General features: G+C 64.8%; 43 protein-coding genes and 2 pseudogenes. 27 read left to right on the top strand and 18 right to left on the bottom strand.

The window, feature by feature from the left end:
- Positions 1 to 166: 166 nt before the first annotated feature.
- Positions 167 to 1465: a Y-family DNA polymerase gene (locus IEX43_RS19065; RefSeq protein ID WP_188813641.1), complete on the top strand. Its 1299-nt coding sequence runs from the start codon at positions 167 to 169 to the stop codon at positions 1463 to 1465.
- A 41-nt stretch (positions 1466 to 1506) separates the two neighbouring features.
- Here the strand turns inward: IEX43_RS19065 and IEX43_RS19070 are convergent, their stop codons facing one another.
- Entirely contained in the window at positions 1507 to 1965 is a 459-nt protein-coding gene (locus IEX43_RS19070; protein WP_188813648.1) for an SRPBCC family protein, read from the bottom strand.
- A gap of 247 nt (positions 1966 to 2212) precedes the next feature.
- Between IEX43_RS19070 and IEX43_RS19075 the strand changes: the two genes are divergently transcribed.
- Entirely contained in the window at positions 2213 to 3400 is a 1188-nt protein-coding gene (locus tag IEX43_RS19075) for an ABC transporter substrate-binding protein (protein ID WP_188813650.1), read from the top strand.
- Between the two features lie 23 nt (positions 3401 to 3423).
- Here the strand turns inward: IEX43_RS19075 and IEX43_RS19080 are convergent, their stop codons facing one another.
- Genes IEX43_RS19080 through IEX43_RS19090 form a run of 3 tightly spaced genes read right to left on the bottom strand, consistent with a single transcriptional unit; the run spans position 3424 to position 5872 of the window.
- Positions 3424 to 4389: a carbohydrate kinase family protein gene (locus tag IEX43_RS19080; RefSeq protein WP_268238382.1), complete on the bottom strand. Its 966-nt coding sequence runs from the start codon at positions 4387 to 4389 to the stop codon at positions 3424 to 3426.
- 57 nt (positions 4390 to 4446) lie between these two features.
- Positions 4447 to 5022 (bottom strand): DUF1349 domain-containing protein, encoded by a 576-nt coding sequence (locus IEX43_RS19085; protein ID WP_188813655.1) that lies wholly within the window; start codon positions 5020 to 5022, stop codon positions 4447 to 4449.
- A gap of 49 nt (positions 5023 to 5071) precedes the next feature.
- Positions 5072 to 5872 carry an alpha/beta hydrolase family protein gene (locus IEX43_RS19090; protein WP_188813656.1) on the bottom strand — a complete coding sequence of 267 codons (801 nt, stop codon included), beginning with the start codon at positions 5870 to 5872 and terminating at the stop codon, positions 5072 to 5074.
- 105 nt (positions 5873 to 5977) lie between these two features.
- Between IEX43_RS19090 and IEX43_RS19095 the strand changes: the two genes are divergently transcribed.
- From IEX43_RS19095 to IEX43_RS19105, 3 genes are all read left to right on the top strand, one after another.
- Positions 5978 to 6304 (top strand): GYD domain-containing protein, encoded by a 327-nt coding sequence (locus IEX43_RS19095; RefSeq protein WP_188813658.1) that lies wholly within the window; start codon positions 5978 to 5980, stop codon positions 6302 to 6304.
- 77 nt (positions 6305 to 6381) lie between these two features.
- Positions 6382 to 7962, top strand: a complete 1581-nt coding sequence (locus tag IEX43_RS19100) for a succinic semialdehyde dehydrogenase (RefSeq protein WP_188813660.1) — start codon at positions 6382 to 6384, stop codon at positions 7960 to 7962.
- Positions 7962 to 8825, top strand: coding sequence for an SDR family oxidoreductase (locus tag IEX43_RS19105; RefSeq protein ID WP_188813662.1), 864 nt, complete (start codon positions 7962 to 7964; stop codon positions 8823 to 8825). The genes IEX43_RS19100 and IEX43_RS19105 overlap by 1 nt, the downstream gene beginning before the upstream one ends.
- A gap of 70 nt (positions 8826 to 8895) precedes the next feature.
- Here the strand turns inward: IEX43_RS19105 and IEX43_RS19110 are convergent, their stop codons facing one another.
- From IEX43_RS19110 to IEX43_RS19125, 4 genes and pseudogenes are all read right to left on the bottom strand, one after another.
- On the bottom strand, positions 8896 to 9873 hold the full coding sequence (locus IEX43_RS19110) for a ribokinase (RefSeq protein WP_188813663.1): 978 nt from the start codon (positions 9871 to 9873) through the stop codon (positions 8896 to 8898).
- Positions 9870 to 11296, bottom strand: a pseudogene (gene uriT / locus IEX43_RS19115) (uridine transporter UriT). The gene IEX43_RS19110 and the pseudogene uriT overlap by 4 nt, the downstream one beginning before the upstream one ends.
- A complete protein-coding gene (gene uriH / locus IEX43_RS19120) occupies positions 11297 to 12361 on the bottom strand; it encodes a uridine-preferring nucleoside hydrolase UriH (RefSeq protein ID WP_188813665.1) in 1065 nt (354 codons plus the stop codon).
- A 192-nt stretch (positions 12362 to 12553) separates the two neighbouring features.
- Complete coding sequence (locus IEX43_RS19125) at positions 12554 to 12772, bottom strand: hypothetical protein (protein ID WP_188813667.1); 219 nt, start codon at positions 12770 to 12772, stop codon at positions 12554 to 12556.
- A gap of 176 nt (positions 12773 to 12948) precedes the next feature.
- Between IEX43_RS19125 and IEX43_RS19130 the strand changes: the two genes are divergently transcribed.
- The 3 genes from IEX43_RS19130 (at position 12949) to IEX43_RS19140 (ending at position 15650) form a co-directional block, all read left to right on the top strand.
- Positions 12949 to 13995 carry a LacI family DNA-binding transcriptional regulator gene (locus IEX43_RS19130; RefSeq protein ID WP_188813669.1) on the top strand — a complete coding sequence of 349 codons (1047 nt, stop codon included), beginning with the start codon at positions 12949 to 12951 and terminating at the stop codon, positions 13993 to 13995.
- A gap of 49 nt (positions 13996 to 14044) precedes the next feature.
- Positions 14045 to 15151 (top strand): GTP pyrophosphokinase, encoded by a 1107-nt coding sequence (locus IEX43_RS19135; RefSeq protein WP_188813671.1) that lies wholly within the window; start codon positions 14045 to 14047, stop codon positions 15149 to 15151.
- Between the two features lie 253 nt (positions 15152 to 15404).
- Entirely contained in the window at positions 15405 to 15650 is a 246-nt protein-coding gene (locus IEX43_RS19140) for a hypothetical protein (protein WP_229666548.1), read from the top strand.
- Between the two features lie 62 nt (positions 15651 to 15712).
- On the opposite strand, the gene IEX43_RS19145 is transcribed toward IEX43_RS19140, so the two are convergent.
- Positions 15713 to 16756, bottom strand: coding sequence for a LacI family DNA-binding transcriptional regulator (locus IEX43_RS19145; RefSeq protein ID WP_188813673.1), 1044 nt, complete (start codon positions 16754 to 16756; stop codon positions 15713 to 15715).
- Between the two features lie 233 nt (positions 16757 to 16989).
- Between IEX43_RS19145 and IEX43_RS19150 the strand changes: the two genes are divergently transcribed.
- From IEX43_RS19150 to IEX43_RS19205, 12 genes are all read left to right on the top strand, one after another.
- Positions 16990 to 18318 (top strand): extracellular solute-binding protein, encoded by a 1329-nt coding sequence (locus IEX43_RS19150; protein ID WP_188813681.1) that lies wholly within the window; start codon positions 16990 to 16992, stop codon positions 18316 to 18318.
- The gene (locus tag IEX43_RS19155) at positions 18315 to 19262 is read left to right on the top strand and encodes a carbohydrate ABC transporter permease (protein WP_188813683.1); all 948 of its coding nucleotides are present in this window, start codon (positions 18315 to 18317) and stop codon (positions 19260 to 19262) included. The genes IEX43_RS19150 and IEX43_RS19155 overlap by 4 nt, the downstream gene beginning before the upstream one ends.
- A 1-nt stretch (position 19263) precedes the next feature.
- On the top strand, positions 19264 to 20169 hold the full coding sequence (locus IEX43_RS19160; protein WP_188813685.1) for a carbohydrate ABC transporter permease: 906 nt from the start codon (positions 19264 to 19266) through the stop codon (positions 20167 to 20169).
- 29 nt (positions 20170 to 20198) lie between these two features.
- Positions 20199 to 21389 carry a Gfo/Idh/MocA family protein gene (locus IEX43_RS19165; protein ID WP_188813687.1) on the top strand — a complete coding sequence of 397 codons (1191 nt, stop codon included), beginning with the start codon at positions 20199 to 20201 and terminating at the stop codon, positions 21387 to 21389.
- A 34-nt stretch (positions 21390 to 21423) separates the two neighbouring features.
- A complete protein-coding gene (locus tag IEX43_RS19170; RefSeq protein ID WP_188813689.1) occupies positions 21424 to 22428 on the top strand; it encodes a sugar phosphate isomerase/epimerase family protein in 1005 nt (334 codons plus the stop codon).
- Positions 22429 to 22492: 64 nt separating this feature from the next.
- Positions 22493 to 23191, top strand: coding sequence for a ThuA domain-containing protein (locus tag IEX43_RS19175; RefSeq protein WP_188813691.1), 699 nt, complete (start codon positions 22493 to 22495; stop codon positions 23189 to 23191).
- Positions 23176 to 24300 (top strand): Gfo/Idh/MocA family protein, encoded by a 1125-nt coding sequence (locus tag IEX43_RS19180; protein ID WP_188813693.1) that lies wholly within the window; start codon positions 23176 to 23178, stop codon positions 24298 to 24300. Before IEX43_RS19175 ends, IEX43_RS19180 begins: the two co-directional genes overlap by 16 nt.
- A 2-nt stretch (positions 24301 to 24302) precedes the next feature.
- Positions 24303 to 25301: a sugar phosphate isomerase/epimerase family protein gene (locus tag IEX43_RS19185; protein ID WP_188813695.1), complete on the top strand. Its 999-nt coding sequence runs from the start codon at positions 24303 to 24305 to the stop codon at positions 25299 to 25301.
- A 47-nt stretch (positions 25302 to 25348) separates the two neighbouring features.
- Positions 25349 to 27118, top strand: a complete 1770-nt coding sequence (locus IEX43_RS19190; RefSeq protein ID WP_188813697.1) for a dihydroxyacetone kinase family protein — start codon at positions 25349 to 25351, stop codon at positions 27116 to 27118.
- Positions 27115 to 27603 (top strand): ribose-5-phosphate isomerase, encoded by a 489-nt coding sequence (locus tag IEX43_RS19195; RefSeq protein WP_188813699.1) that lies wholly within the window; start codon positions 27115 to 27117, stop codon positions 27601 to 27603. Before IEX43_RS19190 ends, IEX43_RS19195 begins: the two co-directional genes overlap by 4 nt.
- Before the next feature lie 2 nt (positions 27604 to 27605).
- Positions 27606 to 28607, top strand: coding sequence for a 3-hydroxyacyl-CoA dehydrogenase family protein (locus tag IEX43_RS19200; RefSeq protein ID WP_188813701.1), 1002 nt, complete (start codon positions 27606 to 27608; stop codon positions 28605 to 28607).
- Positions 28608 to 28718: 111 nt separating this feature from the next.
- Positions 28719 to 28934 (top strand): hypothetical protein, encoded by a 216-nt coding sequence (locus IEX43_RS19205; protein ID WP_188813703.1) that lies wholly within the window; start codon positions 28719 to 28721, stop codon positions 28932 to 28934.
- A 72-nt stretch (positions 28935 to 29006) separates the two neighbouring features.
- Here IEX43_RS19205 and IEX43_RS19210 read toward each other — a convergent pair whose 3' ends face one another.
- A complete protein-coding gene (locus tag IEX43_RS19210; RefSeq protein ID WP_188813705.1) occupies positions 29007 to 29573 on the bottom strand; it encodes a recombinase family protein in 567 nt (188 codons plus the stop codon).
- Positions 29574 to 30155: 582 nt separating this feature from the next.
- Positions 30156 to 30707, bottom strand: a complete 552-nt coding sequence (locus IEX43_RS19215; protein ID WP_188813707.1) for a MarR family winged helix-turn-helix transcriptional regulator — start codon at positions 30705 to 30707, stop codon at positions 30156 to 30158.
- Between the two features lie 125 nt (positions 30708 to 30832).
- Between IEX43_RS19215 and IEX43_RS19220 the strand changes: the two genes are divergently transcribed.
- The 6 genes from IEX43_RS19220 (at position 30833) to IEX43_RS19245 (ending at position 38718) form a co-directional block, all read left to right on the top strand.
- Positions 30833 to 31795, top strand: coding sequence for a pseudouridine-5'-phosphate glycosidase (locus IEX43_RS19220; protein WP_194734989.1), 963 nt, complete (start codon positions 30833 to 30835; stop codon positions 31793 to 31795).
- Positions 31792 to 32499, top strand: a complete 708-nt coding sequence (locus IEX43_RS19225) for an HAD family hydrolase (RefSeq protein WP_188813709.1) — start codon at positions 31792 to 31794, stop codon at positions 32497 to 32499. Before IEX43_RS19220 ends, IEX43_RS19225 begins: the two co-directional genes overlap by 4 nt.
- Positions 32499 to 33185 (top strand): uracil phosphoribosyltransferase, encoded by a 687-nt coding sequence (gene upp / locus IEX43_RS19230; protein WP_188813711.1) that lies wholly within the window; start codon positions 32499 to 32501, stop codon positions 33183 to 33185. The genes IEX43_RS19225 and upp overlap by 1 nt, the downstream gene beginning before the upstream one ends.
- Positions 33182 to 34099 (top strand): EamA family transporter, encoded by a 918-nt coding sequence (locus IEX43_RS19235; RefSeq protein WP_229666549.1) that lies wholly within the window; start codon positions 33182 to 33184, stop codon positions 34097 to 34099. The genes upp and IEX43_RS19235 overlap by 4 nt, the downstream gene beginning before the upstream one ends.
- 66 nt (positions 34100 to 34165) lie before the next feature.
- Entirely contained in the window at positions 34166 to 37963 is a 3798-nt protein-coding gene (locus IEX43_RS19240) for a non-ribosomal peptide synthetase family protein (RefSeq protein WP_188813713.1), read from the top strand.
- A gap of 227 nt (positions 37964 to 38190) precedes the next feature.
- Positions 38191 to 38718 carry a 4'-phosphopantetheinyl transferase family protein gene (locus IEX43_RS19245; protein ID WP_188813715.1) on the top strand — a complete coding sequence of 176 codons (528 nt, stop codon included), beginning with the start codon at positions 38191 to 38193 and terminating at the stop codon, positions 38716 to 38718.
- A 961-nt stretch (positions 38719 to 39679) separates the two neighbouring features.
- Here the strand turns inward: IEX43_RS19245 and IEX43_RS19250 are convergent.
- The 6 genes from IEX43_RS19250 to IEX43_RS19275 form a co-directional block, all read right to left on the bottom strand.
- Positions 39680 to 40723 carry a TniB family NTP-binding protein gene (locus tag IEX43_RS19250; protein WP_188813717.1) on the bottom strand — a complete coding sequence of 348 codons (1044 nt, stop codon included), beginning with the start codon at positions 40721 to 40723 and terminating at the stop codon, positions 39680 to 39682.
- A gap of 3 nt (positions 40724 to 40726) precedes the next feature.
- Positions 40727 to 42739, bottom strand: a complete 2013-nt coding sequence (locus tag IEX43_RS19255; protein WP_188813719.1) for a Mu transposase C-terminal domain-containing protein — start codon at positions 42737 to 42739, stop codon at positions 40727 to 40729.
- The gene (locus IEX43_RS19260) at positions 42736 to 43536 is read right to left on the bottom strand and encodes a TnsA-like heteromeric transposase endonuclease subunit (protein ID WP_229666550.1); all 801 of its coding nucleotides are present in this window, start codon (positions 43534 to 43536) and stop codon (positions 42736 to 42738) included. Before IEX43_RS19260 ends, IEX43_RS19255 begins: the two co-directional genes overlap by 4 nt.
- A gap of 259 nt (positions 43537 to 43795) precedes the next feature.
- Entirely contained in the window at positions 43796 to 44218 is a 423-nt protein-coding gene (locus IEX43_RS19265; protein ID WP_188813721.1) for a hypothetical protein, read from the bottom strand.
- A gap of 51 nt (positions 44219 to 44269) precedes the next feature.
- Entirely contained in the window at positions 44270 to 44431 is a 162-nt protein-coding gene (locus tag IEX43_RS20580; protein ID WP_188813723.1) for a pentapeptide repeat-containing protein, read from the bottom strand.
- A gap of 200 nt (positions 44432 to 44631) precedes the next feature.
- Entirely contained in the window at positions 44632 to 44934 is a 303-nt protein-coding gene (locus IEX43_RS19275) for a DUF4193 domain-containing protein (protein ID WP_188813724.1), read from the bottom strand.
- Positions 44935 to 45130: 196 nt separating this feature from the next.
- On the opposite strand from IEX43_RS19275, the pseudogene IEX43_RS19280 reads away from it, so the two are divergent.
- Positions 45131 to 45653 (top strand): annotated as a pseudogene (locus tag IEX43_RS19280) (recombinase family protein).
- A gap of 309 nt (positions 45654 to 45962) precedes the next feature.
- Here IEX43_RS19280 and IEX43_RS19285 read toward each other — a convergent pair.
- Positions 45963 to 48314: a hypothetical protein gene (locus tag IEX43_RS19285; RefSeq protein WP_188813726.1), complete on the bottom strand. Its 2352-nt coding sequence runs from the start codon at positions 48312 to 48314 to the stop codon at positions 45963 to 45965.
- Between the last annotated feature and the right edge of the window lie 434 nt (positions 48315 to 48748).

Genomic DNA, 48748 nt, shown 5'->3' on the forward strand with positions numbered 1-48748 from the left:
TAGCATTAGGTATCGAACATATATTCGACAAAGGGCGTGTCATGAGCATCTCGATGGGTCAATCTGTGCTAAGCGAAGTGCCCCCTACCAGCTCACGAGGAGGGAAAAGCGCGGGCATCAAAAACGCGCATTACCGGCATAACCGGTGGCGTCCGGAGGCTCGGCGATGAGCAAGCCTGCCCTCATGCGGCAGATGCCGCAGATCGCCCACGTGGACGTCAACTGCTTCTACGCCTCGGCGGAACGTGCCTTCGATCCTTCACTGGAGGGCAGGCCGCTCGTGGTGCTGTCCAACAATGACGGCTGCGCCGTGACCCGCTCCCCCGAAGCGAAAGCCCTAGGCATTGCCACCGGCGAGCCATGGTTCAAACTCGCGCCCCGCGCGAAGGAATGGGGGCTGGTGGCCAAGTCCAGCAACTACGAGCTCTACGGGGACATCAGCGCCCGGGTCATGGAGCTGCTCGGCAGGTACTCGGCGTGGCTGGAGGTTTACAGCATCGACGAGGCCTTCCTCGGGGTGAAAGGTGAGCCGGAGCAGCTGCTGGCTCTGGGCAGGACCATGAAGAACGCCGTCCGCCGCAACGTCGGCGTGCCGGTATGTGTTGGAATCGCACCCACCAAAACGCTGGCCAAGTTGTGCAACAAGTGGGCCAAGAACAACCCCGCGTTTGGCGGGGTATGCCACTGGGACAGCGTTCCTGCTGCCGTGCGGGAGCAACTGCTGGCACGCCTGTCCGTCGAGGAAATCTGGGGCATCGCCGGCCGCCTGGCCGGGCGCCTGAACGCAATCGGCATCCACACCGTCCTGGACCTCGCCCGCGCCGACCCTGTGGCCATCCGGGACAAGTTCTCGGTGGTGATGATGCGCACCGTCCTGGAGCTCAACGGGACACCCTGCATCCCCATGGAGGAGGAACGCCTGGGCCGGGACCAGCTGATCTTCTCGCGTTCCTTCGCCACCCCGGTCACCACCGCTGCCGGGCTGCGGCAGGTCCTCAGCATCTACGGCCAGAATGCGAGCGCGCGGCTGGCCAAACATGGGCTGCAGGCGAAAGTCCTCACGGCATTCGCCGGCACCTCACCCTTCAGCGGACAGGAACAGTCCTATCCGTCGGTGTGCGTCCCGCTGCCGATGCCCACAGCGGACCCGCTCCTGCTCACCAAGGCGGCGCACGCCCTGCTGCCCAACATCCGCGAAGGCATCCGGTACGCCAAAGTGGGGCTCATGCTCACGGACCTGCGGCCCAGCGGCAACCAATCCCCGCTGGAACTGTTCGAGAACCGGCACGAGGAACGCCGCATCGGCACCCTCCTGGAAGACGTGAGCAGCCGCTTCGGACGCGGCTCCATTGGCCTGGGCCACGGCGGGATCAAAACGGGCCTGGACTGGACCATGAAACGGAACATGCGCTCGCCCCGCTACACCACCCACTGGGACGAACTCCCGCTCGTCAAAGCCGCCTAAACGGATGTTGCCTACGCCGCCCGGGCGCCCAGCGCCGTAGGTTAGACCCGAGCTTCGGCGAGGTCCTTGAGTTTGGCGAGGGCCACGGGCCAAGTGTCATTCAGCATGGCCGCCCACTCGTCCACGCTGTCAAGCTCCACCTCGACCCTCGTCACCCCGTCAGCTTCGGTGAATGAATAGTTTTCGTGGGCTCCGATGAATTTCTTCGCCGCATCGCTTGTCCTGTCCTCCACACCATCGACGATCTGGCCGAGATATCGCAGGGAGACGAACTCATGCGGCCGGCAGTCCTCAACTGTTGCGATCATCCCTCCCACGGACCCCTCACCGTCCGGGCCGAGGAATCGAATCTCGCTGCCCGTGTTCCAGTCGCCCTCATAGAAGGAACCTGTCTCGCTGAAGGCACTCGTCCATTCCCGGTACGTGGCGTCATCGAGCATCGTTGCCCAGACCGTTTGGGCGGGAGCCTTGATATTCACCTCAAATTTCAGCTTTTCCATGCCTGATCGTACGTCCGCTTCGGCACCCGGAAACAGGCCCGAGTGACCGGCAACCTATGGGGACTCATTGCACAGGGGCGCTCCTTCGGGCGCACTGGAAAAAGACGTCCCGCGACGTTTCTTGTCGCTGTGCTACGCCTTGTTGAGCCCACGCGACCTCCCGTGAACGCCCGCTACGGGAATGATTGTGGCGCTGCCGGGCGCTCCGTAATCTCGTCTCAGCATCCGCCCCAGCAAAGGAACTCCAGTGTCAGATCCGTCCAGCCAAAGCCCCAAGAAGCCGCAGGACCAGCAAAGCTCCACCCGCATCGTGGCCGGCCAGTCCGCCGCTCCCAAGCGGCCGCTAGGGCTGAAGGTAGGCATCGCCGTCGGTATCCTTGCCCTCATTGGCGGGGGCGCCGCCGTCGCCTCCGCCGTGAACGGCGGGACCCCCGCGGCAGTGCAGGAGACCGCCCCCGCCGGCAACCCCGCCGCGGAACTCAAGCTTGGATACTTCGGCAACGTCACCCACGCACCCGCCCTGGTGGGGGTCAGCCAGGGGTACATCGCGGAGGAGCTCGGCGGCACCAGGCTCAGCACCCAGGTGTTCAACGCGGGCCCGGCCGCGATCGAGGCCCTGAACGCCGGTGCCATCGATGCCACGTACATCGGCCCGAATCCCGCCATCAACTCGTTCGTGAAGAGCGGCGGCGAGTCGGTGAACATCATCGCCGGCGCTGCCGCCGGCGGCGCCCAGCTGGTGGTGAAGCCGGAGATCAGCTCCGCCGCGGACCTGAGGGGCAAAACCCTTGCCTCCCCGCAGCTCGGCGGGACGCAGGACGTGGCCCTCCGCGCCTGGCTGGCCTCCCAGGGCTACAAGACCAACGTTGACGGCAGCGGCGACGTGGCTATCAACCCGACCGAGAACGCCCAGACGCTGAAGCTCTTCCAGGACGGAAAGCTCGACGGCGCGTGGCTGCCTGAGCCGTGGGCCTCACGCCTGGTGCTCACTGCCGGAGCCAAGGTCCTGGTGGACGAAAAGGACCTGTGGGACGGCTCGCTGTCCGGCAAACCGGGCGAGTTCCCCACCACCATCCTGATCGTCAACCAGAAGTTCGCCGCCGACCACCCGGACACTGTGAAAGCGCTGCTCAAGGGCCACGTGAAGTCAGTCGAGTGGCTGAACAGTGCGGCCGATGGCGAAAAGGCCAGCGTCATCAACGCTGCCCTCAAGGAAGCCGCGGGCGCCGAGCTGAAGGCCGACGTCATCGACCGCTCGCTGAAGAACATTGTGTTCACCGTGGACCCGCTGGCCGGAACCTACGAAAAGCTCCTGGCCGACGGCGTCGCTGCCGGCACCACCAAGCAGGCCGACATCAATGGCATCTTCAACCTCACCGCCCTCAATGAGGTAACGGGCGAGAAGACCTCGGCTGCCGGGCTGGGGAAGGAGTAAACGCCAAGCCCCACCAGTTCTGCCTACTCCCCCAGGACCGCGTCCAGCTCCGCCCGCGTGGGCGGGTTGGCGCCGGGCCGGGAAACTGTCACCGCGGCGGCCCGGGCAGCATGTGCCAGGAGTTCCGCCAACCCCTCGGCGGGCAGTTCGCGAAGGTCCTTCCGGTTCTGGGCACCGTCCAGGCCGCGGTCCACCAGGCCTGAGAGCAGCGCCGCCATAAATGAGTCCCCTGCCCCCACGGTGTCCGCCACCTCAACCCGGGGTGCCGGCACCTTGGCTTCACCGGCGTGGCACACTCCCCAGGGCCCGTCGGCACCGCGCGTGACCACCACCATGGCCGGCCCTTCGGTTCCGCCCAGGGACAACCAGCGGCGCGCCGCATCCAGCACGTCCATGTCCGGGTACAGCCAGGCCAGGTCCTCATCGGAGGCCTTGACCACGTCCGCCAGGGTCACGAACTTTTCCGTGTGCCGGCGCGCGTAGTCCACGTCAGTGATGATGCTGGGCCGGCAGTTGGGGTCGAAGCTGATGGTGGCGTGCGGGTGGGCGTATTCGACGGCGGCCAGCACGTCCGTCGCGCCGGGCGCCAGCATGGTGGCGATGGAGCCGGTGTGCAGCAGGGTGGTGCCCTGCAGCATGAAGGCGAGCCGGTCGGCGATGCCGGGAAGCTCCCAGGTGAGGTCGAACGTGTAGGTGGCGGCGCCGTCGTCGTCAATGAGGGCGGTGGCCACGCTGGTGGGCAGGTCATCGGGGCCCATTGGAATCATGACGGAGCTGGCGCGCAGGTGCGCGGCCACCGAATCGCCGTAGGCGTCGCGGCCGTACCGGCCGATGAACTGCACCGGGTGGTCGAGGCGGGCCAGGCCCACCGCCACGTTCAGCGGGCTGCCGCCCACGTGGGCCTCAATTCCCGAGGCGCGCTGGACAACGTCAACAAGGCCTTCGCCAATAACAGTGAGCATGGTCATACTCTGCCAGAAGGAGGGCAGCTGACGCTGTCCGTGACGACAGCCGCGGTGCCAGGGGCCAGCCAGCCAGCCAGCGGGTCAGTGCAGGGCGCCGTCGGGTTGCGTGGTCCGCCAGGCATGGAAGGGCACGGCCAGGCCCGCCCTGGTCGGGGCGCAGATAAAGGGGCCAGCGTGGGCTTCCTCCGCAGGATCGAGCGGAACCACCCGGACCAGCTGCAGGGCCCCGTCCCCTGCCTGAGCCCGGATGGTCAGTGCGTCGCCGCTGCGGCTGATCCGGACGAGGACCCGGCTTCCCTTCCAGGCCGGAACCGGAGCCAGGGACCAGTCGGACATCCCGTCGGTGACCACCGCCCCCACCTGGCAGGCGCCGTCGGCGAATTCGACGCCGGCCTTGACCCACCGCTCGGCGGAAACGCGCACGAAGATCCCGGCCTGGTCGAACTGCTCCGAGAAGCCTGCGGTGAATTCCACCTCCACCGCGGAATCTGGCGGGAACGGAGCCAGAAGCGCGTGCTCGCTCTCATGGATAAAGCCATACGACGTAATCCGCCAGGCGTCGCTGCCCTCTTTGGCAGTGACCAGCAGATCCGTGCCCTGCTCGACGGCGGAAACGGGCGGGTGGGTCCAGGCGCCTTGCGACCAGGGAATGTCCATGGCCGCCACTGTACTGCAGGACGGCGGACCGCTTTTGCTTCTGCTGCGCTCAGCCCAGCAGCTCCCGGACGAGTTCCCGGCAGGTTTCGTAGGCCGGGGCATGGGGATCGATCAAAGCGAAGTGGTCCCCGGGCACCGTCACGAGCCGCGTCGGCACCGGCCCGGGCCCGCTCGCCTCCACATAGGAGGTGGACATCGCCAGCGGCACGTCCTCGTCCTCCGTGGCATGGACGGCGTGGACGGGAATGTCCAGGGGCAGCGCGGCCATGGGGTCCGCGTACCGGTACCGGCCGGGGAATTCCGACGACGGCCCGCCCAGGAAGTTGGCCACGGCACCATCGCTGAGGTTCAGCTTTTCCGCTTCGGCCAGATCCAGGACGCCGGACTGGCTCACCACCCCGGTGAGGCGGACGCCGTCGTCCTTCACTGCAGCCTCGCGGTGCTCGGCTTCCAACTCCAGCCGGGGCAGCCGGTCGCGGCCCGCCGCCCACACCGCGAGATGCCCTCCGGCGGAGTGGCCCAGCGCCACCACCTTGGCCAGCTCCAGGGCATGGGGACCCGCCAACTCCTGCAGTTTGTCGATGCCCGCCAGGATGTCCCGGAACGTACGCGGCCAGCCGCCGCCATTCCCTGCCCGGCGGTACTCCAGGTTCCAGGCCGCCATCCCGTGCGCCGCGAGGTCCCCAGCCAGCGGCTCCCCCAGCTCTGTCCCGTACTTTGACCGCCAGTAGCCTCCATGGATCACCACCACCACACCCCGGTGGGCACCGCCGTCGGGCAGGTCAGGGAGGAACAGCTCACCCCACTGGCTGGGGTCCTCACCGTAGTAATGCCTATGCCGCTGCACCATGTGCCGAGCGTACCGCCAGCCAATGACAAAGCCCGTTGCCGTGCCATCCGCGCACTGCCATTCTGGGTGAATCCGCACTCCAGAACCCAATGAAGGGACAGGAAAATGCCTCTGTATTTGTCAAGGTTCAGCTACACACCGGAGACCTGGGGCCGGCTGATCAACAACCCCGAAGACCGGCGGAAAGCCGCGCAGGCGTACATCGAATCGGTAGGCGGAAAGCTGCACGGATTCTGGTATGCCTTCGGCAGCCATGACGGCTACAACCTGTGGGAAGCGCCGGACAACGTCTCCATGGCAGCGGTGGCACTGGCCATCAGCGGAGGCGGTGCGCTGAGCACGTTCGAAACCACGGTGCTGATGAGTGTGGAGGAGACCATGGAAGCCCTGCAGAAAGCCGGTGAGATTAGGTACCGACCTCCCGGCTCCTGAATTCCCGGGCGCTGCCGGACCCATGTGCCCTTCTGCGGCTAGGCTCGGAAATTACATTGCCGCCAAAGGGGACCACAATGACCAGCACCACCGAGCCGGGGACCACGCCGGCAGCAACCGGCCGAAAGCTTGCAGTACCGGCGGATCTTTACCACCTGCCGGTACTGGTGACCTGCGGACCGGGCCGGGCAACGCAGGCCTCCCATTCCCCGGTGGACGGCAGCCTGGTGGGCGCAGTCCCCGTCTGCACGCCGGATGACGTGGCGGCCGCCGTCGAAAGTGCCCGGGCAGCCCAGCGGGAGTGGGCCGCCGTTCCCCTCCGCGAGCGCCGCGCCGTCGTCGGGCGCTTCCATGCGCTGCTGCTCCAGCGGGATGCGGAGATCCTGGACCTGGTCCAGGCGGAGAGCGGCAAGTCGCGGCTCAATGCCTTCGAGGAGCTCGCGGACGCCGCCCTGACCGCCGCCTACTACCGGCGCACGGCCGGACGATTCCTCCGTCCCGCCCGCCGCACGGGAGCGGCGCCGGGCCTGACACGGACGGTGGAGTACCGGATCCCCAAGGGCGTGGTGGGCATCATCAGCCCGTGGAACTATCCCCTGACCCTCGCCGTCTCGGATGCGATCCCCGCCCTGCTGGCCGGCAACGCCTGTGTCCTCAAGCCCGACTCCCAGACCCCGTTCACGGCACTGCTCGCCCTGGAGCTGCTGCGGGAGGCCGGGCTTCCGCAGGACCTGTTCCAGATCGTGACCGGGGACGGGCCGTCGCTGGGCCCCGCGCTGATCAACGGCGCAGACTTCCTCATGTTCACGGGATCCTCGGAGACAGGGAAGGTGGTGGCACAGCAGTGCGCGGAGCGGCTGATCGGCTTCTCGGGTGAGCTCGGCGGGAAGAATGCCACGCTGGTCCTCGCCGACGCGGACCTGGACAAGGCGGCCAGGGGTGCCGCGCAGGGCTGCTTCTCCAACTCCGGCCAGCTGTGCATCAGCATGGAACGCATCTACGTCCACCGCGCGGTCTTCGACGACTTCCTGGCAACCTTTACTGAACAGGTGGAGGGAATCCGGTTGGGTGCCGGCCCGGGCTGGGACATCGATATGGGCTCGCTGACGGGCCAACGGCAGCTGGACCGGGTCAGCGCGCATGTGGAGGACGCGCGGGCGAAGGGAGCCCGCGTCATCACGGGCGGGCGCCCCCGGCCGGACCTTGGCCCGTTCTTCTATGAACCCACCATCCTCACCGGCGTCACCGGGGAGATGGTGGTGGCGCGGGAGGAGACGTTCGGGCCCGTGGTGGCCGTCTACCAGGTGGAGGACAACGACGAAGCGGTGGCCCTCGCCAACGACTCCCATTACGGACTCAACGCCAGCGTGTGGTCCGCACGGCACGGCCGGGAGGTGGGGCGGCGCCTGCTCGCCGGCACGGTCAACGTCAACGACGGCTACTCCGCGGCGTGGGCGTCCCACGATGCCCCCATGGGCGGGATGAAGGATTCCGGCGTGGGGCGGCGCCACGGCAAGGAGGGCATCCTCAAGTACACGGAAGCCCAGACAATCGCGAGCCAGCGGCTGGTTCCCGTGGGCCCTCCGCCAGGTATGACGAACGTGCGGTATACCAGGCTGGTCAAGGGCGCGCTCACGCTGATGGGGCGGCTGCGCTGATGGGCGCCGGAACAGCGCTTGCCGGCAGCACCGTGCTCATCACCGGCGGCGGCAGCGGGCTGGGCCGCCGCTTGGCCCTGGCGGCTGCCCGGCGGGGCGCCCGGGTGGTCATCTGGGATGTTTCGGCCGACGGCGGCAGGAACGTCCGCGATGAAATCCGCAGCGCCGGCGGCGTGGCGGAGACGCAGCCCGTGAACGTGGCGGACAGGGAGGCCGTGCAGGCGGCGGCCGCTGTTGCGGGTCCGGTGGACGTGCTGATCAACAACGCAGGCGTGGTCACGGGCAAGCTGCTCCTGGATGCCGCCGACGAGGATATTGAGCGGACCTTCGACGTCAATGTCCTGGCACTGTACTGGGTGACGCGGGCGTTCCTCCCCGGCATGGCCGCCCGCGGCCGCGGCACCGTGGTGACTGTTGCCAGCGCGGCCGGGCTGGTGGGCGTCGCCAGGCAGACCGATTATTCGGCCAGCAAGTTCGCGGCGTTCGGCTTCAACGAGTCACTGCGGGCCGAGCTGCGGGCGGGCAGGACCGGCGTCGGCACCCTGGTGGTCTGCCCGTATTACATCGATACGGGCATGTTCGACGGCGTGCGGACCAGGTTCCCGCGGCTCCTCCCCATCCTGAAAGAGGAGGCGGTGGCGGCCAAGGTGCTGGACGCCGTCGAAAGCGGGCGGCAGAAGCTGGTCCTCCCGCCGTTGGTGAACCTGGTCCCGGCGGCCCGGCTGCTTCCGGTGGGGGCCTTCGACCGGCTCATGGACACCCTGCGCATCAACCGGACCATGGACCGTTTCACCGGGCGCCCCGCCGAAGTTCCGGGGGCACCCGGCGTCAAGCACGACGACGGGAGCTACTCAGCGGGTTAGACGCTCCGGGGCTTCATCGAGTGCTCCGTACCTGCCCTTTTGAGGTGTGAAAACGGCAGGTACGGAGCACTCAATCCGCTTTAACAGCCAGCACCCGCTGCACGTCAGCCGCCCCAGGGTACGCAGCCTGCGTCCCCTTCCGGGTTGTGGCCAGGGCGGCAGCCACGGACGCGAACTCCGCGGCCCCGGCGAGCGCGTCGCCGGCGGCCAGCCGGACGGCAACGGCACCGGTGAAGGCGTCGCCCGCGCCGGTGGTGTCCACGGCCTGGACCGTGGTGGGCGCAATCCGGACCACCTTGGAACCCTCAGGAGCAGCAGAGTCCAGCACCACTGAGCCCTGCGAACCGAGGGTCACCAGCACCTGCCGGATCCCCCGCTCCGCAAAGCGCAGGCGCACCCTGTCCCACTCGGAATCAGCAGCACCGGGGCCCGGAACGGCGGCACCGTCGCCAAGGAACAGCGCGGCCTCATGCGCGTTGACCAGCAGGACGTCGGTGAGTGCGGTCAGCTCCTCCGGCACCTCGCCGTACGGCGAGAGATTGAGCAGGACTGTTGCGCCGGCGTCGTGCCCTGCCTGTGCGGCGGCCAGCACCGTGTCCAGGCCCACCTCCAGGCAAAGGCAGACGACGGCGGCCGCCTCCAGGACGTCCGAGGCCTCCGCCACGTCCGCCGGAGAGAGGGTGCCGTTGGCGCCGGCCGAGATGATGATGTTGTTCTCGCCGCCGGCATCGACCGCGATGACCGCCACGCCCGTGGGTTCGGTCGCTGTGCGGACGTGCCCCACGTCCACCCCGGCGCGGGCGGCGGAGGAGAGCAGCATGGCGCCGTTGGGGTCCTCGCCCACCGCGCCCACCAGGCTGACGCTCCCGCCCAGCCGGCTGGCGGCAACGGCCTGGTTGGCGCTCTTCCCGCCCGGGTTCACGGCGAATCCGTTGCCGTGAACCGTCTCACCGGGGAGCGGGAGGCGTTCGCAGTAGATGGTGAGGTCGGCGTTCAGGGAGCCGACGACGACGATCCTGCCTGCCTGGTCGACGGCGGCGGCGCTCACTCGGCAACCTCCGCTTCAACCGGCTTGGGGATCAGGAGCGAGGCGGCGAACGCGGCGATGGTGAGTGCGAGGCCGACCACCACGACGGTCAGGTAGGACGCCTTGGCATCGCCGAGGGCCGTCGTCGCCACCAGGACAGCGGGCAGCACCAGGAAGCTGAGCCCGGCGCCCAGGTTGAAGGCGCCCGCGTTCATGCCCGGCAGGAAGCCCGGGTTGCCGGCGGGTGAAAGGACAACACCGAGTCCGTTGAGCATGATGTTGACCGTACCGGCGTACATGATGCCCAGCAACACCGTGCCGGCGATCATCAGGGGCAGGCTGTCCAGGCCGAAGAACGCGATGATGGCCAGCGCCGCGATGCTGCCCAGGAGGCCGATGCGGAGCACCTTGGTGTACCCGAGCACGGGGGCGAGCCTGCCGCTGAGGGGCCCACCGCCCAGCCGAGCAGTGCATAGGGCGTGAGGATGATGAGCGACATCTCGGTGGGCCCGATGCCGAAACCGGGGTCGGCAGCCTGGACGTACGCGGGGACAATGCCGTTGATGACGGCGAAAACGCCGGTCATGGTCAGCGTGGTGGTGAGCAGCGGCGCCCAGGTGGAGCGCTGGCGCAGGTGCACGGTTTCCACCATCGGCTGGCTGGCCCGCTTTTCGGTCCGCCAGAACAGGGAGAACGCGGCGGCGGACACCAGCACCAGCGTGAGGCTCAGCATCAGGGTGCCGGAGGAGAAGGCGCCCACCAGCTTGGAGCCTTCGTTCAGGGCGGTGAGCAGCGCGCCCACGGCGACCACGATGAAGAACACACCCAGCCAGTCCATCCGGGTGCCGGCCCCCGGCTTGCTTTCACCGGCCAGGACAGCGATGAGCGCGGTGGCAACCAGTGCCAGGACCACCATGAGCCAGAAGATGCTGCGGAAGCCGAAGTGCTCGGCGAAGTAGCCGCCCACAAAGGAGTCCACGCCTGCCACGCCGCCGTTGACGGCCGTGATCAGGCCCATGAGGGTGCCGTATTTCCGCGGGTTGCTGACCGCGGAGCGCAGCATGATCAGGCAGAGCGGGACGGTGGGGCCGCTGACGCCCTGGATGATGCGGCCCACGAAGAGCCAGGTGACGTCCGGGGCGAGGGCTGCGATGACGGACCCCACGGCCATCAGGAGCATCATGCCCATGAGGATCTTCTTGCGGCCCACGATGTCGCTCAGGCGGGGCAGGAACAGGGAGAACAGGGCGGCCGCGGTGAAGAACCAGGTCTGGGAGAGGCCGATGACGGCCTGGTCCGTGTTGAGCTCCTCGCCCATGGTCACCAGGGCGGGGCTGAGCATGGAGGCGTTGAGCTGGAAGGCCACGCAGGCTGCCAGCAGGGCGACCATCAGGGCGGTGACGTTGCCCTTGGCGGTCCGGGTTTCGAGGACGGTGGCGGTCATTTACTTGACCCCTCCCGCGGTGAGGCCGGTACGTTCCCGGCGGTCGACGTCGGCCGTGTCCGTTGTGGTGCGCGCGGCACCGGTGAGCGGATCACCGATGGTGACCAGGGCCTCGGTGACCAGGTTCCAGAACTTTTCGTGGTCCAGGTCCACGGCGACGCTGGTGTGGCAGTCCGCCGGCGCGGGCGCCCGGAAGTCCGCCACCGTCATGCCGAGCGTCAGGGTGCCCTGCAGCTCAATGTCCACCGGCACCTTGCGGGTGGCGACGATGCTGGGGTCGATCACGTAGGCCACGGCGCAGGGGTCGTGCACCGGCGGGTGGTCGAAGCCCTGGGCGTCCTTGTAGGTGTGGGCGAAGAAGTCCATCAGCTCGGTGACGAATTTCGCGGGCCGGGTGCCGATCGCTGCGATCTTCTCCACGACGTCCGGGGTGGCGAGCGCCTGGTGGGTCAGGTCCAGGCCCACCATCACCACGGGCCACTTTTCGTTGAAGACGATGTGCGCGGCCTCGGGGTCGATGATGATGTTGAACTCGGCCACGGCGCTCCAGTTGCCCACGTGGTAGCCGCCGCCCATGAGGACAACTTCCTTCACGCGCTCCACGATGCGCGGTTCCTTGCGGGCTGCGAGGGCGATGTTGGTCAGGCCGGCGGTGGGCACCAGGGTGACGGTGCCGGGCTCGTGCGCCATGACGGTATCGATGATGAGGTCCACGGCGTGGCGGGGATCCAGGTCAATGTCCGACGGCGGAAGTTCCGGGCCGTCCATGCCGCTGTCCCCGTGGATGTCCGGAGCGGTTTCGATGCTCCGCACCAGGGGGCGTCCGCAGCCGGCGGCGAAGGGCACACCGGTGATGCCGGCGATGGTGCCGACGGCCAGGGCGTTGCGGGTGACCTTTTCCAGGGTCTGGTTTCCCACCACTGTTGTGACGGCCAGCAGGTCGATGTCCGGGTTGCCGTGGGCGAGCAGCAGCGCCACAGCGTCGTCATGCCCGGGGTCGCAGTCAAGAATGATCTTCTTGCGGGCGGGGGATTGCCGTTCAGGGGAAGGGGCAGTGGGTTCCACGATGATCTCCACGTCGTTGGGGCCCGCGCCAGATGTATCAACAGGTGCGCGGGGAAGCTGAAGCGTTCAGGAGAGATCATGGCAGTGTTGCGTGGCCCACGTCAAACGCTTGACGTTGACGCAGGTCAAGCGCTTGATGCCAGTGCCTGCCTGGAGGGGTACTGGATGGTGTGGCGTGTCTACGGGGCCAGGCTAGTGGCGCTTTTCCTTGCCGGGGTGCGCGGCTTCGGGGTGGGCCTGGGCCTCGTGCTGTTCGTACCTTTGGCGGGCTTCCTGGAGGTGCTGTTCAAGCTTCTCCTCCGCCTCCCGCCGGCGCTGCCCAATGGTCCGGATCTCCTGGGTGGTCGGCGCAACGTGGGCGTGCTGGCGGGGGCCAAGGTCCCGCGCTGTTGCATGGCTGGTATCGCTCATACGGGCATCGTCCCACCAGAGCCCCCGGTCCGGAAGGCCTGTATGGCCCCCATTTGTCGGGGCATTGGGGATCACCCATTTTCCTGTCCGGCGGCCGCCTCCGCGGCGCGGAATTGCCGTGCCATGTGTGGCCATGAAGGACAGCCCGCAGGCCCGGCGCCTACTACGATCGAGGTATGGAATCCGCGGAACAGCTGCAGCAGCCCGCGCGTTCGCGGCGGATTACGGCGGCGATGGTGGCCGCCCGGGCAGGGGTTTCCACGGCCACGGTCTCGCTGGTGGCCAACGGCAAGACCGCCGGCCGGGTCTCGGAGGACAACATTTCCAGGGTCCGGGGGGCAATTGCCGAGCTTGGCTACGTGGTGGACGGCATCGGCAGTTCGCTGGCCAAGGGCGTGAGCTCGATCGTGATCCTGGTGGCGCCGGACATCTCCAACCCGTTCTTCGCCAAGGTGATCGCCGGGGTGCGGGATTCGCTGGGCCCGCAGTACCAGCTGCTGCTGTCCGTCACGGAGGCCGGCGAGTCCCCCCGGGCCGACGACGTGCGGCGGCTCATGTCCCTGCGTCCGGCAGGGCTCCTGGTGGACGCACCCAGCGCAGGCTTCCTTGAGGACCTCGCGTCGCCGTCGCCCGTTGTGCTGCTGGACGCGCCCGGGCTGGAGGCCTACGCGCCGTCGGTGAACCTGGACGTGGCAAGCGGCGCGCGGGAACTCGCGGCGCACCTGGCGGACGCCGGGCACCGCGAGGTGGCGTACGTGGACAGCGTCACGGGCACGGAAACCTTTGCGCTCCGGCGGAAATCATTCCTGGAGGAGGCGGCTGCCCGCGGCATCACCGTCGGGGCGGAACGCATTATCAGCACCACCATCGACGTCGGCACGGCGGCTTCAGCCTTCGCCGCCGCTTGGCCGGAATGGCAGCGGGAGGGGGTGACCGCCGTCGTCTGCGGCACCGACACGCACGCCTACGGGGTGCTGCAGGAGGCCCGCGTGGCCGGTGTGCGGATTCCGGAGGAGCTGGCGGTGGCCGGCTTCGACGACCTTCCGTATTCGGCCACCAGCAATCCGGGCCTCACCAGCGTCCACCTGCCGGCCACTCCCCTGGGCCTGAAAGCCGGGGAACAGCTGCGCCGCCTCATGGAAGGCCAGGTGCTCGAACAGGCCGGGGTGACACTGGAGAGTTCACTGGTGGTGCGCGGATCCACGGCCGCAGCGGAACGCTGAGGGTGCCCGCCGCCGTCGTTCTGTCAGTGCCCGGCCGTAAGCTGGAACCATGCCGAGTCATTGGGACAGCCTGGACGCGAGCCTGCGCGAATCCGTGGAACAGAACGTGGAGATCTACGAGCGCGTCCGCCCTGCCCTGAAACTGGTCACCCGGGACGTCCTGCTGACCCTGCGGGACATGCTGAAGGACTCTGAGGTCACGCCGCTGTTTGTCACCGGGCGCACCAAAACGGTGGAATCGTTCAAAGAGAAGATTTCACGGATCGAGGAACCCCTGGAACCGGGCGGACCCCCAGTGCTGAAGTTCCCGGACCCGTTCCGGACCCTCAATGACATGGTGGGGATCCGGGTGATCACCAAGCTCCCGGCCGAGAACGCGGTGGTGGCCAACATCATCAAGCACCAGCGCCAGCTCTTCGACTGCCGCGGGGACCGGGAAAAGGACATCGGCTCCATCGAATCCGGCACCTACGGGTATTCCAGCCGGCACCTGATCCTGCGCACCATCCAGAACGAGGCCGTCAAGGAGTACCAGCAGGTTTTCAACCCGGACGCCGTGCCCAACGGCAGCTACTTCTTTGAGTGCCAGATCCGGACGATCTTTGCCCACGCGTGGAGCGAGATCGAGCATGACATCCGGTTCAAGGCCGAAGACCCCCGCGCCTGGACCCCGCACTTCGACCGGCAGTTCACCGCCACGGCCGCCATGCTGGAGACGGTGGAGACAGCTTTCGCAGACCTCCACGAGCGCTACGAGGAAGTCCGCAGTTTCTGGGACGCCGACGGCGAAGGAGCCGCGCCGCTGACGCCCAACCGCATCCGGGACGTCTGGCGGACGCTGCTCCCCCACGTGGACCGCAAGGTGGACGACGACTGGGGCTGGGCCGCCGAACTCCTGGCCGCGCACGGCCTCAACCAGACCATGCAGTTGGCCGGGCTGCTCAGTGCCAACCGCATCACCGAGGTCCGGAAGGCCCTGGACCACCGCTACTCCCCCGGCCCCGACCGGCTGCTCGATGACCTGCTGCTGTGGCAGTACGGCACCAAGCACATCGACCTCACCGCGGAAGCATCGGACACCGTCCCGCACCCGCGGCGCGACAGCCTGATGCGGCGGCTGCGGCAGATCGAGCGGTACCGGCTCACCAAGAAGTAGGCTCCTGCCGTGAGTTCCGCCACCTTATTTTGATGCACTCAAAATAAGCCGTAATGTTGGCGGCAGGCCACCGAAGCCCTGTCCGGGCTGTATGCGGGTGAACAGTTCCCCGAGCGCCAACGCGCCGGCTCCCCGCACTGCATCGAACCCCACCCCCATTGCCCCCTGCGGACACCTGCACGGCTGTCGCACGTGGAAACGGCAGGGACCCGGACTGGCAGCCACCCCTCCCCACACGCATCAGGAGAACATCATGACCCAGATCCTCGAACGCCCCGTCATCATCGAAGCAGCCCCGGGCACCACCGCCGGCACACCCCGCGGCGGCAGCTACATCACCCTGCCCGGAAGCCCGGCCGGCTTAAGCCGCACGGAGGCAGGCTACATCTCACTGCCCGGCGGCGGCACCCGCACCTTGAGCAAAGCCCAGGGCAGTTACGTAACCCTGCACACGGCACCCCTGGGAGCGACCGAAATCAGCTACACGCGCCGGGGCTAACCTCAGCTGGCGCATCGCCGGTCTTGACTGGAGCCTGGGCTGACCCAGCCGCCTTCCCCGGCTCAGGCCGCGGGCGGTGCGGTGGAGTCACGGACAATCAGGTGGGTGGCGAGCTCCACGCGGTGCGAATCCAGGACCTCCCCCCGCGCCTGGCGCAGCACAGACCGAAGCGCTGCGCGCCCCATCTCCTCCAGCGGCTGGGCTACGGAGCTCAACGAGGGCACCGACTCCTCGCCCTGGTTCGTGCCGTCAAAGCCGATCAGGCTCAGGTCCTCGGGAACCCGGATACCGTGCCGGGCGGCCTCACCAAGAATGCCCAGGGCGATGGTGTCACTGCCGGCGAAGATCGCCGTCGGGAGCTTGTCCAGCTCGAGTAGCGCCCTCAAGCCCTTGACACCGCTTTCCCGGCGGAACCTGCCGCCGGAGTAGATGTACTGCGGGTCCACCGGCACGCCGTGCGCCATGAGTGCGGCCATGTAGCCGTGCAGCCTCGCCTGGTTGCACTCAGCCTTCTCGATGCCGCCGATGTACGCGATGCGGCGGTGCCCAAGCTCCAGCAGGTGTTCCGTGGCAGCCTTGCCGCCGGCCCAGTTGGTGGCCCCTATGCTGACCACGTCAGCGGAGGGCGGGTTCAGCGGGTCAATCACGACGACGGGAATCTGGCGGCGCCGGAAAGGGTGCAGTTGCGTCTCGCTGAAGGCTGAGGTCACCACGATCATTCCGGCCCTGCCCTCGTCCACCATGCGCTGGGCGCGGCCCTCGGGGCTGCGCCGGCCCTGGCTCGCCGGACCGGTAACGCTGACCATGATTTCGACGTCGGCATCGGCGGCGGACTGCAGCACGCCGTTGAGGACCTGGATGGTGTAGGCGGAATCAAGAACATCGATGACCACTTCAACTACCGTGCCGGTCTCCCCGGCGGAACGGCGCTGCAGCGGGGACTGGTATCCCGCCTGCTGCAGCACGGCCAGGACGCGTTCCCGGGTGTCCGGCGATACATCCTCGCGGCCATTCACCACCTTAGAGACGGTGGGCACTGAGACGCCGGCCTGCTGGGCAACGGAGGCAAGCGTCGGCTTGGCCCGTTCCGGGATCTTCGTTGCCATTCTGTTGAGACCTTTCGAAAAGTTTCGTTGACTCATTGTTCAGTTTTGCGCTGTCACGGTCAAGGGGCGGGCCAAGACCTTCGAAACAAACCTCCATAATTAGGCCTTGACCTTTGCTACTCCGGGCCTTTAGTTTAGACCGTGACCGAAATCACCTAATCGAAACATTTCGAAATTGTTGGTGGAGCTCACGCCCAAACATTTGCAACGAAGCAATTTCAGATGGAGAAGCAATGAAGCAATCCCAGACCTCCCGCCGCTCATTCCTCGCCCTTGCCGCCCTCACCCCCTTCGCCGCCATGACGGCCACTGCCTGCGGGACGTCGGGACCGGGCACCTCCAGCAGCGGCGGGGGCGCCAGCATGTGGTACCTCTCCGGCGAACCCAACCAGACCACCATGCAGAAGGCCGTGGACGCGTTCACCTCCGCGAACCCGGACGACAAGATCGCCGTGACCTACTTCCAGAACGACGCTTACAAAACCAAGATCAAGACTGCCATCGGCGCCGGCCAGGCACCCACCATCATCTACGGCTGGGGCGGCGGCACCCTGAAGACTTACGCCGAGGCCAACCAGGTGGACGATCTCACCGGCTGGTTTGACGAGAACCCGGACCTGAAGGAGAAGTTCTTCCCGGCGTCGTTCGGTGCGGCCACGGTCAACGGAAAGATCTACGCACTGCCCAACCAGTACGTCGCCCCGATCGTCCTGTTCTACAACAAGGAACTGTTCGAAAAGGCGGGGGCCCAGCCGCCCAAGACCTGGGATGACGTGATGTCCCTGGTCAAGACCTTCAACGACATGGGCGTGGCACCCTTCTCCCTGGGCGGCCAGTCCAGGTGGACCTCCATGATGTGGCTGGAATACCTGCTGGACCGCATCGGCGGCGCCGAAGTGTTCACCGCCATCTTTGAGGGCAAGCCGGACTCCTGGATGGATCCCGCCGTCATCGAAACCGGAACCAAGATCCAGGAGCTCGTCTCCGCGGACGGATTCATCAAGGGCTTCTCGTCCATCGCGGCGGACTCCAATGCGGACCAGGCCCTGCTGTTCACGGGCAAGGCAGCCATGATGCTGCACGGTTCCTGGACCTACGGCGCCATGAAGAAGGGCGGCCAGAACTTCGTCCAGGACGGGAAGCTGGGGTTCGTCCAGTTCCCAACGGTTGCCGGCGGCAAGGGCGATCCGAAGAACGGCGTGGGAAACCCTGCCCAGTACATGTCGATCTCTTCCAAGGCCACCGACGCGGAAAAGGAGACGGCGAAGAAGTTCTTCAAGGACGGCATCCTGACCGAGACGGTCATCGATACCTACATCAACTCCGGCTCCGTCCCGATCGTCAACGGCATCGAGGACAAGCTCAACACCTCCGAGGACAAGGACTTCCTGAACTTTGTCTACGACCTGGCCAAGAACGCCCCCAACTTCCAGCAGTCGTGGGACCAGGCCCTGAGCCCCACCGCGGCTGAAGCCCTGCTGAACAACATCGACCAGCTGTTCCTGAAGTCGATCACGCCGCAGCAGTTCGCCGAGAACATGAATGCAACCCTCGGAAAATGAGTAACGCCGTCTCCACCGCCCGCAAACCTGCTGTCCGGGCCGCCCGCTCCAAGGGGGACCCCGGCCACAGCGGCCAACGAAACGCCACCCTCGCCTGGCTGACAGTGCCTGCCCTGTTCTTCTTCTTGACGTTCGCCGTGGTGCCGCTGGCCGGTGTCCTCATCCTGAGCTTCGCCAGCTGGGACGGCATCGGCGCCATCGGGTCGGCAGGGCTGGGCAACTGGTTCTCCGTGCTCGCGGACCCGGGGCTGTACAACGCCCTGGGACTGACGTTCCTGATCATGATCGCCTCCTGGCTGGTCCAGACCCCCATCAGCCTCCTTTTGGGTGTCTTCACCGCGGGAAGCCAGCGCTACCGGGCCGCCCTGGCCGTGCTGTACTTCCTGCCGCTGCTGCTTTCATCGGCAGCAGTCGCCATCGCGTTCAAGGCCCTGCTGGACCCGAACTTCGGCCTGGCAACCGGGCTGGGGCTGCCCTTCCTGGCGCAGGACTGGCTGGGTGTCCCCCATCTGGCGCTGGGGCTGGTCATCTTTGTGATCGCCTGGCAGTTCGTGCCGTTCCACACGCTTATCTACCAGGGCGGTGTGCGGCAGATTCCCAGGTCGCTCTACGAGGCAGCGGAAATCGACGGGGCGGGAACCATCAAGCAGTTCTTCCACATCACCCTCCCCCAGCTGAAGTACACCATCATCACCTCCTCCACCCTGATGGTGGTGGGGTCCCTGACGTACTTCGACCTGATCTTCGTCCTCACCGGCGGCGGCCCGGGCAACTCCACCCGGATCCTGGCCCTGGACATGTACCTGCGGGGCTTCCGGGCCAACCTCATGGGCCCTGCCAGCGTCATCGCCGTCATCCTCGTACTCATCGGCCTTGCACTCGCCCTGTTCCTCCAGCGCCTTGGAGGCAAGGACAAGCAGGGCAGCCAATTGGAAGGTATGTAGGGTGAGCACAGTCCTGAAAAGCAGCACTGAGGAAGTTCCCGCCGGCCCCCGGGCCAACGCCGCCGCGCCAAAGCGGGGGCTGGGATCCCGGATGCGGAAGCTGAACGTCCCGGCAGGCCTTGCCGGCTGGATCTGGCTGGCCATCATCATCATTCCGGTGTACTACGTGGTCATCACCAGCCTGAAGACCCAGGAAGGGTACTTCGGCCAGAATCCGCTGGCACTTCCCACGTCCCCGACGCTGGAAAACTACCAGATGGTCCTCGAAGCGGATTTCGCGCAGTACTTCATGAACAGCACCATCGTCACGCTGGGTGCCGTCATCCCCACGGTGCTGATCTCCTTCATGGCCGCCTTCGCGATTGTCCGGGGCAAGGGCAGGTTCCTCAAGCTGGTCAACGGCATGTTCCTGATGGGACTGGCCATTCCGCTGCAGGCCACGATCATCCCGATCTACCTGATGATTATTCGGCTCAACCTGTACGACAGCCTGCTGGCGCTCATGCTTCCCTCCATTGCCTTTGCCATCCCGCTGACTGTGCTGATCCTGTCCAACTTCATCCGCGACGTTCCCAACGAGCTGTTCGAGTCGATGCGGCTGGACGGCTGCAGCGAATGGCAGACCATGTGGCGGCTTGCCCTCCCGCTGACCCGCCCCGCAATCGTGACGGTCGCCATCTACAACGGCCTGCACGTCTGGAACGGCTTCCTGCTCCCGCTGGTCCTGACCCAGAGCCCGGGTCTGCGCGTCCTGCCCCTGGCGCTGTGGACGTTCCAGGGCGAATACAGCGTCAACATCCCGGCCGTGCTTGCCTCGGTGGTGCTCAGCACCCTGCCCATCCTGGTGCTCTACGTGATCGGCCGGCGCCAGCTGCTCGCAGGCCTCACCGCCGGTTTCAGCAAGTAACAACCAGATTTTCACGAAAGGACGGACACATGACCCCCGCACAGCCCCTCCGCGTCGGCATGGTGGGTTACGCCTTCATGGGCGCAGCACACTCCCACGCCTGGCGCACCGCACCACGGTTTTTCGACCTGCCGCTGCAGCCCCGGCTGACCGCCGTCGCCGGCCGGAACGCCGATGCCGCTAGGGCAGCCGCGGACAAGCTGGGCTGGGATTCGGTGGAAACGGACTGGCGCCGCCTGATCGAGCGCGACGACATCGACCTGATCGACATCTGCACGCCTGGCGATACCCACGCCGAGATCGCGATCGCCGCCCTCAAGGCCGGGAAGCACGTGCTGTGCGAGAAGCCGCTGGCGAACTCCGTGGAGGAAGCCGAGCGGATGACCCTCGCTGCGGAGACCGCGGCCAAGCAAGGTGTCATGTCCATGTGCGGCTTCAGCTACCGCCGCACCCCTGCACTGGCGCTGGCCAAGCGGTTCGTGGAGCAGGGCAGGCTGGGCGAGATCCGGCACGTCCGGGCGCAGTACCTGCAGGACTGGCTCTCCGACGCCAACGCCCCCATGACCTGGCGGCTGGACAAGAGCAAGTCCGGGTCCGGCTCCCTCGGCGACATCGGGGCTCACAGCATCGACGCCGCGCAGTGGGTCACCGGCCAAAGCATCACCGGCGTCTCGGCGCTGCTCGAGACGTTTGTCCCGGAGCGTCCCCTTGCCGGCGACCTTGTGGGCCTGGGCGGCCACGGCGACCTCAGCGGCGACGCGCCCCGCGGGAAAGTCACCGTGGATGACGCAGCCATCTTCAGCGCAAAGTTCGACGGCGGCGCTGGCGCGGGCGCGATCGGCGTCTTTGAAGCCACGCGGTACGCGCTGGGCCGGAAGAACGCCATGCGTTTGGAACTGAACGGCACCAAAGGCTCCCTCGCCTTCGATTTCGAGGACATGAACGTCCTGTCCTTCTACGATGCGGCGGAGTCCCCGGACGCCGGTTTCCGGAAAATCTTCGTCACCGAACCCGAGCACCCGTACGTCGGCAACTGGTGGCCCACCGGCCACGGCCTGGGCTACGAGCACGGCTTCACCCACCAGGTGGTGGACCTGGTCACCGCAATCGGTGAGGGCCGCCAGCCGGAGCCGTCCTTCGCGGACGCCCTGCAGGTCCAGCGGGTTTTGGCCGCCGTGGAGGCCAGCGCCGCCAATTCCAGCCAGTGGCAGAAGGTCTAGGAACGTGAACACGGGAACAGGAGAAGAAGCAGCCATGACACGACCAATCACGCTTTTTACCGGCCAGTGGGCCGACCTGCCGTTCGAGGAGGTGGCCCGGCTCGCCGGCGAGTGGGGCTTCGACGGGCTGGAAATTGCCTGCTGGGGCGACCACTTGGACCCCCGCCGGGCCGCGGAGGACGACAACTACCTCCAGGGCCGGCTGGACATCCTGGAGAAGAACAACCTCAAGGTCTTCGCGATCGCGAACCACCTCACCGGGCAGGCAGTCTGCGATGACCCCATCGACGAACGCCACCAGGGCATCCTGTCGGCGGAGATCTGGGGCGACGGCGAACCGGAAGGAGTGCGCCGCCGGGCAGCAGAGTCCATGAAGGACACCGCCCGGGCAGCCGCCCGCTTGGGCGTCAAGACCGTCACAGGGTTCACCGGGTCCTCCATCTGGAAGGCCGTGGCGATGTTTCCGCCCGCCCCGGAGGCAATGATCGACGCCGGCTACCAGGACTTTGCGGACCGGTGGAACCCCATCCTGGACGTCTTCGAGGAGGTGGGTGTCCGGTTCGCCCTGGAGGTCCATCCGTCCGAGATCGCCTACGACTACTGGACCGCCAAGCGCACCCTGGAGGCCATCGGGCACCGCAAGAGCTTCGGACTTAACTTCGACCCGTCCCACTTCATCTGGCAGGACCTGGATCCGGTGATGTTCCTCCAGGACTTCGCGGACCACATCCTCCACGTGCACGTCAAGGAATCGGTCCGCCAGCTCGATGGCCGCAACGGGCGCCTGGGCTCCCACCTGGCCTGGGCGGACCCCCGGCGCGGCTGGGACTTCGTCACCGCCGGGCACGGGGACGTCCAGTGGAACCGGATCTTCCGGACCCTGAACGCCATCGGCTACAGCGGGCCCACCAGCATCGAGTGGGAGGACGCCGGCATGGACCGGCTCGTCGGCGCACCGCAGGCCCTGGCCATGGTCAAGGAACTTGCCCGGATCGCCCCGCCGGCAGCAGCTTTCGACGCCGCCTTCTCCAGCCGCTGACCCAGACCTTCCGGCCCAGACTTTCCGGCACAGGCCGGCAGCCAAACAAAAGGAAACCCCCGACATGACAGAACGCAAGAACGCCCTGGTGGTCCGCGGCGGCTGGGACGGCCACCAGCCGTACGAGGCCACGGAACTCTTCATCCCCTACCTCAAGGACAACGGCTACGACGTCCGCGTCGAGGAATCCCCCAAGGTCTATGCAGACGCCGAATACATGGCAGGCGTGGACCTGATCATGCAGTGCATGACCATGACCACCATTGAAAAGGACGAGTTCGCCGGGCTGCGGGCCGCCGTCGAAAACGGCACCGGCCTGGCCGGCTGGCACGGCGGCATCGCCGATTCGTACCGCAACAACTCTGACTACCTGCACCTGATCGGCGGGCAGTTCGCCTGCCACCCCGGCAAGCACCCGGACGAGTGCGTCGGCGAGCAGTCGGACAACTACGTTCCCTACACGGTGAACATGCTCCCGGCCGCCGCGGAGCACCCCATCACCAAAGGTATCTCCGACTTCGACCTGGTCACCGAGCAGTACTGGGTGCTCTCCGACGATTACATCGACGTCCTGGCCACCACCACCCAGAAGGTCCGGGAGTGGGACCCCTGGAACCGCGAAGTCACCTCCCCCGCCATCTGGACCCGCCAGTGGGGCAAAGGCCGCATCTTCGTCGCCACCCCCGGCCACCGGGTCGACATCCTCCAGGACATCAACGTCCGCACCATCATCGAAAGGGGCCTGCTGTGGGCAAGCCGTTGAAAGTCGGAATCATTGGCTGCGGAGCCATCATCGCGCAGTACCTGGCGAACTTCCGCAAACTCGGACAGATCGACCTGGTGGCCGTGGCGGACCTGGACCCCGCACGTGCCCAGGCGGTGGCGGATGATTACGAAGGTGTCCGCGCCCTCTCCGTGGAGGAACTCCTCGCCGCGGACGACGTCGAACTGGTCCTGAACCTGACCATCCCCGCCGCCCATGCCGAGGTGGCGCTGAAGGCTATCGCGGCAGGCAAGAGCGTGTACGGCGAGAAGCCCCTTGCTGCCACCACTGCGGAAGCACGCCAGATGCTGGACGCCGCGCGGGAGGCGGGAGTCGCCGTCGGCTGCGCTCCTGACACGGTGCTCGGCACCGGCATCCAGACCGCCCGCAAGGCGATTGACGACGGACTGATCGGCGCACCCATCTCGGCGAGCGCCACCATGGTGACCCCGGGCCATGAGCGGTGGCACCCAAACCCGGACTTCTACTACCAGCCCGGCGGCGGGCCCCTCCTGGACATGGGCCCGTACTACGTGACCGCACTCGTCACCCTGCTGGGCCCGGTGGTCTCGGTCATCGGCGCAGCAAGCCACACCCGCAACGAACGCACCATCGGCTCCGGACCCCGCCAGGGCGAGAAGGTCCCCGTCGACATCGATTCCCATGTGACCGGTGTCCTGGTGCACGCCTCCGGCGCGCTCTCCACCCTGTTCATGAGCTTCGACGCCGTGAAGTCCAAGTCCCCCAACATCGAGATCCACGGGGAACGCGGGTCCCTGGTGGTGCCGGACCCGAACCACTTCGACGGCGACGTCCAGCTGTTCTCCCTCGGCGCCGAGGACTGGGAAACCCTTCCCGTGTCCGCCGGCTACGTGGACTCCGGGCGCGGCTTCGGCATCGCGGACTTGGCGTCCACCCCCGCCGGCGCCGAGCCCCGCGCCGGCGGAGTTATGGCCTACCACGCCCTCGAGGTGATGGAATCGGTCCTCGAGTCAGCCCAGAGCGGCACGGCGGTAGCGATCAACAGCACCGTGGAGCGGCCGGCGGGCGTTGAGCTGACCGTCCTGGCCGGGGAACTGGACCGGCTCCAGGCCCAGGAAGCGTCGTAGGCATGGCTTACACCGCCGACAACTGGCCCATCACCTCCGCCATGCTGCCCTTCCCTGGCACCAGCGCGCAGGGAACCCACATCAACGACGCCGATGCCTCCGTGTGGGCGGCGGCGTTGACCGAGGTGAAAGAGGCCGGGTTCGCCAACGCGGACCTGACGGACAGCTGGGTCCGCCCCGGCGACCTCAGCCCGGACCGGCTCGCCGAGTTCAGGCAGACGGCGCAGGACGTGGGCATCGGCACCCCTGCCGTCTCCGCCATCCGCCGCAGCGTCATTGACGGGCGGAACTGGGAAGCCAACCTGGCGTACAGCCACCGGACCATTGACGCGGCGGCGGAGCTGGGCTGCGAGGTTGTTTCCTTTGGCCTCCACCAGGCCATTACGCCGGAGCAGCAGAAACAGCTCTGGTTCTGGACTGTTGAAGGCCACAAGGACCCGGAGGGAGACCGGGAAACCTGGGGCAATGCGGTTTCCCGCCTCCGGGAACTCGGCCGGCACGCCGCCGAGGTGGGCCTCCTGCTCTCACTCGAAATGTATGAGGACACCTACCTGGGCACCGCAGATTCCTCCGTGCGCCTTGTCCAGGACATTGGGCTTCCCAACGTGGGCCTCAACCCGGACCTGGGAAACCTGATCCGGCTGCACCGGCCGGTGGAGGACTGGCGGGAGCTCGTGGCCAAGACCCTGCCGTACGCCAACTTCTGGCACATGAAGAACTACCTCCGCGACGAGGACGCGGCCCGTGACATGTATGTGGCCATGCCCGCCCCCATGGAAAGCGGCCTCATCAACTACCGGGAGGCCTTCAAGGTGGCCCTGGCCGCCGGCTTCCAGGGGATCCTGTGCACAGAACACTACGGCGGGGACGGGCTGAGCGTTTCGGCCAGCAACCAGGACTACCTCCGCCGGCATGTCCTCCCCAAGACCGATGGATACGCCCTGGGCAGCAGCCAGGTGGCCCAGGGCCGGCAGCAGCCGGCGCAGCCCGCCCGCGTGTAACCGCTGCACCACCGCCTGTCCCAACCCAAGGATTCGATGAGGAAACCATGACCCAGATCTTTGACAACCCCGCAGACTTTGCGGAGGAGGCACTGGACGGCCTGGTGGCAGCCAACCGCGGCTACGTGGCCAGGGTGGACGGCGGCGTTGTCCGCTCCACCGAGGTGCCCGCCGGCCAGGTGGCCGTGGTGGTGGGCGGCGGCTCCGGCCATTACCCGGCCTTCGCCGGCCTGGTGGGTCCCGGCCTCGCCGCAGGCGCCGTGTGCGGCAACATCTTCACGTCGCCGTCCGCCGGGCAGGCGTACCGGGTGGCCAAGGCGGCCAACGCCGGCGGCGGAGTGCTGTTCAGCTACGGCAATTACGCCGGGGACGTGATCCACTTCGGCGAGGCGCAGCAGCGCCTCAACGCCGAAGGCATCGAGACCCGCACCGTTTTGGTCACGGATGACATCGCCAGCGCCCCGCTGGACCAGATCGAGAAACGCCGCGGAATCGCCGGGGACCTGACGGTCTTCAAGATCGCCGGCGCCGCAGCCGAAGCGGGACTGGACCTGGACGGCGTCGAACGGCTTGCCGTGCTGGCCAACCACCGCACGCGGTCCCTCGGCGTGGCGTTCGACGGCTGCACCCTGCCGGGCGCTGCCGAACCGCTGTTCCACGTGCCGGCCGGCGGGATGTCGCTCGGGCTGGGCATCCATGGCGAACCCGGAATCTCGGACCACCCCATGCCCACGGCGTCCGAACTGGCCGAACTGCTGGTTTCCGGCCTGCTCCGGGACAAGCCCGATGATGCCGGGAACCGTGTGGTGGCCATCCTTAACGGACTGGGCCGGGTGAAGTACGAGGAACTGTTCCTGCTGTTCGGCAAGATCGACAAGCTCCTCACCGCCGCCGGCCTGACCATCGTGGAGCCGGAATGTGGCGAGCTGGTCACCAGCCTGGACATGTCCGGCCTGTCCCTCACGCTGCTGTGGCTGGACGACGAACTGGAGCGCTACTGGACAGCCCCGGCCGACTCCCCCGGGTACCGCAAGGGCAGTATGGCGCCGCGGGCACGCCGGGAAGTGGCCGCACCGGAGGGTGCCCTGGCCGCCGAGGGGGAAGATACGACGGCGGTAGCAGCCGGGCTGGGCAGGCTGGCAGCCGCCGTGCTCGCCCAGGCGAGGGACGCCGTCGTCGACCATGAACGCGAACTGGGCAGGCTGGATGCCATTGCCGGCGACGGCGACCATGGCGTCGGCATGCGCCGGGGCGTGGACGCTGCGGTGGCGGCGGCCGGTGAAGCTGTTGGCGCGGGACTTTCGGTCCGCCGCGTCCTTACCGCGGCAGGCGAAGCGTGGAGTGAGCGCGCCGGCGGCACGTCGGGGGCGCTCTGGGGATCCGCCCTGGCGGCGGCCGGGCGGGCCCTCGGCAACAAGGACTCGTACAGCGGCGGGGACGCGGCGGCCGCAGTGACCGCCTTCGCGGACGCCGTCACCACCCTGGGCAAGGCTGATGTGGGCGACAAGACCATGGTGGATGCACTGCTTCCCTTCCGGAACGCCTTCGTTGCGGCGTTCGACGGCGGCACGCCAGTGACCGGGGCGTTGGCCTCCGCGGTGACCGCCGCCCGGCAGGCGGCCGACGCCACCGCATCCCTGCGCCCGCTGAAGGGGAGGGCGCGGCCGCTGGCCGAAAAGAGCCTGGGCCACCCGGATCCGGGAGCGGTGTCCTTTGCGCTGATCGCCACCCGGGTCTCTGATTACTTCGAGTCTTCGCCACCCCTGTCCTCTCCCAGGGCGGCCGCTGTGGCTGCCGGACAAGGGGCCCAGGCATGAGCGCCGGCGCTGCGGCGGGATGGCGCATCGTCATCGGCAATGACGAGGCCGGCGTCGAATACAAGGAAGCGCTGAAGGCGCTGCTGGAAGCGGACAGCCGCGTTGCGTCCGTTGTGGACGTGGGCGTAGGGGCCGGTGACACCACCGCTTACCCTCATGTCGCCGTCGACGCCGCCCGCAAGGTGGCCCATGGCGAGGCGGACCGCGCCCTGCTGATCTGCGGCACGGGCTTGGGCGTGGCGATCGCCGCCAACAAAGTACCGGGAATCCGGGCGGTCACCGCGCACGACGGGTACTCGGTGGAGCGCTCGGTGCTGAGCAACAACGCGCAGGTCCTCACCATGGGCCAGCGCGTCATCGGCCTGGAACTGGCCAAGAAACTGGTGGGCGAATGGCTCGGCTACCGGTTTGACGAGACTTCGGCCTCCGCCGCGAAGGTGGACGCCATCTGTTCCTATGAACCCGAACCCACGAAAGCAGTCTGATCATGACCGAGAATTCATCCCACCCCACCATCGGTTCCAGCTCTGGCACTCCCGGCGCCCGGAAGATCGCCATCGTGGGCTCCGGCTACATGGGCGGCGGGATCGCGCAGGTCCTGGCGCTGGGCGGTGCGCGCGTGGCTCTTTCCGACGTGTCCGCCGAGGTGGCCCAGGGAAACTTCGACAGGCTCCTGGTTGAATCCGACCAGTTCGTGGCCGATGGGCTATTTCCTGCCGGTTCCACCGAGATCCTGAAGCAGAACTTGTGGGCCGCGAAGGACATCGAGGAGGCCGTGGCTGATGCGGACTTCATTGAGGAGGCGGTGCCCGAGGTCCTGGCCATCAAGCACCAGACGCTGGCCCGCATCAGTGCAGCGGCCCGGCCGGACGCCATCATCGGCTCCAACACCTCCACCATTTCCATTGCCGAGCTGTCCGGGCCGGTTACCAACCCGGAACGGTTCCTGGGCGTGCATTTCTCGAACCCGTCGCCCTTCATTCCCGGCGTGGAGATCATCCCGCACGCCGGCACGTCCGTTTCCACTGTGGGGGCGGTCCGTGAACTCGTCCACGCCGCCGGCAAGCAGACCGCCGTGGTCAAGGACGTCACGGGGTTTGTGCTGAACCGCCTGCAGTACGCGCTGTTCCACGAGGCGGCGCAGCTGGTGGAGCAGGGCATTGCGACGGCGGATGACGTGGACACCCTGGTCCGGACCACGTTCGGCTTCCGGCTGCCGTTCTTCGGTCCGTTTGCCATCGCGGACATGGCCGGGCTGGACGTGTACAACTTCTGCTACAAGTCCCTGCAGAAAGAGTTCCCGGAACGGTTCGCCACCCCTGCGATCCTGTCCGACCTGGTGGAGGCCGGGAAGCTCGGCACCAAAACCGGCGCCGGCTTCCTCAACGTCCCCGCGGAGCGCACCCCCGAGCTGATCGCGTACCGCAACAAAGCGTATGTGGCCATGCAGAAGCTGCTTGATGAGCTGGGACCGGCGCCTATTGGGTGAGGGTGGGGCACCGTTGCTAACTGGTCTTAGTGTGGTTCGATTCAGAATTTAAGTCGATCCACACCCGTAAGAGCTGAGTGGGTAGTCAGCCGTCGAAGAGGGAGAGATTCTATGGCCGACGAAAGTTACGAAGAGCCTCATCCCTCTCCCGGTTCGGTCTACGAAACCGACCAGGAAGTCATCGAAGAGGCCGTGCGGATGCTGCGTGAACTGGATGACACTCCCCTGCATCAGATGACCCCGCTGTTCTATCAACACGGGTACGAGGAACTGCGTATGTTGACGAGTGAGCTGCTTCGCATCCTGGGAAGTGCTCCCAGGGATTAGCGGCAGGGTCGGGGCCAGTCCGCGGCTCAAAAATGAACCAACCGTCAAGCTGCGAGGCCTCAGGGGAACGGCTCACTCCGGCTTTGCGTGACGCAGGTACTGGTAGACGGTCTCCCTGCTTATTCCGTACTTACGGGCAAGCAGAGCTTTCGGAACACCGCTGCCGGCGCGCTGGACCACCTCCCCTGCTCGTTCCGGTGTGAGCGACCTCTTGCGCCCTGTGTGGGCGCCGCGCTGCTTGGCAAGTGCAGTACCTTCCCGCTGGCGTTCCCTGATGAGTGAGCGTTCGAATTCAGCGAAGGCACCCATAACAGAAAGCATGAGGCTGGCCATATGTGAGTCCTCGCCCGTAAATACCAAGCCTTCTTTGACGAACTCCGCCCGCACACCTCTGTATGTCAGCCCTTTCACCAGAGCCCGCAGATCGTCTGGGTTTCGAGCGAGCCTGTCCATGCTGTGGACCACCACTGTGTCCCCGTCGCGTGTAAACCGAAGCAGTTCGGCGAGCTCTGGCCTCGCAGTGTCCCTGCCGGAGGCCTTGTCAGTGAAAACCCGGTCGAGAAACTGCCCCTCGAGCTGGCGCTTCTCGTTCTGATCCAAGGTGCTCACGCGCACATACCCGATCCGCTGCCCAGCCACGGTTCCCTCCGACTATCGTTCTGTCAGGTTGACTTGTAGGCCCGTCCCAAAAGAAAGTCAAGACCTTCCCCATTCTGATTGTCAGATTGAGGTGTAGTCCAAGTGAATTCGTCAGCTAGTCCTTTACCTTGAACGCCTAAGCTCGCGGTTCAACTAGGAGAAGAAACATGCTCTCTGTGGATTCGATTTTTAGGGCTCCCCGCTCCCGGGCAACGAACACAACGCCTGGCTCCAAGGCGTATCGCGTGCGGCTGTTCGGATATGAGATCCACCCGCGGCCTGAGGCGCAGTAGAACAAAGTTCGTGCACTGACGCTGATCGTTTCATCTTTAATGCCAGGGGAGATGCTGGCTTCAGACACCGAATATGCGAGTCGCTGATCCTCGAGAGTAACCTCGTCGGTGGAGCCCCTGCGGTCGGCTCTGGTGGAGTGGTACATCGCATTTCTCCTTTTTCTGACAAGGTTCTTTCTTGGTCCCCGGGCAAACCAGGCCATACTGCTTGCTGCCCCGCGATGGGTCATTGAGGTTGCGCGTGGTGGGCAGTGGGCCTGGGCGCGGCATCCGTCCCCTTGAACTTTGTTCAAGCAGGGGGAACGCTGGCATCGGGTGCCTCGGTGAGGAGTTTCGGGGGAGTGTCCTCCCAGCCGTCCCCAAGTCCTATGAGCAGTTGCCGGAGCAGGCGGGCTAGTTGGTCCTGCTCGAAGGGGTTGAGGGCCGCCAGCAGGAAGCGCTCGTTGTCAACGTGGTCACTAAGTGCGCCGTCTAGAACGACCCTGCCTTTGGGGGTCAGCGTGACAATCACACTGCGCCGGTCCAGTGGGTCAATCTCTCGTTCGATGAGCCCTTTGTCGGTAAGCCGGTTCAGCCGGTTCGTGATCGCGCCGGATGTAACCATGGCGCCCTCAAGCAGTTGCGCGACGGTCATCCGAAACGGATCACCCGATCGCCTGAGGGTCGCAAGGACATCGAACTCGCCGGGCTGCAATCCATGCATAGCGAGGGCTCGAGCGATGCTCTTGTCCAAGAGCGCGGAAGTGCGGCTAATGCGCCCGACCACCCCCATGGGGGAGACATCTACATCTGGGCGCTGTTCTCCCCACTGAGCCAACAATCGATCCACCGCGTCCCTCATGAAGACTCCTATCGCATTAATCGCATGTTCATCTCCCCCACACTTGCTATCTTAACATGAAATAGTTCAATGTTAAGAGAAATCATCAGCCTGCACAGTCTGTTTATCTTGATAGGAATCTCGCCATGGCGACGCTCGAAATCAACCCATCCCTTTTCGCTGGATTGCCGGTGCGGCTGTCCCCTGAGGTCGCCGAAGCCCTCCACTCCGGCCAGCCCGTCGTCGCGCTTGAGTCGAACGTGATCTCACACGGCCTGCCCCGACCCCTGAACCTCGACGCGGCACGCGACGTGGAAGATGCCGTGCGCCAAAACGGGGCAGTGCCCGCCACCTCTGCAGTCATTGCTGGGCAGTGCGTCATCGGTCTCAGCTCCGACGAGCTCGATCAGATCGGCACAGCCGAAGGCGTCAGGAAGGCCAGCAGCCGTGGCCTGGGAGCCTGTCTGGCCTCAGGTGAAGTTGGTGCGACGACGATCGCCGCGACCATGGTGCTTGCCCATGCTGCAGGCATCCGAACGGTGGCTTCCGCCGGGCTCGGCGGCGTTCACCGCGATGTCGACCAGTCCTTCGACATATCCTCGGACCTGGTTCAGCTCACCCGGTCAAAGGTGATGCTCGTGTGTGCCGGAGCAAAGACCATCCTGGATCTACCGAAGACTCTGGAGTATATGGAGACCCAGTGCATTCCTGTTATCGCCTACCGCAGTGATGACTTCCCTGCCTTCTACGTCACCTCCAGCGGGCTGCGTTGCCCGATTCGCATCGACGATGCTGTGGAGCTCGCGAATGCCGCTCGCTTCCATTGGTCGGTGCCAGGTGCGGGGTCTCTGGTGATTACTCATCCGATCGCAACCGACCACGCGCTGGATAGGGAGACGGTCGAAAATGCTATCCAGCAGGGTTTGGCCGAGGCACAGAGCCTGCAGGTCACTGGAGCGGCGGTGACTAAGTTCCTGATGCGGGCAGTGGACAGGGCAACTGACGGTGCCTCGTCAACAGCCAACGCCGCTGTCCTCGCAAGTACCGCCGGCGTTGCGTCCGAAATTGCGCGCGCATGGTCCCAGATGAGGGTAGGAGCCGCACTGTGACCGCCTCGATCCTGGAAACTAACGTCGAGGCTGTGTTGTTCGACCTCGATGGGACCCTGATGGACACGCCCCGCGCGATCGCCGAGCAGCTTGTGGCGGCCGTGCAGCAGGTCACCGGGCGCCGGCCGGCCGTGGTTGAGGCCCAGGAGCTGGTGGGCCGTCCCTTGCCGGTACTCTGTGCAATGCTGGCCAGGCTTGAGCCGCACTCCGCCCTGGTCGGCGAGGTTGTCGAGGTATATCGCCGCCTGTACCGGACTGAAGTTGTCCCGGCGGCAGCAAGCCTGGTCTTCCCCGGTGTCCTCGAAGGCCTGGCCCGTCTGCGCAAGCATGGAGTCACTCTGGCCGTGGTGACCAGCAAGCAGAGTGACAGTGCGCGGCTCATACTCGAAGCTTCCGGGATGGCCGCCTATTTCACCACCGTGGTCGGTGTCGATGACACCGTGCTGCCCAAGCCGCATCCCGATCCGGCGCTGCTGGCGCTCGAGCGCCTCGGCGTTGACTCCCGTGCAGCTGTTTTTGTCGGGGACACTGCCCATGACATTGGCACTGCTGGGGCAGTGCCAATGCGTGCGATCGCAGTCACCTACGGTGTCGGAACCGCGTCGGGCCTACAGGCACTGCAGCCCCACGGGATCGCTTCGGAATTTGGCGCAGTGGTCGATCTGATCCTCTCATTCACTCCTCACGAGCTTAGGCAAAACTGATGCAGAAACTTCAACCGCCCAGCAGCTCCAACCGGGCGCTGCCGCCCAATGCGTTCCCGCTGCGTCGTACGCCCGGACTGCTCGCGCTGCACGCAGCCGCCCGGAATCGCGAGGCAAGCCACGCCGAGTTTGTGACCGCGACCCGGCGTATCATGCGCCTGCTGTTAGAGGAATCCCTCGCCTACCTGTGCTACGAGGACCGCCTCGTAACCACCCCGACCGGGTTCCCATTCACTGGCGCGGCGCTAGTCCAGCACGAGCTGTTTGCTGTTTCTGTTCCGCGGGCAGGGGACGCCCTCGAGGCAGAACTCCGAGACATCCACCCGGGCACACGGTTCGGAAAGGTCCTCATCCAGCGAGACACGGTGACCAAGTTGCCGCGGATGTTTTACCAGAAGCTACCCGCACAAATCGCCGGCCAGCAGGTCCTACTCTTGGATCCCATGATGGCTACCGCCGGAACCGCCAACATGGCAGTGAAGGTGCTGCAGGATGCGGGCGTGGCCGAGGCTGACATCCTGCTCGTCAACGTTCTAACCTGCCCTTCGGCGCTGGAGAAGCTGTATGAGCGTCACCCCATGGTGCGTGTCGTCACCAGCTACATCGATGACGCTCTGACCGAGCAGGCCTTCATGCGCCCGGGTATCGGCGATTTCGGTGACCGCTTCTACGGAACGACGCCTTGAAAACCGCGGTGGACACCGGGCCTGCAGTCGACACGCCGCCGCCCCGGACGCTGTCGCTGACACTGGCTGCCGCGTTCGCGCCGATCGTCTGGGGTTCTACGTACCTGGTGACCACCGAACTCCTCCCGCCCGACCGGCCCATGACTGCCAGCGTGTTGCGCGCCCTGCCCGCGGGCCTGCTGCTCCTGCTTCTGGCACCAGGGCTCCCGCCGTTGGGCTGGCGGTGGAAGACGGCAGTTCTGGGCATCTTGAACATCGGCGCGTTCTTCCCGCTTCTGTTCCTGGCAGCGTACCGGCTTCCAGGAGGGCTGGCAGCCGTTGTCGGGTCGATCCAGCCGCTGGTGATCCTCGGGATCTGTTTGGTCCTGGGTTGGGGCCGTCCGAGGGTGGCGCAGGTGCTGTGGTCGCTGGTGGCACTGGCGGGAGTCTCGCTGGTGACGCTCAGCGGAGAGAGCACAGTGGACACCCTCGGTGTGGCCGCAGCAGCTGCCGGAGCCTTCAGCATGGCCATGGGCCTGCTCCTCACCCGGCGATGGGGAATGGCCCCTGACATGCACCCGCTGACGTCCACTGCCTGGCAACTGATCGTGGGAGGCACGGTCATCATCCCCTTGATCCCGCTGGTCGACAGTGGTAGCTGGCAGCTCGACGGGCCGGCAGTGCTCGGATACACCTGGTTGTCGGTCATCGGAGGTGCACTGGCCTACGCGCTGTGGTTCCGCGGAGCTCGCGCGCTACCATCGGCCAATCTGGCCTTGCTAGGCATCCTCAGCCCGCTGACCGCTGCAATGTTGGGCTGGGTCGCACTCGGCCAGTCGCTCTCGCCCCTGCAGTGCGTGGGTTTCGCCCTCGCTCTCCTCGGCTCCCTGCTTGGCCAGCTCAAGCGAACCACGGCGCAACCGAACCACAGCTAGCTCCATCCACTTCCCAGCGCACAGCCCTACCCTTCTCTCCCGCGTCCAACTACCTCTGGAGATTCGATGACCTCTGTCACCGCCCCTAAAACGCTCACGGAAATGCTTCGCCAGTACGCCGCCGTCCAGCCCCAGGCCGTCGCGTCGATTGATGTCGATGGGCAGCTCTCTTTCGCGGAGCTGTGGGAAGGGGCCGGGCGCGCCGCAGCCGCCCTTGCCGCAACTGGCGTGGATCCACACGACAGTATCGGGCTGTTCATGGCTCCCTCGAACCGATTGCTGATCGCCACTTGGGCGATCCTTCGTGCCGACGCGTCCTATCTTCCCCTGGCTGTTGACTACCCGGAGGAGCGTATCTCCTACATGATCGCGGACTCGAAGATCCGCCACGTGGTAGTCGACGCGGAGAGCCACGACTTGGTCGAGCATCTGGTTCCTGAGCATGTTCAAGTGATACGGATCGAGCAGCTTGTCCAGGAGGCGCCGGGGCTTGCTTCTTCAACCTGCACTGAAGATAGACCCGCGTACGTCATCTACACCTCCGGCAGTACGGGGCGCCCGAAGGGTGTTGTGATCCAACACCCGGCGATTGTGAACCAGATGCGCTTCCTGGCCGAGTCGGCCGGCCTGCTTCCCGGGGAGCGGATTCTACTGAAGACACCGATCAGCTTCGACGCGGCCCAGTGGGAGCTGCTGGCAAATGCGGCGGGAGCAACCGTCATCGTTGGACCCCACGGCGTGCACCGCGATGCCGACTTGATCTGCGATTTGGTGCTTGAACACAGGGTGAACCTGCTGCAGGCCGTTCCCACCCTGTGGACCGCGCTGCTGGAGGTGCGGAAACTGTCGCAGTGCAGCTCGTTGAAGGGACTATTCAGCGGTGGGGAGGTCTTGCCGAGCCATCTGGCCAGCGAGCTGCTCGCCGTCATCCCCCAGGCCCAGCTTGTGAATTTCTACGGCCCCACCGAGACCACCATCAACGCCACATGGCTCCGCCTTACCGCAGAGGAGATCCCCGACGCTCCGGCAGTAAGCATCGGCTCGGCGGTGCCGGGGTGCCGGGTGCATATCCTCGATGCAAATCTTCTTCCGGTCCCCGACGGGCAGATCGGCGAGCTGTGCATCAGCGGCTCCCAGCTTGCCGCCGGTTACCTGCACCGGCCAGAACTCACCGCCGAGCGGTTCGTCGAAGTTGCCATCGACAGTCAACAGGTGCGCGTCTACCGCAGTGGGGACCTCGCGGGAATCGGGGAGTCCGGCGACTTGGAGTTTCACGGCCGCAGCGACGACCAGGTGAAGGTCAACGGCCACCGCGTCGAGACCGACGAGGTACGCCTGGCTATCGAGGACCACCATTGGGTCCGCCAAGCTGCTGTGGTGCCCTGGCGCAGCGCCGATGACGGAACGACGCGTCTGGGTGCTTTTCTGGAGCTGGACCCAACAGAGGCGGCGCTCATGGACCAGGGGGCGGCCGGGGAGCACCACCGCTCTAAGGCTAGCCACGTACAGGTTAAGGCGCAGCTGGCCGGACTCGGGGTGCGCAGCGTCAGTGGCGATCCCCGGGACATCGTCGTTTTGCCCGGGCGAGAAGGTTCGCCCGGGCAATTCCGGGCAGCCTTCGCCCGGAAGACCTATCGATTCTACGAGGGCGGCCCAATCAGCGCCGAGGACCTGGCCGCGTTGGGAGAGTCGCTCAATCAGCCGTGGACTGTGCAGCCTCGATGTGGTGCGGTGACCGTCACTGAGATCGCGGATATCCTGCGCTGGATGGGTCCGTTCCAGAGCAGCGAGAGGCTTCTGCCCAAGTACGCCTACGCCTCGCCTGGGGCGCTCAATGCCACCCAAATCTACCTTGAGACCACGGGCATCCCCGGCCTGGACGCAGGGCTCTACTACTATCATCCGATCGAGCACGAGCTGATCCGCATCGGCCAGCAGAGCGCTGGTCTGAGCGGCCCGGGTATCCGGCTGCATCTGGTTGGTTTGCCGCGAGTGATTGAGTCCGTGTACTCGACGAATGTGGTGGAAGTCCTTTACATGGAGGCAGGCCACATGGCTGGGGTACTCGACCGGGCGGTGGCTGCGCACGGACTCTACCTGCACGCCCGTAACCGTGTCGACGTGCCGGAGCTGGGTCTAGCGGAGGAATGGGTGGGCAGCGCGGTCTTCGACCTGATGGAGGGCCCCGCCGCTGACGTTGGAAAACACCCAGTGGATCTGACTCTTCAGGTTCACGGCAAAGTCACCGGAGCCCGACAGGGCACCCACCGAATAAAAGACCGGACCCTGCACCGGCTCAGCGACCACGTAATAGAGCGCCGCCAGGTGATCGCCATAAACCAAGGCACTTACGATCGATCCTCCTTCGGCGTGACCCTCTCCTGCCCGCGTGGGCAGGGCTGGAATGGCTTCCTTCAGCTGGGCCGCGCCCTGCAAAAGCTGGAGATGAACGACCTGGGCATCGGGCTGATGTCCTCCGGGTACGCCTCTCTTTCAGGGTCCGACCTGCCCTCGGCGGTCCGCTACGACGAAATCGCCCGGACCTGGGGCCAGGACCAAAGCAGACTCTCTTACTTCGCTGTGGGCGGCACCGTATCGGCGGAACAGGTCAGGTCCACCGGCATGAAGGAGGACTCCGTGCACCTCCGCGGCCCCGAAGAAATCGTCAAGGATGATTTGCGAAGGACCCTTCCCCACTACATGGTTCCTTCACGTGTGGAGGTGATCGACAGGCTTCCCATGTCGAGCAGCGGCAAGGTAGACCGGACGCGGCTTATCCAGCACCTCGAGAACGATCAGGGGCACCGGCGAGCAATCGTTCCCGCTGCCTCCCCACTGGAAGCCACCTGCTTGAAGGTGTGGTCGCGGGTGCTCGGCCAGGAGGTACTCTCAGTGTCGGATGACTTCTTCGACATTGGAGGCAACTCGCTCACCGCCGTGAAGCTCATCAACGCACTCAACGAACACTTCGGATCCAGCCTTCCGGTCCAGTCAATCTTCGAGGCTCCCACCGCGCGGGAACTCGCCGGGCGGATCGGCCAGCGTTCTCCCGTGGGCGCGTCACGTCTGGTACTACTCGCTGCGGGCTCCGGGGCACCGATCTTCCTCTGGCCGGGGCTGGGAGGGTATCCCATGAGTCTGCGGGCACTTGCCGCCGGCATCTCCCAAGGACGCCCGGTTTACGGTATTCAGGCCCACGGACTCAACCTCGGGGAGCACCCCTACATAACCCTGGAAGAGACGGTCGCAGCCGACGGGGAAACGATTTTGGCCGCGGTCCAAGATGAAGGTGTCACCCTGATGGGCTACTCCTTCGGAGCCCGGATGGCGACTGAGGTAGCCCTTTGGCTGGAAAGGCATGGACTCGCCACCGACCGTCTAATCCTGATCGCTCCCGGATCACCGGAGATCGAGGGGGTGCCCGATATACCTCGGGAAGAATCGCCCACCTTCGCCGACTCGTACTTCCGCATGGTTCTCATGTCAGTGTTTACCGGGAGTTTGGAGGGTCTGGCCAGCGATTTGCTACTGGCGAAAGTTCGCAACCGACAGCAGTTCATTGAGCTTCTTGCCGCGCGAGTCCCGACCCTCGACGAGGCCCTGGCGTCCCGGATCATCGATGTAGTAACTGCCACGTACAAATTCCGCTCCATACCCGCCAGCAACATCGAACGGTTGCTGCCACAGACACAGCTCTTAATTGCAACCGGTGACGGGCCGTCCTTCGCATCCCCGTACCGTTGCCCCCTGGAGGATCGGGGGGCGGTTGTCGAGCTGGAAGCCAACCACTATCAAATCCTGCGTGAACCAGCGGTTGCCCTCACGGTCAGCTTCATTATGAATCTACAGGAACAGCCGGCGTGATCCGGAGTCTGCATCGTTCCGACGGCGGCAGGGACTTGCTCATACACGTTTACTGGGCCCATCGTCGAGATGCCGACACAGGATTGGAGGGAATTCTTAACCAACAGGAACGGCTGCGGCTGAACTCAATCAAGTGCACGGATACCGCCGTCAGCTTCCTTATGGGGCGATCGCTGCTGCGCCGAACAGTGGGACATCTCCTAGGCTGCGCTCCTGAACATGTCCGGGTGGAGCTCTCCGCAGGAACACGGGGGAAGCCGCTGCTTCCGGGAACCGACTGGGAGGTCTCGCTGTCGCACTCCGGGCCCTGGGTCGGACTGGCGATCACCAAGGGGACCGCTATCGGTTTGGACATTGAAGTCGTCAACGAGGATTGGGATCCATTGCCGGTGACGCCTATGGTTCTCACGCCAGATGAGCAACGGGAGCTCCTGGACATCGAGTCCTCCGACCGGCCCTGGTTATTCACCCGCCTCTGGACGAGAAAGGAAGCGGTGATGAAGGCCATAGGCAAAGGGCTATCCCCGGAGCTCAGCCGGACCCAAGTCAGCACCCCATACGGAACGCCTGTCGTCTGCGCCTTGCCGCCCAGCCTTCAAAGTCAGCCACCGATCCGTCTGGTTGACCTGCAGGATCGGCCCGGAGCGCTCTCTAGTCTCGCGGCTCTCACCTCTGGCTTGGTGCAAGTCCGCGAACACGACGGCACAGCCCTGATCCGCCTCAAGCCACTGGCAGGTAACGTCACTCGGCTTTAAGCTCTCACTGCATTCGTTTGAACTGCATGAACACCCAAAAGCAACGTGCAACGGGTTCTTGTCCGTTGTCAGTGAATCTGGCAGTGTTCACGTAGGAAAATGCCAGTTCCTCTGACTGTATCCGCTGCGTTTTACTGTCACTCGATCTGGCATTTCCGTTCGCGTGGGGTTGTATCGTTTCCGGCTGTTCGGTTCTATAGCCATTCAGTCCCGTAGCTGGCGTGATTGCATAGCGCGTGTTCGACCCGGGCTGCTGCTCGGGAACGGCGGTGAAGGCTTGTGGGGGCGAGTATTGAAGCGATTTCCTGGGCGACCAGGCCGCGGCGGCGATCGGATGGGATTTCGGGGTGTTTTATCAGGGAGAGAAATCTTGGTTGTGTGATCAGACGGGCGATCCGCAGTGTCTCGGGGTAGAGGAGCATCTCACGGTCGTCCCTGCCGATGCGTTCTGCACGCTCTTCTAGGGTCTGCAGCGTGATGCCGGCTGCGGCGCAGTCTCTGGCAACCCTCATAGGTGGCGTGTTTACATGTACTCCGCGCGGAACGAGGACTCGTCGGAAGTGTCGTTCTGCAGTGATCAGCTCCGGCAGCAACCGAACGTTGAATTGGTCGGGGCCGATCCACTGGCGGTGCCGTGCGCAGACCCATCCGGTTCGGGGAAGGTGGGCCATCACTTGTTCCCCGCGGGAGCATCGGAGACATAGTGGTCGGAGCAACACGGGTTCCCCGGCGACTACCGTGGGTTGGGTGAAGGCCCTCGGATGGAGTCCGCCTAACTGCCGCCAGACCTTGATCCGGTCGGGGTGAGACCGCACGAGTGAGGCCGGCATGATTCCGGATTCCCTGAGCGCTTGGTCGATATGGGCCATGGCCGTCCCGTTGCGTCGAGCGTGTCGGGCGGCGTAGCTGTCGAGGGTTTCGCCGCTGGATAGCCGTGTTTGAACGGGGAGTTGGCGGATGCTCACGTAGCCGCTCTGAGCGCCTGCCTGGCAGGCCGTGTTTGGTTCGTGGTTCTGGTCCTGTGGTGCTCCTCGGCGGCGTAGTCGGTTGCCGTTGCGTCGAGGCGTCGACGGTCGATCTTTTCTTCGCCGTCGAGAATTGCCCCGAGTGCCGCGTCGACCAGGAGTGCCCGCAACGCGCCGATGCTCCCGCCCGTGCGGTCCCATAGGTAACTGGCGTCCGCGGCGAGGGACTCGGGCGTGTGGGCGGCAAGGGGGAGGAGGTCTTCGATGCCGAGCACCAGCGCTGTCCAGGCCTCACGGGCCAGTGCTGAGCCGATTCCGTAAGGGCTCATTTTGTGGAGGATCATCCGGGCTTTGACTTGACGGCCCATTTCGCCGGCGAACAGCTCTGTTGCGGGCAGGTCGATTCCCGCATAGACGAAGGTTGCATCGAGCCGGTCCGCGAACTGTTTAAGCGTGCTGGCCGCCTCTGCTCCGGATTGCCTGTTTGTCCTGAGGTTGTGCACCTCGTCGACGATCACCAGCGACGTGCCCAAGGTCCGCATCACGGTCACCACCTGCTCGGTAATTTCTGGGGTGGTTGCCTGACGGCGCAGGGGGAGTCCGAGCCAGAGCGCGAAAGACTGCATGAGCATTTTCGGGGTCGTGGCGGGAGGAACCATGGAGTAGACCACCGGGGCGAATGCTGTGTCCTCGACGTATCCGAGGCGCCGACGCTCCGACTTCTCGTGTCGTTTGCCCAGCAGCAGAGCCGTCGTGGACTTCCCCATGCCTGCAGCTCCCGAGATCGCTAGACCTCGCCGGGCCGTGGCGGTACTGGCAGCGTTTCGAGCGAGGAGTATCCGGGCCTGCCGGGACAAAGCCTGCGTGTCCGTGGTTTCAAGAACAGTGTCGGCAGCGAGCCAGGCAAAACGTGCCAGGTCGTATTCGGCCTTTGCCTCATGGGAAAGGGCCGCGAGCTCTTGGGTGGTCAGTCTTTCGGGCTCAATGGGAGAGCAGGCAACGTACTGGCGCCAAGCGTCGAGTGAGTCCGGGGCTGCCACTGTTCAGTCCTCCAACAGGTCGATGCGTCGTGCTTTTCTTCGTGGCCGGATGCTGGCCGCTTCGATCGGCGTGACCGGGTCCTGGCCATCTCCGCCGGTCGGCGTGGGGGCTTCCATCTGCTGTTCGGGCACTGCAGGGACGGTGGCGGCAGCACGTCCTGCGGCCTGCCTTTCCGTGCGACTTGCTGGGGCGGTCATGATTCTGTTGACATTGGCCAGGAGTTCGTTGCCCGGCACTTGGCCGCGACGGCCGATGGCCTTCTTAGCCGCGGTGAGCACGTCCAAGGAGAACGGGCCGACGAGCTGACGGGCCAGAGTCCACTCCGCTTCAATCCAGCGCCCTTTCCTGTGGTCCCTGACGTAGATCGAACGGAGCCGATACGGGTCGTAGCGAATTTCCCAGCGCCCATTGGCGGGTAAAGGAAGCCCGGACGGGACGCCCCGGTATTCATGCAGAGAGTCGGCATCGTAGGTGAGGCCTTCAAAATTGATCCCATAAGGCTGGATGGTTCGCCACTCCAGCGGAAGGAGTGCGATGTAGTCCTCCCGGGTGAGGGTAACCGGGATCTGCGGGGCTACGCCGGCTAAAGACGCGAACGCCTCGTTTGGCGTGAGGTCCTTCTTTGGCATCGCTGGATGGCGCAGGCCAGTGTGGGGGCGGTTCTGCCAAACGGCAGCGAGCCACCAGTCCAAAAGGTTCTGCACCTCTGCGAGGGTGAACGCGGCCTCGGCTGCAGGGTCCTTGCCCCGTCGGACGACGTTCGGGCCCGTGTAACCGGCTAGATATTGGGTGAAACCTGAGTTCACCCCGGCAAAGAACCGCTCGATGTGGGGTTTGTCGGTCGGAGTGCGCGGGGCGGCCTTTGTGAGGCTGATCTGGAGGCGTTCGCACGCGGCGGTAAACGTCGACCCGATAAAGACTTTGCCTCGGTCCACGGTGATGGACTCGGGCACGATGATCGGCTTGGCCGCTATGGACGCGTGAACGTCCTCGTTCCCTGGAAGCATTCCTTGCGGCAGAACGGAGCGGGAGTAGGACAGGGAGGCATCCCAGCCCGGCTGCATTGGCAAAGGCGTCATAGCCCTGGCCAGCAGGATTGCGGCGTCGACCCCCTTGGTCGCCACGGGCCGCAGGATCGCCGCCAACGGCGTTCGGGTCGCCACGTCCAAGGCCACGGTCAGATCCGCCCGGCTCGTCGTGCCGTCCGGGCACAGGACCATGACATCCAGCGGGGTGGAGTCGATCTCGACGAGTTCTCCGGGGCGGGACGGAGCCTGCCGTCCCCACGATCTGTCGGGCCGGTTGGCCTGCGTCCTGCGTGTTGTCGCGTCGCCGAATGGGTGGCGGGAACGTTCGATCCTTCTGAGAATGCGGTACATAGTGGTTTCCGAAGGCACCGTAAGGCCCTGCTGGGCAGCGAGCACGCGCACCCTGTTGACGGCCCTCGACCGGGTGCCGGTGGAGAGGTTCCTCTGACCGGATACCTCCGCTTCCAGCAACGCTACGACCCTCGGGTCAGTGCGGCCCGACATACTGGCCGGACGAATCAGACGGCCATCAACCAGCCCGGCAACACCGTCCTTGCGGTAGGCGGCGATATGCCGGAACAACGTGCGCTCTCCCATCGGAGTGCCGGTGGCCGCGAGTTCTGCCAGCTTCGCGGCGATCCTGTCCTGGAGGCGGTTTCTGAGATCGTAATCAGGTGTCGGCACGGTTCCCGCCGCTGCCTCCGGCGGAATACCGTAGACCACCTCGTGCACATGCCGGTGCAACCACTGAGCCCGATCCCGTGCATCCGTATCGAGAGTCTCCAACACAGCTGCACCCTCCAGCGACGGAAACCCTCCCGGGGAGTCGGGAAGATACGAATCATCCGCCAGGAGCTCTGCGACCGGCACACGCCGGATGCGGTTTGTTGCCAGGTTTTTCAACGCAAGCTCCGTACCGTCCTGGGCGACAACCTGCCACGACGCACTGTCGAACTGGAGGAAATCGAACAGCCTGACCGACCTCACGATGCCTCCTCGACCAGCACATAAGCCAGATACCCCTGGCTCGATGCGATCGGGGATTCCAACGACAACGGACGGCCCAGGTCCACGTCGAGCAGACCCCTGTAAGCCAGGTGCAGCACGTTCGCCTGAACCACAGAAGGGTCTGTCTTCAATTGTCGGGCGGCGCAACGCACGCCCGTGGCCATCGACGCCCCAGCCCTAAACGCTTCCCGAATGGCCAGGAGGCTCGCGGCGCTGGGAGCAAAACGGTCCTGACGGTATCCAGAGAGCCACCGGAGGTTCGCCGCGCGGGGCTCCGCCATCCCGCTGAAGACCTCATAGTCCCACCCGACGGCCTGACACATCCTGGCGGTCATCTCGAACTGGCGCTCCGCGGAACTGAGACGATCCGGATGCCGTACATCCACAACACGCCCGCCGCCGTCTCTAAGCCTGACAAAGAAGTCAGGCACATGGCCGCGGGCAGCCTCGGTGCCATGAGGCCAGAGCACGGCAAATGGCTGAGACACGATGCCGATCACATCGGTGTCGTGATCCGCCAGCATCAGGAAATCCCGCTCCAGCAGACTCTCGCACCCCACATGCGCGCCCACCGTGCTGGACCACCACGAGCCCTCATAATTCCGTTTGCCCGGCCACGCAAAGAACGACCGCACAGGCAAAGCCGACTCAAACGGCAAACCCGACAGCTCTGCGGACACCAGTTCATCCCGCAGACCATCGCGGAAACGCGCCAGAATGCGAGCCGAATCCGTAAGATTCACCGGCAAAGACCTCAAAGCACCAAGCAAAGTCACGCTGCCACATTAACTGACACAATCACCGTCAACCCGTAAGCTGCCGTGTCTTCTGACAAAACTGCCAACTCAACTGACAACGGACAGTTCTATCATCTACTTCTATTCGTCCCACTTTTAGGGCCGATAGGGAAGATTCCGTCAAGCTAGGGCAGAAGGGGCTCTGCAGAAGGGCTAGCGTTGCGGATGTTCAACTGGTGCCGTAGCCACGACGCATGTTAGAACCCTCGTTCCGGTTCAGGCGGGGTCGATAGAGATGTTACCCCGGTGTCGGGCGGATCTTCCCGCTTCGGACAGCCGAAGTAAAGACACCAGCGGTGATTAACAGACCAAGGACGAGCGACGAATAGCTCGCAACGTCTGGCTCTAATTTCAAGATGTCTTGCAGTGGCCACGCCAAAGCAGCGCCGGAAACAAGTGCGAAGACCGAGCCGACTGCGACCAGGATACGCCAGCGCACTCGCTGCGCTGGCCAAGCGAACGCAAGAAGAACGAAGAGTACAACACAGGCAGTGATGGTGTTTATTGGTTCCCACGAACCGTCCTCAGTCCATGGGGTAACCGCGACCACCAGGACGGCGATTAGGAGTGCGCCCGGATCCACCTTGCCGAGGTCCAAATGACTGTTCTTCGCGTCGGCCGGCACGGCTGTACAACCCGGATCGCTCTCGTCTTTGCCCATGTAGAAAACATACGCTTTGAGACCCCTCCTGTTCATGTCGACACTGTTGTCCTAGCAGGAAGGACTCGGAGGCGGGGTGAAACCTTGAGGCCAACGAGTGTCCTCGTTGTAGCAGACGCCGGAAAATGATGAGTTTTCTAGGCTACTGCCCGAAAGGTCGGCGCTAGAGAAGTCAGCACCCGAGAAATTCGCCCATTCAGCGGTGACCTTCACTTCTGACCTTAAAGGTCTGGGAAAAGCGCCACGAAATGTTGGCAGCAAACAGTCGTGTTACAGGCACTCCCCCGGCTATTTTCAAACGCCGATAACGCACCTTATGTAAAGTGGAAGGCTGCGTATTGCATCAGATGCATCATTTTTGGCATCCTTGCAGGGTTGCAGCCGGCCGGGTCCGGCCGGCCACAGGACGGCTGTCAGCCTTCGCACTCGATGCAGTAGGACTGGCCATTGCCTTTGCGAGCCAGCTGGGGCCGGTGCCGGACCAGGAAGCAGGATGAGCAGGTGAACTCATCCGCACCCTGCGGGACGACCTGGACGATGAGTTCCTCGGAGACGATTTCCCCGCCGGGGGTCAGTCCTTCGTCGAGGGCATCGGCCTCGTCCAGCTCGGCGACGACGCTGCGGGCATCAGGGGCGTTCGCAGACTGCAAAACCTCCAAGGAACGCTCCTGGGATTCCTTGACGTCCGAAGGGACTTCGTCATAGTCGGCTGCCACATGGCGGACCTGAACTCTTCAATCTCGCTATTGTTCCTGACCAGAGAGCGACCTACACCACCGTTAAGTTATTCCCGCCCAGCGATACAGTAGCCGCCCTTCGGGTCAGGGCTATTCTTCCGCAGCCCAGCAGGACTTGACCTGTCCACTGTGTGAGCCGACACTCGTTCTCACACACCGAGGATTGGAGGCCGCCGTGAACGGTCAGCGCATTGGCTACGTGCGGGTCAGCACCCTTGATCAGAATGAGCTGCGCCAGCTCGAGGGCCAGGTCCTGGACCGGGTCTTCACGGACAAGGCCTCCGGCAGGGACACCGCACGGCCGCAGCTGACCGAACTGCTCCGGTTCGTCCGCGACGGCGACACGGTTGTTCGCCCTCGTCCAGGGCCTCACCCGGCGAGGCGTGCGGGTGGAGTTCATCAAAGAGCAGCTCGTCTTCACAGGTGAGGACTCCCCCATGGCCAACCTCATGCTTTCGGTCATGGGTGCCTTCGCTGAATTCGAGCGGTCCCTGATCAGGGAGCGGCAGCGCGAAGGCATCGCCCTGGCCCAGCAACGCGGCGTGTACAAGGGACGGAAGAAGACCCTGACCCCGGAACGGGCGGCCGAGCTGGTCCAGCGCGCCGGCAGCGGCATCCCGAAAGTCGTCCTCGCCCGTGATTACGGAATCAGCAGGGAAACGGTCTACCAGTATCTCCGCCACGCCAGACTGGAATGAACCCCTTCCACTCCCCGGGCCAAAACCATTTCTGGCTGCCGTCCGTCAGGGCGTTGCCGGAAACCGCATCGCTCCCAGCCAATCTCAAGGTTTACCCTGGAGTGTTGACTCCGGAACTTCGGCCAACCGCTATTTGGACGGAGTTTCGCTACTTTTCACGCCCTTCGGCCGGCCGGAAAAATCATCACTACCGCCCGCGCGGCACCGGACTGTTCACTTCCAAGGGTTGAAAGCCGCACCGGAACCGGTTGTTTCGGCCACCCATTCGGAATGTCCCGCCAAGTGCCGCAGCGGCATAGTGCGTCACCTCTAAATAGTGTCCTCTTCTGCCGAGGCGGTAATTACGTCCGCGTCCTTCCACGACTCGTTGACTTTGGGGCCGGTAAGGCCGCTCTGGACTTGGAATAGTTCTTTTGTCATTCCCTGACTCTGAGCCAGTGCAGCTGCACTAGCGCGTTGGAGACGTTCCTCATCTGAGGTCGGATCGGCAAAGAATTTGGCGTCACGCAGCAAGGCCTTGATGCTGTCTGCAGCGACGCCAACTGCTTCTCCGATTTTCTTCCTGGTCAAGCCTGAGGACTGTAGTTCCAGAGCACGGCGACAGCGTTCTAACCGGTCCTGCCGCGCAGCGGCATTGGCCGCATTCCGACCCCCGACGTTTCCACTATTTTTCGTTGGTGCCGCTGGTAGGAGCGGTTTGACGATTGGCGACCACGCCCAAGACGTGATTTCCGACGTTAAAGCCGGGAGCCAAGGTGCGAATACCCGGGGCAGTGTGAGAAGGTCGCGTTCCGTTAGCTCAATTAGTGTTAGCCCCTGTCGTTCAGCAAGCTCACGCTTTTCTCGCATTCGCGCAGCGTACGCTGGATCACTTGGCAACCCCCAGAGCTCCACGAAGGTGCCATCAGCCAGAATCCAATCCGCCCTTCGTCTCCCCCGAGGGTTAAGATCTGGGTCCACCGGGTAGAGTGGCTCGCGGTCGTGCTGGATGCCAAACTGATGCAGGAAATCGCAAACGGCCTTTTCGCCTAGTGAGAGACACTTATGACCATCTCGCGCGCGAACGAGGGTGCCTCTACTCAAGCGCAAGCCGTTCTGCGTCAAGCCGGCTTTTTCTAAGAGTAGTGTCCATGGGAACTTGCCGCGCTTGATCGTGAACCTTAGCAGCAAGAGCTTATCTATAGTCTCAGGTGGCACGGGAACCCGTGAATCAATGTGCAGAGCCGCCAACTGTCCTTCCAGCATCGGCTCGTTGCTGAATTCGAGTTCTGCGAGCATTTTGAGCGCCTCAGCTGCTCTGGGCCGGTTCTCGAAGACGCCCTCGCTAGCGAACTCTAAGCATTGGTGGCAATAGGTCACCGGCGCCGTGCAGACGGTCGTCGTGAACATCCAAGCATTCTGACCGCATAGCCTGCACGACCCTGAGTTGTCGGCCAAAGTGAGTTCTCCGAACAAGTATTGCCGTTGCTGTACAAATGACTCATTAGGTCGGAAGTGATCCTTTTTCTCGTTTAGGGCACCCTGCCTAATCCGGAAGCACTTTGCCTCAATCGTGTCCTTCGTTATCAGCCGTTCCAAGCCAGTTGCCTCAACCGCATCCCAAAGGGTGCGCATCAGCGATGCGGCAACCTCTTCTTGCTTGCTCTGAAGTTTCTTCCGCCGGCCGTAATCCCTTAGTTCGTCGAAGGCAACCTCATCGTCAAGTCTCCAAGGCCTTTTGGGCAGCCCAACTTCGACTACTTGAAGACCTAGGCGCGCCGCGAAGCAAAGCGATGGCCCGACCAACCGGCTGTCTTCGACCCACAACTTCCGCGTCTTGGGGTTGTATCGGCCCATGGGTGCCACCGGTGGGAACAGGTATACCTCGGTCTGAATGTCTATCTGAAGGTTCGGAACCCTGGTGACAGGCCACGCCGCTTCCAGCGGGATCGCCGTCCTACCCTTTGGTCGGGCTAGCCGAAGGCCTGAAGTGGAAAGCAGCCTCAAAACAGCGTCTCTGTCACGTTCATCTTCGAGGAGCAAATAGCCTTGGTCGATATGGCCCACTAGTCGGCGGGTCAGCCTATCCTCAACCTCGATTCGGCGACCCGCCCTGCCGAAGCGAGTCGTCAGGCGTAGTCCTTCTACAGCTATCGGCTCGTATGTGAAGACCTGCACGGCCGCCAGGGCCCGGTCCGTCTCGAGCGATTTCTTTTTATGAATTCTCGTGTCGTCGTACCCCATGAACTCGTCAATTGCTCTTGCCAACTCCGCCGGTTCGGGGAGGTCAAGTTCCAGCCCGTCTCGGGTAGCAATCCCAGTGCAGCTCATCTCCACACCGCCCAAGGCCTTCGAGAGATCGGCAAGCCGCCTCATGCCTATCTCATTCAGCTGACTGTCATAGAAGTACCCGAAAAATCTACTGTCCCTGTCCCCACCAAACTGAGCTGGCGCTGCTATGGCGATGGCGTTCGGGTTGTAGCTATTGTCGGGCCGATGGATCAGAGCGAGTTCCAGGAGGATGCGCTCATTATGGTGCAAGGGGCGGCCAACTGACCACTCTATGAACCGTCGAATCTTATCGCCAGTATCGTTCCACTTGCAGAAGTACCAGCCCACCCCTCCAGGCGGCAAAACTGCCCTGCCGGAAACAAGACGGATTGCATACGACGAGTCCCCCATTCGCCACCCCCTGTTCCCACTTATGATCAGCAAAACGCTGTGGCAGGCACCGTGCCTATTCGTTTAGACGCTAATGCAGCAGCTGACCCAATTGTCAGGTTTTTCCCAGTCAAGTGCGGAAAATTTGTGGACGGTATCCGATGAAGTTCTGCCAGGACACGATGAGAGCGGTCATCAAGCTCGGAAGTCTGCCACCACCGAAGTCCCGCATTTCGTCATTTATCGCGGAAAGCCGACGATATGTAAGTCAAAGGCGGAGAAGGGGCTTTTCGCCGCTGGAATGGCGCCTTGTCTACTACTGCCGGCGGTGCAGTGGCCTACTGAAAAACCACCCAGAAATGACGAAGGTCCGGTCGCATGGCGCTAGGGCGTGTCTCCTAAATCGAGGGATGGCTGGCTGGAATGCTTAAGGTGTGTCGCGAACTTCTGTCTTG

The organism is Pseudarthrobacter polychromogenes (assembly GCF_014644495.1).
Classification (GTDB): domain Bacteria; phylum Actinomycetota; class Actinomycetes; order Actinomycetales; family Micrococcaceae; genus Arthrobacter; species Arthrobacter polychromogenes.

Bases quoted from the DNA above. Each gene is read 5' to 3' on its own strand.
- IEX43_RS19140 (WP_229666548.1), top strand. From the start codon at position 15,405: ATGACCCAGATCCTCGAACGCCCCGTCATCATCGAAGCAGCCCCGGGC.
- IEX43_RS19105 (WP_188813662.1), top strand. From the start codon at position 7,962: ATGGGCGCCGGAACAGCGCTTGCCGGCAGCACCGTGCTCATCACCGGC.
- IEX43_RS19205 (WP_188813703.1), top strand. From the start codon at position 28,719: ATGGCCGACGAAAGTTACGAAGAGCCTCATCCCTCTCCCGGTTCGGTC.
- IEX43_RS19100 (WP_188813660.1), top strand. From the start codon at position 6,382: ATGACCAGCACCACCGAGCCGGGGACCACGCCGGCAGCAACCGGCCGA.
- IEX43_RS19175 (WP_188813691.1), top strand. From the start codon at position 22,493: ATGACAGAACGCAAGAACGCCCTGGTGGTCCGCGGCGGCTGGGACGGC.
- IEX43_RS19185 (WP_188813695.1), top strand. From the start codon at position 24,303: ATGGCTTACACCGCCGACAACTGGCCCATCACCTCCGCCATGCTGCCC.
- IEX43_RS19135 (WP_188813671.1), top strand. From the start codon at position 14,045: ATGCCGAGTCATTGGGACAGCCTGGACGCGAGCCTGCGCGAATCCGTG.
- IEX43_RS19240 (WP_188813713.1), top strand. From the start codon at position 34,166: ATGACCTCTGTCACCGCCCCTAAAACGCTCACGGAAATGCTTCGCCAG.
- IEX43_RS19220 (WP_194734989.1), top strand. From the start codon at position 30,833: ATGGCGACGCTCGAAATCAACCCATCCCTTTTCGCTGGATTGCCGGTG.
- IEX43_RS19145 (WP_188813673.1), bottom strand. From the start codon at position 16,756: ATGGCAACGAAGATCCCGGAACGGGCCAAGCCGACGCTTGCCTCCGTT.
- IEX43_RS19155 (WP_188813683.1), top strand. From the start codon at position 18,315: ATGAGTAACGCCGTCTCCACCGCCCGCAAACCTGCTGTCCGGGCCGCC.
- IEX43_RS19170 (WP_188813689.1), top strand. From the start codon at position 21,424: ATGACACGACCAATCACGCTTTTTACCGGCCAGTGGGCCGACCTGCCG.
- IEX43_RS19085 (WP_188813655.1), bottom strand. From the start codon at position 5,022: ATGGACATTCCCTGGTCGCAAGGCGCCTGGACCCACCCGCCCGTTTCC.
- IEX43_RS19190 (WP_188813697.1), top strand. From the start codon at position 25,349: ATGACCCAGATCTTTGACAACCCCGCAGACTTTGCGGAGGAGGCACTG.
- upp (WP_188813711.1), top strand. From the start codon at position 32,499: ATGCAGAAACTTCAACCGCCCAGCAGCTCCAACCGGGCGCTGCCGCCC.
- IEX43_RS19285 (WP_188813726.1), bottom strand. From the start codon at position 48,314: ATGGGGGACTCGTCGTATGCAATCCGTCTTGTTTCCGGCAGGGCAGTT.
- IEX43_RS19265 (WP_188813721.1), bottom strand. From the start codon at position 44,218: ATGGGCAAAGACGAGAGCGATCCGGGTTGTACAGCCGTGCCGGCCGAC.
- IEX43_RS19065 (WP_188813641.1), top strand. From the start codon at position 167: ATGAGCAAGCCTGCCCTCATGCGGCAGATGCCGCAGATCGCCCACGTG.
- IEX43_RS19125 (WP_188813667.1), bottom strand. From the start codon at position 12,772: ATGAGCGATACCAGCCATGCAACAGCGCGGGACCTTGGCCCCCGCCAG.
- IEX43_RS19070 (WP_188813648.1), bottom strand. From the start codon at position 1,965: ATGGAAAAGCTGAAATTTGAGGTGAATATCAAGGCTCCCGCCCAAACG.
- IEX43_RS19095 (WP_188813658.1), top strand. From the start codon at position 5,978: ATGCCTCTGTATTTGTCAAGGTTCAGCTACACACCGGAGACCTGGGGC.
- IEX43_RS19215 (WP_188813707.1), bottom strand. From the start codon at position 30,707: ATGAGGGACGCGGTGGATCGATTGTTGGCTCAGTGGGGAGAACAGCGC.
- IEX43_RS19150 (WP_188813681.1), top strand. From the start codon at position 16,990: ATGAAGCAATCCCAGACCTCCCGCCGCTCATTCCTCGCCCTTGCCGCC.
- IEX43_RS19165 (WP_188813687.1), top strand. From the start codon at position 20,199: ATGACCCCCGCACAGCCCCTCCGCGTCGGCATGGTGGGTTACGCCTTC.
- IEX43_RS19200 (WP_188813701.1), top strand. From the start codon at position 27,606: ATGACCGAGAATTCATCCCACCCCACCATCGGTTCCAGCTCTGGCACT.
- IEX43_RS19090 (WP_188813656.1), bottom strand. From the start codon at position 5,872: ATGGTGCAGCGGCATAGGCATTACTACGGTGAGGACCCCAGCCAGTGG.
- IEX43_RS19195 (WP_188813699.1), top strand. From the start codon at position 27,115: ATGAGCGCCGGCGCTGCGGCGGGATGGCGCATCGTCATCGGCAATGAC.
- IEX43_RS19130 (WP_188813669.1), top strand. From the start codon at position 12,949: ATGGAATCCGCGGAACAGCTGCAGCAGCCCGCGCGTTCGCGGCGGATT.